A 56,337-nucleotide genomic window follows, 5' to 3' on the forward strand; every position below is an offset into this window, starting at 1 on the left:
AACAGCCGAAGCGCCTCATCACCTGGGCCTGACAGCAGGCGGGTTCGCCCGTTTCACGTGAAACATCCGGTGGTGGCAGCAGCCGCCACCGGATGTTTGGGTTGAGGGCATGGACATCCACCTCGAACCACCGCACGGCGCCGGGCCTCTGGGCATCGGCATGACAGTCGACGAGGCCGTGGCGGTCGTGGAGCCCTGGGGTGGGTCCCGGGTGCGCACCTGGTCGAAGCGCGTCCTGGTGACGGTCCTGACGTCCTGCGACCTGGTGGGGGTAGAGGCGCTCCTGGAGGACGGGAACGCGGTCACAGCCGTCGAGCTGTGGTGCCCGGGCGAAGGGAAGGAGACCTCCACGCGCGTACTCCTCGACGGCGCCGACGTGTTCCGTACCTCCGCCGACGAGCTGCTGCGGGGTCTCGAAGAGCGGGGCCTCCCGGTGCACGACGCCGACGGCGAGGACCCGTTCGTCCCCGGCCTCTCGCTCGGCTTCACCCGCCGCACCTCCCAGGAGGTCAAGCGGACCGAGAGCGGTCTGCCCGTGTGCTTCACCTCCGTCCTCGTCGGCGGCGCGGACTACTACGCCCATCGGCTCTAGAGCCGGCACTCTCCCTCGTCCACGATGCGGACGGGGGGATCTGTTGCACCTCTGTTGTATCTATGCTGTGCGCATGCCATCCGCTCCCGCCAAGCAGGCCCCCGCTGCCGACCGCGTCTACATGCACGTCAAGCAGGCCGTACTCGACCGGCGGTACGAGGGAGGCACCCTCCTCACCGAGGGCGAACTCGCCCAGGCCGTCGGGGTGTCCAGGACCCCCGTCCGCGAGGCGCTGCTCAAGCTGGAGATGGAAGGGCTGCTCAAGCTCTACCCGAAGAAGGGCGCCCTCGTCCTGGCCGTCTCCGCCCAGGAGATCGCCGACGTCGTCGAGACCCGGCTGCTCGTCGAGGAGTTCGCGGTCCGCCGGGCCGTGCCCGCGTCCGCCGCGCTGATCGAGCGGCTCGAAGAGCTCCTGGAGGAGCAGAAGCGGCGCGCGGAGGCCGGGGACCTCGCCGAGGTCGCGATCACCGACCGCTGCTTCCACGCCGAGATCGTCCGCCACGCCGGCAACCAGATCCTCTCCCGCCTCTACGACCAGCTCCGCGACCGCCAGCTCCGCATGGGCGTCGCCGTGATGCAGTCCCAGCCGGACCGGATCGCCAAGAACATCACCGAACACGCCGAGATCCTCGACCGGATCCGCGCCGGCGACGTGGAGGGCGCGGCCCACTGCGTCCGCCAGCACCTCAGCTGGGTCAAGGTCCTGGTCCGGGGTGAGGACCGGTGAGCAGGTCCTACGGCTCCGCCGTCACCCTCCCCGGCGACCCTCCCGGCGGCCGCCGGGCCGCCCTCGTCTGGGGCGTCGGTGTCGCCGTCTACTTCGTCGCCGTCATCTTCCGCACGTCCCTGGGCGTCGCCGGACTCGACGCCGCCGACCGCTTCGACGTCAACGCCTCCGCGCTCTCGACCTTCTCCATACTCCAGCTGCTCGTCTACGCGGGCATGCAGATACCCGTCGGGCTCATGGTCGACCGGCTCGGCACCAAGAAGGTCCTGGTCATCGGGGTCCTGCTCTTCACCCTCGGCCAGCTGGGCTTCGCGCTCTCGCCCACCTACGGCACGGCGCTCGCCTCCCGCGCGCTCCTCGGCTGCGGCGACGCCATGACCTTCATCAGCGTCCTGCGGCTCGGCAGCCGCTGGTTCCCCGCCCGGCGCGGCCCGCTCATCGGCCAGGTCGCCGCCCTCTTCGGCATGGCCGGCAACCTCGTCTCGACCGTCTTCATCGCCCGCGCCCTGCACGGCCTCGGCTGGACGACCACCTTCGTCGGCAGCTCGCTCGCGGGTGTCCTCGTCCTCGTCCTGCTGCTGCTCTTCCTCAAGGACCACCCCGAGGGGTACGAGCCCGAGCCCGCCCAGCACGCCGGCGCCGCGTTCGTACGCCGCCAGATCGCCCAGTCGTGGCGGGAGCCCGGCACCCGCCTCGGGATGTGGGTCCACTTCACGACCCAGTTCCCTGCCATGGTGTTCCTGCTGCTGTGGGGGCTGCCGTACCTCGTCGAGGCGCAGGGGCTGTCCCGCGGCACGGCGGGCGAGCTGCTGACCCTGGTCGTGCTCTCGAACATGGTCGTCGGCCTCGCCTACGGGCAGATCATCGCCCGCCACCACAAGGCCCGGGCCCCGCTCGCCCTCGGTACGGTCGCGGCCACCGCACTCCTGTGGGGGACCACCCTCGCGTACCCCGGCGACCACGCCCCGATGTGGCTGCTGATCACCCTCTGCCTGGTCCTCGGGGCCTGCGGACCGGCCTCGATGATCGGCTTCGACTTCGCGCGCCCGGCCAATCCGCCGGAGCGTCAGGGCACCGCCTCGGGCATCGTCAACATGGGTGGTTTCGTCGCCTCGATGACGACGCTGCTCGCCGTCGGCGTGCTGCTCGACGCGACCGGAGGCAACTACCGGATCGCGTTCTCGTCGGTCTTCGTCCTGGAGGCGGTCGGCGTCGTGCAGATCCTGCGCCTCAAGGCCCGCACCCACCGCAGGGAACGGGAACGGCTCGTCGCGAGCCGCGTGGAGGCCGTGCACGTACCGGCCTGAGCATCAGCGGGGCGTCACCGGATCAGCGGGACGTCACCGCATCGGATGGGCGTCATCGCATCAGCGGGACGTTTCCGCATCAGCGGGGCGTCACCGCGAAGTTGTCGAGGATCGCCCGCGCCAGGCCCTCGTCGCCCTCCGTCTTGATCCGGTCGGCGACGTCGGCCGGCCGGACGCGGCCGCAGGCGAGCCGTACGAACGTCTCCCAGTCCGTCGCGAGCGTCACCGCCGGGCCCAGCGAGGGCGCGCCGTCGACCGAGCCCCGGCCGTCCGCGTCGACCCGCACGGTCCGCAGGAACTCCACCGGGCCGGTCACGTCGAGCACCACCGCCGAGGAGGCGGGCGCCCCGGCGTCCTTGGCGACGACCTTCGGGAGCGCCTCCAGGAGCACGTCCCGCGTGACGTGCGCGCCGGCCGAGTCCAGGTTGCCCGGCACGCCGAGCGCGGTCCGCAGGTCCTGCTCGTGCACCCACACGTCGAAGGCGCGCATCCGGTAGGCCAGTTCCAGGGACTGCTCGGCGCCGAGGGGGGCGCGGATCTGGTGCTCGGGGGAGCGGTTCTCGTTGCGGAGCTGCCGGGCCCGGCGGATCAGGATGTACTCCAGCTCCGAGGTCATCTCCGGCGCGGTGTGGTGCCGCCGCACATCGACCTGGACTTCCATGTAGCGGGCGAAGTCGCTGCGTACGTGGTACAGATCGCGCGGCAGGGAGTGGATCGGGCGCGGGTCGCCGAGCATCTCCGTCTCCATGCCGATGACATGGGAGACGATGTCCCGAACCGACCAGCCGATGCACGGAGTAGGCCGGTTCCACTCGCCCTCCACAAGCGGCTGCACCAGCTCGGCTATCGCCTCGATGGAGTGGGTCCAGGCGTCGGCGTAGTTCTGGAGGCTGGGATGGACGGTCACGGGACCCCTCGGCGGTTCTTCGGTGCGCGGGCTGAAAACACGACTGGGTGGGAGGCTCGGACGCTAAGTTACGCTGCCCGAAGGCACCCCGGCAGTGCTTTCGTGTGACGATCGTAGGCCGGTGTTGACGGCTCGAATGCCAGGACGGTGGTAGTGTGCGCGCCTCGCTGATCCAGATCGCGGTAGACCCGGACGAACCGGTCGACGACCGACGGGCCCGCGTGGCCCGTCTCGTACGGGAGGAATCCGGCCACGCCGACCTTGTCGTCCTGCCGGAACTGTGGACCGTCGGCGCCTTCGCGTCCGACCTCTTCGCCGCCGAGTCCGAGCCGCTGAACGGCCCCACCCACCGGGTGATGGCGGAGGCCGCGCGGGACGCCGGGGTCTGGCTGCACGCCGGCTCCTTCGTCGAGGCGGAGGGCGGCGCCCTCTACAACACCTCGCTGGTCCTCTCCCCCGACGGCGAACTCGCCGCCTCCTACCGCAAGATCCACCGCTTCGGCTTCGACAAGGGCGAGGCGGTGCTGATGGCCGCCGGGGAGGACCTGGTCACCGTCGACCTGCCGCACCTCACGCTCGGCGTCGGCACCTGCTACGACCTGCGCTTCCCCGAGCTCTTCCGCGGCCTCGTCGACGCGGGCGCCCAGGCCTTCGTCGTCCCGGCCGGCTGGCCCGCGCTCCGCCGCGGGCACTGGACGCTCCTCGCCCGGGCGCGGGCGGTCGAGAACCAGGCGTACGTCCTCGCCTGCGGCACCGCCGGCACCCACGCGGGCGTCGAACAGGCCGGGCACTCGATCGTCGTCGACCCGTGGGGCGAGGTCCTCGCGGAGGCGGGCCCGGACGAGGAGATCCTGCGGGTCGTCCTCGACCCGGCGAAGGTGACGACGACGCGCGAGCAGTTCCCGGCGCTCAAGGACCGGGTCCTGGGCGTCACGGCACCGCCCGCGCGCCGCGGCTGACGCCTGGGCCTGGGGGCGGGCGGCTCGGGCGGATGGGTGGTTGAGGCTCGGCGGCCGGCTCTCGGTGCCTGACGCCGGGCGGCTGAAGTCGGAGGCGGGCGCGCTGCGCGTCCGCCTCTAGTACTGGCTCTCCGCCCAGAACTGCGTGATGCGGGAGAAGCCCGCGCGGACCGCCCCGCCCCGGGTGAGCGCCGCGCGGTCCACCCCCGCGAAGATCAGCGCCAGGGACAGGTCCGCCGCCGCCGCGCGGCCCGCCACCGTCACGTCCAGCTGCCGTCGCTTTCCGCGTACGGACACGGTGACGCCCGGGTCCTCGGCGTCCGCCTCCCGGGTGAGCATCCAGGAGCGCCGGTTCACGGCCCACAGCCGGTATCGGTCACCGCCGTACCGCAGGTTCAGCCCCCGCTGCCTGGCGGTCGCGCCGAAACGATTCCGCGACACGTACACATGGGCGTCGCCGACGCGGAGGGTCGCGCGGTTCAGGGTCGGCAGCCGGACCACGTCCGTGTGGATGCCCCGCGCCTCGTACGAGGCCGGCGGGACCAGCCCGCCCCGCAGCTCCGACATCACCACCTCCGGCACCGTCCGGCGCAGCGGCGCTTCCACCGTGATCTCGCCGAACTCGACGGACGCGCCCTGCCAGCCGGCCTTCCGCTCGTACCCCTTGCCCTCGCGCCATGGGCGCAGCGTGAACGGCGTGACGGTGGTGTGCATGGCGCCCCCTCGGCCTCGTGCGTGCTCTTCAGACGACGATCGCATGGAGCGACGCGCGCTCCGGATCCGGGCCCGGAGCGTACTCCGCCCAGGCCGCCGCCAGCCTCCGTACCGCCTCCGTCAGGACCTCGGGCGGAGCGAGGAAGTGGAGCCTGAGGTGGCGGAGACTGCCGCCGAGGGCGTCGGCCGTGGCGCCCGGGAGGACGGCGACCCCGTGCCGGAGGGCGAGTTGGGCGAAGGAGACGCCGTCGCCGTGCGGGAGCCGTACCCACAGCGTCTGGCCGCCCGTCGTCGGCGCGCAGGACCAGGAGGGCAGCCGCCGGGCGAGCTCGGCCCTGAGGTGGTCGTGGCCCGCGCGCACCGCCGCGGTCCGGGCGGCGAGGACGGGGGCGAAGTCGTCGAGGAGGCGGATCGCGACCAGTTGGGACGGGAGGTCGCTGCCCAGGTCGTGGAGGGCCTTGAGCCGGGCGAGCCGGGCGATCAGCGGCGCCGGACCCCGCACCCAGCCGATCCGCAGCCCGCCCCACACCACCTTGCTCAGCGAGCCGACGGAGATCACCTCGCCGTACGCGGCGGACGGGACGCCGGAGGACGGGACCCCGGCCGGTGTCGTCGTCGCGTCCGCGTCGAAGGCCAGGTCGGCGAGGACCTCGTCGTCGACGAGCGGCACGCCCAGCGCGTTCGCCGCCTCGACGAGCCGGCGGGCGGCGAGCGGCGGGAGGACGGTCCCGGTCGGGTTCTGGAAGCGGGGCACGACATAGGCGAGGGCCGGACGGTGACGCTCCATCACCCGCACCGCCTCCGCCACGTCCACACCGTCGGGACCCACCGCCACCGGCAGCGGTACGGCCGCCGCCTCCCGGAAGAGATCGAGCGCCCCCGGATACGTCGGCGCCTCCACCAGCACCCCGTCGCCGGGCGCGAGCAGCAGCCGGGTGAGCAGCGAGAGCCCCTGCTGGGCGCCGGTGGTGACCAGGATCCGCTCCGGACCGGTCGGCACACCCCGCGCCTCGTACCGCGCGGCGACCGCCGCCCGCAGCGCCCCGAGCCCGGCCGGGTGGTAGCCGAGGTCCGCGTCCGGCAGGACGAGGGAGTTGTACGCCTCCGCCAGCTCGGGCGGCGGCTGCGAGGGCGCGGCGCAGCTCAGCAGGATCACGTCGTCGGGCGACTCCAGGAGATGCAGGAAGAGCGGGTTGGATGTCTCGGTCACCCGGGGCCGTTCCGGCGCGAGAGCCGCCCGGGCGACCCGGGTGCCGCTGCCCTGGCGCCGTACGAGCCGCCCCTCCTGACGGAGCGTGTCGTAGGCGGCGACGACCGTCGTACGGCCCACGGCGAGGGCCGCCGCGAGCCGCCGGTCCGGGGGCAGCGCGGCGCCGGGCGGCAGCGCCCCCTCGTCGATCAGGCGGCGCAGCCGGGCGGCGAGCAGGAGGTAGAGCGGGCCGCGCCCGGCGGACCAGCGGCCGAGCCGGGCGACCAGCGCGTCGATCGTGTGCGGGGAGAGGCTGATTGGCTCCATTGCCGAACCAATCTGCCGGGATTGGACCTGGGAAGGCAAACGCCCGGTCCGGAGACTGTCCGCATGAGCCACGCCGACTCCGCTTCCGCGCCCGCCGATTCCGCTCCCACGCCCGTCCCCGCCGCAACGTCTGCGCACCCCGAGGCGATCCGGCCCGAGATCCGCCCCGAGACCCTCGCCGTGCACCCGCCGCACGTCGAGATCACCGGCAGCAGGCCGCTCGGCGTCCCGCTCCACCAGGGCCACGTCTTCGCCTTCGACTCGGCCGACGCCCTCGCCGAGGCCTTCACCTCCCCCGACGCGTTCATGTACAGCCGGCACGGCAACCCCACCGTCCGCACCCTGGAGGACGCCGTGGCCCGCCTCGAAGGCGGGGCCGCCGGACTCTCCTTCGCCTCCGGCATGGGCGCGATCAGCGGCATCCTCCACGCCCTGCTCGGCAGCGGAGGCCATGTCATCGCCCAGACCTGCCTGTACGGCGGTACGTACGCGGTCCTCACCGACCTCGCCACGCGCTGGGGCGTCGACGTCACCTACGTCTCCGGCACGGACCCGGAGGAGGTCCGGGAGGCCCTGCGCCCCGAGACCCGGCTCCTCTACCTGGAGACCATCGCCAACCCGACCACCCGCGTCTCCGACCTGCCCGCGCTCGCCGCCGTCGCGGGCGAGGCCGGGGTGCCGGTCGTCGTCGACAACACCTTCGCCTCCCCGCTGCTCTGCCGGCCCCTCCACCACGGCGCCGACATCGTCGTCCACTCCGCGACCAAGTACCTCGCGGGCCACGCGGACGTCCTCGGCGGCATGGCCGTCTTCAAGGACCCCGAGCTCCACCGCAGTGTCCGCCGCCACACGGTCGAACAGGGCGCGTCCACCGACCCGTTCGCGGCCTGGCTCACCCTGCGCGGCATGCAGACCCTGTCGCTGCGCATCGCGCGCCAGTGCGCGAACGCCGCCGAGCTCGGCGCCCGGCTCGCCGCGCACCCGGCGGTCGCGGCCGTCCGGCACCCCGCGCTCGCGAGCCACCCGGACCGGGAGATCGCCGAGCGGCTGCTGCCGGACGGGGGCGGCGGGGTGATCTCGGTCGATCTCGCGGGCGGCCGGGAGGCGGGCCGGATCTTCGTCGAGGCGGTGCGCGTGGCGTCGCTGAGCGTCTCCCTGGGCGACGTGAAGACCCTGGTCATGCACCCGGCCTCCACCTCGCACCACCAGCTCGACGCGGAGGCCCTGGCGGCGGCGGGCATCGGCCCGGGCACGGTCAGGATCTCGGTCGGCATCGAGCACGTCGAGGACCTGTGGACGGACCTGGAGCAGGCCTTGGAGCAGGCCCTGGCGAAGGCCGGGTAGCGGGCGGGTCCCCCGCCGGCCGACCGGTTGGTTCAGCCCTCGCGCTCCCGCTCGGCCATCCGGATCACGCACACGGCCACGGCGACGAGCAGGGCCGCGTCCGCGTCCTCACGGACCACGTTCACGGCGTACGTCTCGCGGACGTGGAACCACTGGCGGGAGATGTGGGCCAGGAGTTCGCCGTCGTACTCGACGGTGAACTCCCGGTCCAGGATCCGCCCGCTGACGTCCAGTTCGGTGCCCTCGACGAGGGTCACCCGGTAGTGGTTGCGCAGGAGCGAGAGCCGCTTGCGGCGGATGCTCGCGAGGGGCTGCCCGTCCCGCTCGATCGTCATCGAGTCCCGCAGGCTGAACACCTTCTGGCGCAGGGTGATCAGCACCTGCCCGTCAGGACCCTTCAGCTCCAGGGTGTCGCGCAGCCGCATGGCCTTGCCGTCGACGAGGAAGGCGTGGCGGCCCTGCTCGTCCTCGATCCAGTAGTCGTCGCCGATCGCGAAGATCTTGTCCCGTACGAGGTATTTCACGCGGATATGCCTGCCCCAAAGCTTTGTTTCTCACGCGGTGGATCTCACGCGCCGAAGTAGCGGACGAAGGCGTCCGGAGTCGCGCCGAGCATCTCGCCGAAGGGCGAGTTCAACTGATGGATCAGCAGCACCGTGAACGCGATGAACCCGGACAGGCCCATCACCATCACCACATGGGTCGTGCTCTTCTTGATCCCGAAGAGGAACATGAACGCCAGCGTCAGCGCGCCGCCGATGAGGAGACCCGTCCACAGCACCGGGGAGAGCCGCTCCTGCGCCGCCGCCTCCCGGCCGCGCCGGGCGTCGTCGACGTAACCGAGCTGGGCGAGCACCTCCTGGGCCGCGATGTGCTCGGACACCTTGTCGGAGTCGGACACCTCGCTCGCGCGCCTCAGCTGTTCGAGCAGCGTCCAGCCGGAGGTGTCGAGGGGCTCGCGGGCGGCCATCGCCGGCCACTCGACGTCGACGACGTGGTTCGCGTACGAACGGGCCGTGTCGCGCAGCGGCTGCCGCCGGTCGGCGGGGAGCGCGTCCGCGAGCAGATACGTCTGGTGCAGGGCGCTCGCCTCGGCCTGGACGTGGTCGGCCGCGGAGGAGCGGGTGTCCCAGACGGAGACCAGGCAGAGGCCGAGGACGACGGCGTAGAGGACCGACACCATCATGGCGATGTACTCGGCGACGTCCTCGCGGGGTTCCTCGTCCTCGCCGACCGGGAAGAGCCTGGTCTTGACGACGACGGCGAGGGCCGCGACGAACGCGACGCCGAGGACGACGACCAGCGTCTCGAAGAGGGCCACGGTCAGCCCCGCCGGTTGCCGAGGAGCGCGGCGGCGATGGCCGCGGGGATCAGGAGCAGCAGCAGGATGATCACGATCCCGAGCTCACTCGCCTCCCGGCCGCGGCGCCGCAGCCGCCCGAGGAAACCTTCGTTGTCGAGGCCGGCGGCGCGGCGGGCGGAGGGCGGCGCGGTGCCGTCGGACCGCTGCTCGGCGGCGAGGGCGGATGATGCGAGGGAGTCGGAAGGGACGGCGAGGGCGGCGGCCGGGGGCGGCGGGGCCGGTGCCGGAGGGAGTACGGGAACCCCCTCGGCAGCGACACCAGGAGCCACTCCGGCAGCCCCAGCAGGCGCAGCAAGAGCAGCGGGAGCACCGGCAGCCCCAGCAGGAGCAGCAGGAGCACCGGCAGCCCCAGCCCCAGCCCCACCCACAGCCCCAACGGCCCCAGGCACACCCACAGCCCCCGCTGCCCCAGTCGCACCCACAACCTCAGCCGCCCCCCTGGGCACCCCGACACCCCCGGAAGCAGCAGGCCTCCCAGGCGCCCCACCGCTCCCCGCTGCCGCCTTCGGCTTCACCGGAACCGCCGACGTCGGGGTGCTCGCGCGTGACGGGAGGGTGAAGACGGCCGAGGACCGGGCGGTGAGGACGGGCGCGGGGAGGCGCTCGCCGCGGGGCCCGTAGGTGGTGATCCGGTCGCTGCCGGAGGCGACCCCGGTGCTCCGGTGGGTGCCCGGGGACCGCCGTACGACGGCCGTGCAGCGGGCCGAGGCACCGGGCGCGAGGACGGCGACGGCCCCGCCGCCCGCCCCGCAGTCGGTGGCACCGGGCGCGAGGCCGAGACCAGGGTCGCCGATCCGTACCGCGTGGAGCGGCCGGTTGCCGTGGTTGGTCACGGTGTACGCGACGGTGGCCGACCCCCACGCCACCGCGAGGCTCCGCCCGCTCCGTCCCGGGGCGGAGACGGTGACGCGTTCGGTGAGGCGGAGGCCGCCGGCGACCCCGACGTATCCGGTGCGGGCGGTCGCGGCGAGCCGGCGCTGCAGGGACGGGATGTCGCCCTCCACGCGCGCGGTGGCCCGGCGCACCCCGCCGACCGCCCGGAACCGGGCGACGCACTCCAGCTCCCCGAGCGCGGCGAGCGTGCGCCCGGGGCAGCGCACGGCCCCGGCGGGCACGGCCGGATCGACGACCCGGACCCCGTACAGATGGGCCTCCCCGCTGTTCACGAGGCGATACCGCTTCACGACCTGCGCCCCGACACGTACGGTCGGCGGCCGCAGCCCGCTGTGCCCCCGCCCGTTCACGGTCACGGTCATCCGCAACGCCCCGTCCCCGGCCCCACCTGCCCAGGCCGCGGGCAGCAGCCCGGGAAGGGCAAGACAGGGCAGGACGAGCAGCCCCACCAAGAGCCCACCGCTCACCCGATGGCGGTAATAGTCCGATGATCTGCTCGCGCGCTCGGCCATGCCCGCCATGCTGACCAGCCCCGCGCCCGACTCCACCCCCGGACACGCACCCCCGCCCCACCCGGCTCTCACTTTCCACCCGTACGGCACCCTTGACCCATGACCGACTCCGCGCCCGCACCCGCGCCCCGCCGTGCCCGTGTCCGCGCCCCCGAGCTGATCGGCAAGGGCGGCTGGCTGAACACGGGAGGAGACGACCTCACCCTCGCCGACCTGCGAGGGAAGATCGTTCTGCTCGATTTCTGGACCTTCTGCTGTGTGAATTGCCTGCACGTCCTCGACGAGCTGCGTGATCTGGAGGAGAAGCACCGCGACACCCTCGTCATCGTCGGTGTGCACTCGCCGAAGTTCGTGCACGAGGCCGAGCATCAGGCCGTCGTCGATGCCGTCGAGCGGTACGAGGTGCATCACCCCGTGCTCGACGACCCGGAGCTCGCGACCTGGAAGCAGTACGCCGTCCGGGCCTGGCCGACGCTCGTCGTGATCGACCCCGAGGGGTACGTCGTCGCCCAGCACGCCGGTGAGGGGCATGCCAACGCGATCCGGACGCTCGTCGAGGAGCTGGAGGCCGAGCACGAGGCCAAGGGGACGCTGCGGCGCGGGGACGGGCCGTACGTGGCGCCGGAGCCGGTCGCCACCGATCTGCGCTTCCCCGGCAAGGCGGTCCTGCTGCCGTCCGGGAACCTCCTCGTCTCCGACACCACCCGGCACCAGCTCGTCGAGCTGGCCGCGGACGGCGAGACCGTCGTGCGGCGGATCGGCGAAGGCGTGTTCCGGGAGCCCCAGGGCCTCGCGCTGCTGCCCGACAGCAAGGTCGTCGTCGCCGACACCGTCAACCACGCCCTGCGCGTCTTCGACCCGGAGACCGGTGCCATCGAGCTCGTCGCCGGCACCGGGAAGCAGTGGTGGCAGGGGTCCCCGACCTCCGGGCCCGCCCTGGAGGTCGACCTGTCCTCGCCGTGGGACGTCGCCTGGTGGCAGGGCAAGGTGTGGATCGCCATGGCCGGCGTCCACCAGCTCTGGACGTACGACCCCGCGAGCGGGACCGTCGAGGTCGCCGCCGGGACGACGAACGAGGGACTCCTCGACGGCCCGGCCGCCGAGGCATGGTTCGCGCAGCCGTCCGGGCTCGCCGCCACCGAGGACCGGCTGTGGATCGCCGACTCCGAGACCAGCGCCGTCCGCTGGATCGAGCGGGACGGCGACGGGTACGCCGTGCACACTGCCGTCGGCACCGGGCTCTTCGACTTCGGCCACCGGGACGGCGAGGCCGGTCAGGCCCTGCTCCAGCACCCGCTCGGCGTGACCGCCCTCCCCGACGGCTCGGTCGCCGTCAGCGACACGTACAACCACGCCCTGCGCCGCTTCGACCCGGCCACCGGCGAGGTCAGCACCCTCGCGACCGATCTCCGCGAGCCCAGCGGCGCGGTCCTCGTCGACGGCGACATCGTGGTCGTCGAGTCCGCCCGGCACCGGCTGACCCGGCTGCGCCTCCCCGAGGAGGCCGTCCAGGTCGAGGCGGTCGCCCACCGCACCCGGCGCGAGGCGACCGAGGTCGCCCCCGGCCGGCTCCGCCTCGACATCGTCTTCCAGGCCCCGACCGGGCAGAAGCTGGACGAGCGGTACGGCCCGTCGACCCGCCTCCTGGTCTCCTCGACCCCGCCGGAGCTGCTGCTCGGCGGCGGGGGCACCGGGACCGATCTCTTCCGTGAGCTGGATCTCGACCCGGAGATCACCGAAGGCGTGCTGCACGTCTCCGCGATGGCCGCCTCCTGCGACGACGACCCGGCCAACGAGTACCCGGCCTGTCACGTCCACCAGCAGGACTGGGGCGTCCCGGTGAAGGTCACGGAGACGGGTGTCGCCCGGCTGCCGTTGATCCTCGCCGGTATGGACGAGACGGTCTGATCGGCCGGATGTCTGGTCGAGCAGACGCCTGATCAACCAGGCGGCCCTGATCGACCGGACACTCCCTAGCGGACGAGTCCCTGGTTCCTGGACGGGCGCCCCGCGGCCCCGTCCAGGCACCCGGCCACCCAGGCCGCCGGGTCGTGGGCGGCCCGGGCGCCGCCCAGCCCCTGCCGTTCCATGAGCGCGCACTCCCCGGTGAGCAGGGACTTCGTGCGGGTGCCGTCGACGTCGTACCCGCGGATGCGGGAGGCCTGGACGAAGCCGCCCTCGTAGGCGATGTCCGTGGCCCACGGCGGCCGGTCGTTGTACGTGCCGATCAACAGCCCCGCCGCCGTCGCGGCGAGCGCGACGGCGGCGGTGAGTCCTGCGGCGAACTTCCCCCGGGAGGGGCCCTCATGACGATGCATGGGGACGACGCTGCCAGGCGGGACCTTTCGCGGATGTTTCGCTGAGCTCGGCTGTTCAGCGGAGCTCGGCTGCTTCGCGAGCTCAGCCCTCCAGGAAGGCGACCAGCGCGTTCGCGAGGAGGTACGGGTCGTCGGCGCCGCAGAGTTCGCGGGCGCTGTGCATCGACAGGCAGGCGATGCCGATGTCGAACGTGGTGATGCCGTGGCGGGCGGCGGTGATCGGACCGATCGTCGTACCGCAGGGCATGTCGTTGTTGGAGACGAACGACTGCCACGGCACGCCGGCCTTCTCGCAGGCGGCGGCGAACACGGCCCGGCCGACGCCGTCGGTGGCGTAGCGCTGGTTGACGTTGACCTTGAGGATCGGGCCGCCGTTGGGGCGCGGGTGGTGCGTCGGGTCGTGGCGCTCCGCGTAGTTGGGGTGGACGGCGTGGCCGACGTCGGAGGACAGGCAGATCGAGGCGGCGAGGGCGCGGGCGCGGTCCTCGTAGGAGCCGCCGCGGGCGTAGACCGAGCGCTCAAGGACGTTGCCGAGGAGGGGGCCCTGGGCGCCGGTGTCGGCCTCGGAGCCGTTCTCCTCGTGGTCGAAGGCGGCGAGGACGGGGATGTACTCCAGGTCCTCGCGACCCGCGACGGCGGAGAGGGCGGCGACGGCCGCGTGCACCGAGATCAGGTTGTCCATGCGCGGTCCGGCGAGGAGTTCGCGGTCGCGGCCCAGGTAGGCGGGGGCCTCGATGGCGCTGACCATGAGGTCCCAGCCGGTGACGTCCTCGGCGTCGACGCCCGCCTCTTCGGCGACGAAGGCGATCAGGTCGCCCTCGTGGACGTCGCCGAGGCCCCAGATGGGCTGCATGTGGCGCTGGCGCTCCAGCTTCATGCCGTCGTTGACGCCGCGGTCGAGGTGGACGGCGAGCTGCGGCACGCGCAGCAGGGGCCGGTCGATGTTCACCAGGTGCTGGGACCCGTCGCGCAGCGTGAGCCGGCCGGCGAGGCCGAGGTCGCGGTCGAGCCAGCTGTTGAGCAGCGGGCCGCCGTAGATCTCGACGGCGACCTGTCGCCAGCCGCGCGCGCCCATGTCGGGCTGCGGCTTGACGCGCAGGTTGGGGGAGTCGGTGTGTGCGCCGACGATCCGGTACGGGGTGTGCGGGGTGGCGCCCTCCGGGACGTACCAGGCGATGATCGCGCCCCCGCGGACGAGGTACTTCCCGCCCTTCGTCCCGTCCCAGGCCGCGGTCTCCTCGACGCGCCGGAAGCCTGCCTTCTCCAGCCGCTCGGCGGCGGTCGCGACGGCGTGGTACGGCGTCGGCGAGGCAGTCAGGAAGGACATGAGGTCGTCGGTGTGGCCGCGGTCGAAGGGGCCGGCGGTGGGACGGGAGGCTGCGCTGCTCATGGGTTCACCTTACGCAGGGACCGGAATGCGACGTGGGGGCCCCGGAATCCGGGCCGGGGACGGCGGAACGACCCGCCCCGGGGAAGCCGGATCAGGCAGCCCCGGGAAGGCGGAACGATCCGCCCAGGGAAGCGGAACGGCCCGCCCCCCTCCCCGGGGACGGGCCGTTCCGTTTGGACGTGGGGCGTTCCTCAGAACGCGGCCTCGTCCAGGTCCATCACCGAGTTGTCGACGGCCTCGGCGAGCGCGCGCTCGGCGGAGACGCCCGGCAGGATGTTGGCGGCGAAGAACTTCGCGGCCGCGATCTTGCCCTGGTAGAAGGCGACGTCCTTGCCGGTGGCGCCGGCGGCGAGCTTCTCGGCGGCGACGGCCGCGCCCTTGAGCAGCAGGTAGCCGACGACGACGTCGCCGGAGGCGAGCAGCAGGCGGGTGGTGTTCAGGCCGACCTTGTAGATGTTCCGGACGTCCTCGCCGGTGGCGGTGAGGTCGGTGATCATCGTGCCGACGATGGCCTCCAGGTCGACGGCGGCCTTGGCGAGCGCGTCACGGGCGCCGGCCAGGTCGTCGCCGCCGGTGCCGACCGCGAGGAACTTCTTGATCTCCTCGGAGAGGGCGTTCAGGGACGCGCCCTGGTCGCGGACGATCTTCCGGAAGAAGAAGTCCTGGCCCTGGATGGCCGTGGTGCCCTCGTAGAGGGTGTCGATCTTGGCGTCCCGGATGTACTGCTCGATCGGGTACTCCTGGAGGAAGCCGGAGCCGCCGAAGGTCTGGAGCGACTGCGCGAGCTGCTCGTAGCCCTTCTCGGAGCCGTATCCCTTGACGATCGGGAGCAGCAGGTCGTTCAGGCCGTGGAGCGCCTTGATGTCCTCGCCGGCCGCTTCCTTGATCGCGATCTCGTCCTGCACGGAGGCCGTGTAGAGGACGAGGGAGCGCATGCCCTCGGCGTACGCCTTCTGCGTCATCAGCGAGCGGCGGACGTCGGGGTGGTGCGTGATGGTGACCTTGGGGGCGGCCTTGTCCATGAAGTTGGCCAGGTCGGTGCCCTGGACGCGCTCCTTGGCGTACTCCAGGGCGTTGAGGTAGCCCGTGGAGAGGGTGGAGATCGCCTTCGTGCCGACCATCATGCGGGCGAACTCGATGATGAGGAACATCTGGCGGATGCCCTCGTGCTTGTCGCCGATGAGCCAGCCCTTGGCGGGGTGCTGGTCGCCGAAGGTCATCTCGCACGTGTTGGAGGCCTTGAGGCCCATCTTGTGCTCGACGTTGGTGGCGTAGACGCCGTTGCGCTCGCCCAGCTCGCCGGTCTCCCAGTCGAACTCGTACTTCGGGACGAGGAAGAGGGAGAGGCCCTTGGTGCCGGGGCCGGCACCCTCGGGGCGGGCGAGGACGTAGTGGAGGATGTTCTCCTCCATGTCGTGCTCACCGGAGGTGATGAAGCGCTTCACGCCCTCGATGTGCCAGGAGCCGTCCTCCTGCTGCACGGCCTTCGTACGGCCGGCGCCGACGTCCGAGCCGGCGTCGGGCTCGGTGAGGACCATGGTGGAGCCCCAGCGCTTCTCGACCGCGATCTGCGCGACCTTCTTCTGCGCCTCGTTGCCCTCGTTGTAGAGGACGCCGGCGAAGGCCGGGCCGGAGGAGTACATCCAGACGGCCGGGTTCGAGCCGAGGAGCAGCTCGGCGTAGGCCCAGACGAGGGAGCGCGGGGAGGTCGTGCCGCCGATGCCCTCGGGGATGCCGAGGCGCCAGTACTCCGAGTCCATGAAGGCCTTGTAGGACTTCTTGAAGGAGGCCGGCACGGGGGCGGTGTTGGTCTCGGGGTCGAAGACCGGCGGGTTGCGGTCGGCGTCGGCGAAGGACTCCGCGAGCTCGTTCTCGGCGAGACGGCGGATCTCGTCGAGGATGCTCTTGGCGGTCTCGACGTCCATCTCCTCGAACGGACCGGTGCCGTACACCTTGTCGCGGCCGAGCACCTCGAAGAGGTTGAACTCGATGTCGCGGAGATTCGACTTGTAGTGCCCCATGGCGACGGCTCCGTTAAGACTCGGGGAGGCAGGTTCTTCTTACACGTACCAGCGAGTAGCAACACGCTCTCTCCGATGATGCTACCCACCGGTAATAAGAAGCAACCCCTATCCGGTCATCTGTGACGTCAATCGCTGTCCCTGTGGGGGTGGCGTGCTCGATAGGCTGGGCCCCATGTACGGCTACGAGCAGAATCCGGGTGCCCAGCAGCAGTACGCGCCACCGCCCCAGCAGCAGTACGCCCAGCCGCAGGCCGACATGCAGGGTGGGATGCAGGGCGGCATGCAGGGCGGCGGGTACGCGCAGCAGCAGCAGGCCCCGCTCTATCCGGAGCCCTCGCCTCCGTCTCTCGCCGACGCCGTCCGCGCCTTCACGACCGGGACCCTCGCCCCCGAGGACTTCCAGCAGATCTTCGCGACGTCGAAGGTCTACTGCCCGCGCGGCGACAACCCCGGCTTCCTGGCCCTGCACAACACCCAGCAGCCGGTGATCCCGATGTTCACCACGCTCAAGGAGCTGCGGCGGTACGCGGGCAAGGAGTCGAAGTACTTCGTCATCACCGGCGCCGAGGTGATCGACCTGCTGCCGACCGGCTACGGCTTCGTCCTCGACATGGAGGGCGACCACCGCATGGTCTTCGACGCCAAGGCCGTGGAGCAGATGGTCGACTACGCGATGCGCAGGATGTACGGCTGACCGACGCTGGTACGTGTGGGGGCGCCCGGGAGGAATTCCTCCCGGGCGTTCCGCGTTCCTGGTGGCAAGAAGTTCATTGTTCAACTAAAGTGGATGTACAAGGTCGCACCCAAGGAGGTCCGGTCATGCCCGCTGTGACTGTCGAGAACCCGCTCACCCTGCCGCGCGTCGCCGCCCCGGCCGATGCCGTCTCCCGCCCCGTGCTCGCCGTCACCACGGCCCCGCAGGGCTTCGAGGGCGAGGGTTTCCCGGTCCGCCGGGCCTTCGCCGGAATCAACTACCAGTACCTCGACCCGTTCATCATGATGGACCAGATGGGCGAGGTGGAGTACGCCCCCGGCGAGCCCAAGGGCACGCCCTGGCACCCCCACCGAGGCTTCGAGACCGTCACCTACATCATCGACGGGATCTTCGACCACCAGGACTCCAACGGCGGTGGCGGCACCATCACCAACGGAGACACCCAGTGGATGACAGCAGGTAGCGGGCTGCTTCATATCGAGGCACCGCCGGAGTCCCTCGTCGTCAGCGGCGGTCTCTTCCACGGCCTCCAGCTGTGGGTGAACCTCCCCGCCGCCGACAAGATGATGGCCCCCCGCTACCAGGACATCCGCGGCGGCCAGGTCCAGCTGCTCACCTCCCCCGACGGCGGTGCGCTGCTCCGCGTCATCGCGGGCGAGCTCGACGGCCACGAGGGCCCCGGTGTCACCCACACCCCGATCACGATGATCCACGCCACCCTGCGGCCCGGCGCCGAGATCAGCCTGCCGTGGCGCGAGGACTTCAACGGCCTCGCGTACGTCATGGCCGGCCGCGGCACCGTCGGCGCCGACCGCCGGCCCGTCCACACCGGGCAGACCGCCGTCTTCGGCACGGGCGGCGCGCTCACGATCCGCGCGGACGAGAAGCAGGACGGCCACACCCCGGACCTGGAGGTCGTGCTCCTCGGCGGACAGCCGATCCGCGAGCCCATGGCGCACTACGGCCCGTTCGTCATGAACACCCAGGCCGAACTCCGCCAGGCCTTCGAGGACTTCCAGGCGGGCCGCCTCGGCACGATCCCGGCGGTTCACGGGATGGGCGAGTAACGAGGGGTACGAGTCGGGCGACGCGTACGGGTCGGGCGACGCGTACGAGCCGTCCGCGGCGTACGGAGCGGATGCGGCGAAGGCGGCGTGCGGAGCGTGCTGACGGGCGCTGACGGGGTGTCACCCGTACGGCCGTCAGCGCGCGACGACACGCCGACGGGCGTGGTCCGGTGGACAGGTGCAGACGACCGGAGCGCCGCTCCTTCCCGACCCCGCCCGTCGCTTCGCCGCCTGGTGCGTCGTCCTGCTGCTGGCCGCGGCGCTCGCCGCCCTCGGCATCTGGCTGTGCATCGTCTTCCAGACCGCCGTCACCCCCGTCCTCCTCGCGATCCTCGGCACCGCCCTCCTCCGCCCGCTCTACCGCCGCCTGCTCCGGCTGAAGGTGCGGAAGGCGCTCGCCGCCGCGCTCACCGTCGCCGCCGTCGTCGCGGTCGTCGGCGGCGCCACGTACATCGTCGTCCTCGCGCTCATCGAGACCGGCGACCAGATCGTCGCCTCGCTGCGGCAGGCCGCCACCGACATCGCCGAGCACTTCGGAGCGGCCGGGGCCTCCCTCGACGACCTCGCCAAGAACGCCGAGGGGCTCCTCAAGCGGTTCGGCGGCACCGCCGCCTCCGGGGTGATCAGCGGGCTCAGCGTCGTCGCCGAGATGATGGCCACCGCCGTCCTCGCCCTGCTCCTGATCTTCTTCTTCCTGAAGGACTCCGACCGGGCCATGGGCGCCCTGCGCTCCCTCGCCCCCCGCGACACCGCCGACACCGTGGAGGCCATGGCCCGCCGGGCCTTCGAGGCCGTCGAGGGGTACATGCGCGGCACGACCTTCGTCGCCCTCGTCGACGGGGTCATCATCGGCATCGGACTGCTCGTCCTCGACGTGCCCGGCGCGGTGGGACTCGCCGCGCTCGTCTTCGTCACCGCCTACATCCCGTACCTCGGCGCCTTCCTGTCCGGCGCCGTCGCCGTCCTCGTCGCCCTCGCCGACCGGGGCTTCGTCATCGCGCTGTGGGTGCTCGGCATCGTCCTCGCCGTCCAGGTCCTGGAGGGGAACGTCCTCCAGCCCTTCGTCCAGAGCAAGACCGTGCAGATGCACCCGGCCGCGGTCCTGCTCGCGATCACGGCGGGCGCGTCCGTCGCGGGCATCCTGGGCATGCTGCTCGCCGTACCGCTGACGGCCGCCGCGACCGGCGTCCTCGGCGAGCTGCGTTCGCGGTACGGGGCGCCGCGCCGCGCGGCGAGCAGTCCTGAGGCCCCGGAGTCCTGAGCCCCGGAGTCCTCGGACCCGAAGAGAGGGAGGCCCCTCCTGCCCCTCCTACGCGGCCGCCATCCCGCCCGGCTCGAAGGAGGCGAGCAGCTGTTCCAGGGCCACCTGGTCGGGTCCCACGAACGGGTCGGAGTCGGGGGCGAGCGCGATCGTCTCCAGCATCCGGTCGGTCATCCGCACGGCCGGCGGCAGATGCGTGCACAGCACGATCTCCGGGTTCATCTCCCGCAGCGGAGCGATCGTCGCCCGGTACTTCTCCGCGTCCACGATGTGCACCCACGGGCTGTCGATCGTCGCCCACAGCAGCTGCGCGCCCCGCAGCTCCTCCGGCTTGAGGTCGCTCGCGTGCCCGCTCTCCGCGATCTCCACGCTCGGCATGGGGCCGCCGAAGCAGTCGGAGCTGAAGCAGATCCGGGTCCTGTCGTCGTAGAAGCCGACGGTCGCGGGGTTGTCGAAGAGCGGCGGCCGGAAGGCGTGCAGGGTGCGGTCGCCGACGTCGAGGGACTGGCCCGGGTTGAGGAAGTACACGCGGTTCATGGGCAGGGGCCGCTCGGTCGTCATGATGCCCGCGCCGACGAAGGTGGTGATCACGCGCGCGTGCGGGGCGGCGTCGAGCAGGTCGAAGATCCCGCCCGTGTGGTCGCGGTCGGGGTGGGTGAGCCAGATCCAGCGCACGTCGGCCGGGTCCATGACCTCGCCGAGCGAGGCGACGAAGTCGCGGTCCTCGACGGAGAGGCCGGTGTCGACGACGACCGGTTCGGCGGCGGTCAGGACGAAGGCGTTGGCGGGGATGTAGCCGACCCCCGGGGCTTCGAGACTGTCGGCGATCACGGTGGTGTCGCTGCCGACCTTGTGGGTGTCCATGGCGTGCTCCGTGGTCCCCCCGGCGGCCGTACGACACCAGTCTGCGCCGCACGGCGGGGCCGCGCGCGCCGGGCTCCGGGACGGGCGGGCTGCCCGGGAGGTGCCCCAGAAGGTCCCGGGAGGTTCCTCAGAAGGTCCCGGGTGTCCCTCGGAAGGTCCCGGGAGGGCCGTCAGAAGGTGCTGGGCGGCAGCGGCAGGGGCAGCCCGGGCAGGCCGTCGATGCTCTGCGCGATGTGGTCCTTCTTGGCGAAGTACGCGCTCAGCGAGGCGTCGTCCTCGCGCGCGAAGCGCTTGCCGTGCAGGTCGCGGTCCTCGTCGTACGACATGAAGGGCACCCCGTATCCGCAGGAGTCGCGGACGAGTTCGGCCGTCACCACGATGATCGCGCGCAGCCCGTGCAGGCTCGGGTCGATGTCCGGGAAGTGCGCGAGCAGTTCCGGGAAGCGCGGGTCGTCACGGAAGACGGGCTCGCCCCGGCCGTGCACCCGGACGATGTTGGGCGGTCCCTGGAAGGCGCACCACATCACCGTGATCCGGCCGTTCTCGCGCAGGTGCGCGACGGTCTCGGCGGTGCTGCCGGCGAAGTCGAGGTAGGCGATGCGCTGCTCGTCGAGCACCGCGAAGGAGCCCTTGAGGCCCTTGGGGGAGAGGTTGACCGTGCCGTCGCCGTCCAGCGGGGCCGTCGCGGTGAAGAAGATCGGCTGCTGCTCTATGAAGGTGCGCAGGCGGCCGTCGATGCGTTCGTAAGTCTTTCCTATGCCTAAGGATTATGTTCCTTGATCCTTCGCCTGTCTAACGACCGAGTCCCGGAAGCCCCGCAGCCGTCGGCTCGTTCAGTTCGAACCAGATCGACTTGCCCTCGCCCCGCGGGGCAAAGCCCCACGCGTCCGCCAGCATCTCCATCAGCAGCAGACCGCGGCCGCTCGACGCCATCTCGCCCGGGTGCCGCTTGTGCGGCAGCTCGTCGCTCTGGTCGGAGACCTCGACCCGCAGCCGCCGCGACCGCTCGCCGCACGCGACCTCGGCGATCAGGAGCGCGTCGCCGTCCGTGTGGACGAGGACGTTCGTGACCATCTCGGAGACCATCAGGACCGCCGAGTCGAGCTGGTCCTCGTCCGTCCAGTCGTGCAGCAGCTGGCGCAGCTGCTCGCGGGCCTCGGCGATCCGCTCCGGCTCCGCCTGGGCGATCGTCATCAGGGTGCGGCGCGGCGCCTCCACCGCCGGACCCGCGGGCCGCCGGGAGAGCAGCAGGACCGCGATGTCGTCCTCGCGGCGGTCGGCGAGCGGCCCCGTCGTGTGGTGCGAGCCGGGGCCGTGGACGGCCTCGACGAGGGTGTCGGCGAGCTGCTCCAGGTCCTCGCCGTCATGGGACTCCAGGAGCTCCTTGACCCGGTCCCAGCCGCTGTCCAGGTCGTGCCCGCCGGTCTCCAGGAGGCCGTCGGTGCAGATCATCAGGGTCTCGCCGGGCTCCAGGGCGAGCCGGGTCGTGGGGTAGTCGGTGTCGGGTTCGATGCCGAGCGGCAGGCCGCCGGCCGTGGGCCTCAGGAGAACCGTTCCGTCGTTCATCCGTACCGCCGGGTCCGGATGCCCCGCCCGCGCGATGTCGACCGTGCCCGTCTCCAGGTCGACCTCCAGATAGAGGCAGGTCGCGAAGCGCGGGCCGCCGTTCTCCGTGTCCTCGCCGTCGGTGACGCCGTACAGGAAGCGCGAGGCGCGCGAGAGCACCGCGTCCGGCCGGTGGCCCTCGGAGGCGTACGCGCGCAGGGCGATCCGCAGCTGCCCCATCAGGCCCGCCGCCCGCACGTCATGGCCCTGGACGTCGCCGATGACCAGGGCGATGCGCCCGGAGCCGCGCCCGCCGGTGCGGGTGGTGCCGCCGGGCAGCCGGATCATGTCGTACCAGTCGCCGCCGACCTGCAGCCCGCCGCCGGTCGGCACGTACCGTGCGGCGACCTGGATGCCGGGGATGCCGGGTCCGAGGACCGGCATCATCGTCCGCTGGAGCCCGAGCGACAGCTCGCGCTCCGACTCGGCCACGCCGGCGCGCGCGAGGGCCTGCGCGAGCATCCGCGCGACCGTCGTGAGCACCGAGCGCTCGTCGGGCGTGAAGGCGACCGGGTGCTTGAAGGCGGCCATCCAGGCGCCCATCGTGCGCCCGGCGACGACGAGCGGCACGAAGGCCCAGGAGCGGCGGCCGAAGCGCTGGGCGAGCGGCCAGGTCATGGGGTAGCGGCGCAGGTACTCGTCGGGTGTCGGCAGATAGATCGCGCGCCCGGTCCGTACGACCTCGGCCGCCGGGTAGTCGGTGTCCATGCCCATCGACGAGAACGGTCCCTCGTCGCCCTGGCTGTGCCCGTGGTGGCCGATGACGGTCAGCCGGTCGCCGGCCACGCCGAAGACGGCGAGCCCGTCCGGCGAGAAGCCCGGCATGGACAGGGAGGCCGCCACCCGCAGCACCTCGGCCGTCGAGCGGGCCTCGGCGAGGGCTCGTCCCGCGTCGAGCAGGAAGGCCTCGCGGGAGCGGCGCCAGTCGCCGGTGATCGGGGTGTGCGCGGCGGTCCCGGGCTGCTGCTCGGCGACCTCCTGGAGGGTGCCGACGAGCTGGTAGTCGTTGCCCTCGATGAGCGGCTTGGACCTGCTGCGTACGGTACGGATCACCCGGCCGCGCTCGTCCATGATCCGCAGCCGGGCCTCGGCGAGGGTGCCTTCCGCGACGGCCAGGTTGACGACCCCGTCGATCTCGTTCCAGTCGACCGGGTGAAATCGGGACCGTACGGCCGCCTCGGTGAGCCGCACCGACTCGGCGGGCAGCCCGAGCAGCCGGGCCGCCTCGGCGTCGAGCGAGACGATCCCGGACGCGTTGTCCCAGCGCCACAGGCCGGTCGCGATCGCGGCCAGGACGTCCTCGGTGCGCATTGCCCCACTTTATGAATATCGGACAGCAGGTCGCCACTGAGAGTATTCGAAAAGGGATCATGGGGCGGCCGGTACTCTGGGTGGGTCTGCCCGCGTGTCCTGTGACATCTGTGACAGGGGCCACAGGGTGGCGACCCATCACCCAAGACCCCGAAGACTGGATGAACGACGATGCATCGGTACAGGTCCCACACCTGCGGCGAGCTCCGCGCCTCTGACGTCGGCACCGACGTCCGGCTGAGCGGCTGGCTGCACAATCGTCGAGACCTGGGCGGCATCCTCTTCATCGATCTGCGCGACCACTACGGCATCACGCAGCTCGTCGCCCGCCCCGGCACCGCCGCGGCCGAGGTCCTCGACAAGCTGACGAAGGAGACCGTCGTCCGCGTCGACGGCAAGGTCGTCTCGCGTGGCGCGGAGAACGTCAACCCCGAGCTCCCCACCGGCGACATCGAGATCGAGGCCGCCACGGTCGAGGTCCTGGGCGCGGCCAAGCAGATCCCCTTCACCGTCAACACCGACGACGGCGTGAACGAGGAGCGGCGCCTGGAGTACCGCTTCCTCGACCTGCGCCGCGAGCGCATGCACCGCAACATCATGCTGCGCTCCGCCGTCATCGCCTCCATCCGCTCCAAGATGGTGGCCCTCGGCTTCAACGAGATGGCGACCCCGATCCTCGCCGCGACCTCCCCCGAGGGCGCCCGCGACTTCGTCGTCCCGTCCCGTCTGAACCCGGGCAAGTTCTACGCGCTGCCGCAGGCGCCCCAGCAGTTCAAGCAGCTGCTGATGATCTCCGGCTTCGACCGCTACTTCCAGATCGCGCCCTGCTTCCGCGACGAGGACGCCCGCGCGGACCGCTCGCCGGGCGAGTTCTACCAGCTCGACGTCGAGATGAGCTTCGTCGAGCAGGAAGACGTCTTCCAGCCGATCGAGAAGCTGATGACGGAGATCTTCGAGGAGTTCGGCGGCGGCCGCCACGTCACCTCGCCGTTCCCCCGCATCCCCTTCCGCGAGTCGATGCTCAAGTACGGCAACGACAAGCCCGACCTGCGCACGGCCCTCGAACTCGTCGACATCTCCGACGTCTTCGAGGCGTCCGAGTTCAAGGCCTTCGCCGGCAAGCACGTCCGCGCGCTCGCCGTCCCGAACACGGGCGACCAGCCCCGCAAGTTCTTCGACGCGCTCGGCGACTTCGCGGTCTCCCTCGGCGCGAAGGGCCTGGCCTGGGTCCGCGTAGGCGAGGGCAACGCTCTTACGGGCCCGATCGCCAAGTTCCTGACCGAGGAGAACATCAAGGTCCTCACCGAGCGCCTCGGCCTGGAGCCGGGCCACGCGATCTTCTTCGGCGCGGGCGAGTTCGACGAGGTCTCCAAGATCATGGGCCCGGTCCGGGTCGAGGCCGCCAAGCGCGCCGGCCAGTTCGAGGAGAACGTCTTCCGCTTCGCGTGGATCGTGGACTTCCCGATGTACGAGCGGGACGAGGAGACCGGCAAGATCGACTTCTCGCACAACCCGTTCTCCATGCCGCAGGGCGGCATCGAGGCCCTGGAGACCCAGGACCCGCTGGACGTCCTCGGCTGGCAGTACGACATCGTCTGCAACGGCATCGAGCTGTCCTCGGGCGCGATCCGTAACCACGAGCCCGAGATCATGTTCAAGGCCTTCGAGATCGCGGGCTACTCGCGCGAGACGGTCGAGCACGAGTTCGCGGGCATGCTCCGCGCCTTCGAGTACGGCGCCCCGCCGCACGGCGGCATCGCCCCGGGCGTCGACCGCATCGTCATGCTCCTCGCGGACGAGCCCAACATCCGCGAGACGATCGCCTTCCCGCTCAACGGCAACGCCCAGGACCTCCTGATGGGCGCCCCGACCGAGCTGGACGAGACCCGCCTGCGCGAGCTGAACATCCAGCTCCGCAAGCCGGTCGAGAAGGCCGCCCCGAAGCCGGCCGAAGACCGCCCGGTGACGGACGCGGTCCACCCGGACGCGGCGCGGTAAGCACTGACGTTCTGTCACTGAAGGGGCCCGGAACCGTACGACGGTTCCGGGCCCCTTCGGTATCCGCGGCGGAGTTCAGCCGATTCGCTCCTGGAGCCCTCGAAGACGACTCGCGAGGCCGGGTGCGGCCCCCTTGTCACACGACAGGGCAACCGAGAGCCTGCTGAGCGTCACGCCCTCGGGAAGGGCACTCTCGGCGGATTCGATGGTCAGGACATGGTGATCCGGCGAAAGTCACTGGAGGTTGCGAAGGCGATCGTAAAAAGCATTCCAATTCCACTCGAAGTAGTCGGTGAATTTCAAAAGTCCCCAAACTGCGGGAATGTCGATATGCGATTGAGTACCCCGTTTTCGTGCAACGGGAGCATCTCGGTGTGCTACGACATTTCCTCGTTGATCGAAACCAGTACGGACCCCTCATTCAGGCCGGCGAACGGGCGGCCGGACAGGTGCACTCTGGCGTTGTGCGGGGGGTCGAAGAAGTCCACCTGGCGATTGTATCGATCAATTTGATCCAGGGTGAATCGGCTGCCGGAACGTCCTGATTCTTCCCCCTCTACGAGAAACATCTGTCCGACTCGCGCGATGCCACCGATACAGCGGACGATGCAGACGCCGCCATGGGTGTTTTCCTGCTCGATCGAGTAGATCTGTAGCCTGCTATTGTCCGGCATGTCTATATGCCTCCTGGATGAATCTGGCCACCTGGTCGGTGGTCAGCTTTGGTATGTCGAATCTGAGCGCGTCAGTGATGTCACCGTAACTGTTGATCTTTGGGATGTGGATGTCCATTCCTGCGAGTATGTCTCTCGCGACACTTGAGGGGATCGTCGCTCCGGCGCGTCTGGCGAGTTCGCCTGCAGGGAGCCCTACGGCGACCTCTGCCTCTGGTGGAATGAATCCGCGTTCCGTGGGAATCCCGTCCAAGGCGCTTCGCGGTATGAGGTGCACCACGGCGTCGCCGTACTGCTCCGAGTGTCGAGCGAATGCCGTTGCGACACCGGGGTCGGTCGACGTGGGGGTGAACCCTGATGCCGCCGTACCGTCGCTCGCGCCGAATCCTGAGGTCGTGCCGCGGAAGAGGTGCTCTTCGTCCGGGCACGGCCCCAGCCCTAGCGGGTCGCTCCACGTGTGGGGATTGTAGACATACGTCGCTGGGTTATCCGCCGGAGCCAGGCCCAGAGGGTCCTGAGAAAGATAGCGGGCCGATTCCGGGTCGTAGTAGCGGAAGTGGTTGTAGTGGAGGCCGGATTCCGGGTCGAAGTACTGGCCCGGGAAGCGGAGGGGGGTGTAGGCCGTGGCCGACTTGTTCCAGGTGGTGGTGCCCCAGAGGGTCGTGCGCGTGTGCCAGGCCAGTTCGCCTGATTCGTCGACCAGCTCCGTCGGGGTGCCGATCAGGTCCGTGACGATGGCGAAGAAGCGGTCGTCCGTGGAGTCCGGGTCCGTGCGGCGTTCCGTCTGGGCCAGGGGGCGTAGGCCCGCGTGGTCCCAGGTCAGGGTGATCGCGGCTGTCGTCTGTTCGCAGAGGGTGGTGCCGTCCCAGGTGAAGTGGACCGTTTCGGAAGGCGATTGTTTGGATATTCGACGGCCCAGGGGGTCGTACGTGTATCGCCAGACCGTGCCGTCCGGGGTCGTCACCGCGGTGAGGCGGTCTTCCGCGTCCCATTCGTAGCGCCAGGTGTCCGGCTTGCGGGAGAGGCGGGTCTTCTGGCGCAGGACGATGCGGCCCTGGGCGTCGTGTTCGTAGCGGACGGACCCCGCGTGGGAGATCCGGGTGCCTTGGTAGGCGCGTGTGCCCGTTGCCGAGTGGGACGGGTGGGTGGACGGCCAGGACGCTTGTGTTTGGTTGCCGGCCTCGTCGTAGGCGTACTGCTCTGTCCAGTCGCGGGCGTGGACCGCCGTGACGCGGCCCGTTGCGTCCAGGTCGTAGCTGCGGGCGCCGGAGAGTTCGTCGGTGATGCCGACGAGACCGCCGTCCGCGCGGTACGTGTACGCGCGGTGCTGGAGCCTGTGCCCCGAGCCGCCCGTGACCTGCTGCGCCGCGAGGCGCCCCATCGGGTCGAACGACGAGGTCACAGCCGCGAAGTCGCCTATGTGCCGCGTCGTCTCACGGCCGACGGCGTCGTAGGTGAAGGCCAGCGTCCGGCCCGAGGACGTCAGTTCCGTACGGCGGCCCGCCGCGTCGTACGACCACGTGCTCGTCGCACCGCCCGGCGTCGTCCTGCCCGTTCGCCGCCCCACCGTGTCGTGGGTGAAGGAGAGCGTGCGGCCGTTGACCGTCTCGGAGACGAGGCGGCCGTAGCGGTCCCGAAGGCGTTCCAGCGTCGCGTCCGGGCTCGTCGCCGTCGCCAGTTGGTCGAAGACGTCGAACTCGTACGTGCTGACGGCCCCTTCGGCGTCCTTGCGGACGATCCGGCCCAGGTCGTCACGGTCGAACCGGACCGTCTGGCCGAGCCCGTTCGTGCGGGACGTCAGACGGGCCGCCGCGTCGTACGCGTAGCTCAGCGTCCGGCCGTCGAAGTCCGTCTCCGTGACCAGTCGGCCCGCCGGGTCGTAGGCGTAGTCCCACGTCAGGCCTTGCGGGTCGATCACCCGCGTCAGGCGCAGGTTCGTGTCATGGGAGAACTCGTAGCGGACGCCGTCAGGGCCCGTGCGGGACGTCAGCAGGTCGAAGTCGGTGTACGTGAAGTGGGTCGTACTGCCGCCCGCGTCCGTGTGGCTGAGGCAGTTGCCCTCGCCGTCGTACATCCAGGACTCCACCGTGCCGTCGGGCGCGGTCCGCCGGGACGGCCGGCCCTCGACCGTCCACTCCAGGCGGGTGGTCGCGCCCAGGGGGTCGGTGATCCGGGTCGTACGGCCGAAGGCGTCGTGTTCGTAGCGGGTGGTAGCGCCCAGCGGATCGGTGATTTCGGTGGGCAGGCCGCGGTCGTCCAGGACCAGGCGGGTGGTGGCGCCTTGCGGGCCCGTCACCGACGTGAGCCGGCCCGACTCGTCGTACGCGAACTCCGTCCTGGTCCCGGAAGGGTCCGTCACCGACGTGCGGTTGCCGCGCTCGTCGAAGGTCTGGAGGGTGACGTTGCCGTCCGTGCCGACGATGCGGACAGGGAGGCCGAGGTCGTCGTACTCCGCCCGCCCCCGCCTTCCGTCAGGGCGTTCGATCTCCGTCACTCGGCCCTGCTCGTCGTGGACGGAGCGGCTCTCGTGGCCCAGCGGGTCCGTCCGCGACAGCAGGCGGTGGTGGCGGTCGTACGCGAAGCGGGTGACCGCGCCCAGTGCGTCGATCTCGGCGACGACCTGGGCGCGCTCGTTGATCAGGTGGCGCGAGGTGTTCCCCAGGCCGTCGGTGAGGGTGGTGACGCGGAGCCCGGTCGCCGGGTCGACGTCGTCCCAGGTGAAGGTGGTTTCGAGGTGTCCGTTCGTGCCCGACTGGTAGGTGCAGCGGTCCTGGTCGTCGTAGACGTAGTCGAAGCGGCTGCCGTTGGTGTCGGTCCATGAGGTGATGCGGCCTTGTTCGTCGCAGCCGAATCGCAGGGGGCGGTCGGAGGAGCCGGTGACCTCGGTCAGATGGCCGTCCGTGTAGCCGTAGCGCAGGATCTCCTGGTCGGAGCCTTCTCCCGTCGCCCCCGCGAGGTGGAGGGCCGTCACCCGGCCTTCGCTCGTCGTGAGCTTCAGGTGGTAGCCGCCGTGGTGGACGATCGACGTCGGAGCGGCCCCCTCGTCGTACTCGAAGGCGATCCAGCGGCCGTTGCGGTCGTCGATCTGGACCAGGAGTGCGAGCCCGTCGCCATGGTCGGTGAAGTGCCTGACCGTGCCGGTGTCGGGGTCGGTGATCGTGTAGCCGTCCTCGACCCGGTCCAGCGGCCACTGCCGGCCGTGGGTGGGCATGACCGGGACCCCGGGAGCAGGGTGGGGATACGCGAGGAGGCTGCCCTCGTCACAGCTGAAGACGACGCCTTCCGCGTCGATCTCCAGCCTCTGGTCCACCGTCGACGACCACGTGGGGCCGAACCAGCGCCCCGAGCGCCGCGAGGAGTCGAAGCCGCGCCGGAAGACGAGAGGAAGCGAGCCGGGCAGGGCGATGTCGGTCTGCGGCAGCAGCATCCGGCCCGTGGCGATGTCGATGGGATCCCGCTCGCACCGCGTCTCTTTGCCCGTCTTGCACGTGCTGGGCGGGTTCTTCTCCTGGTCCTCTCGGCTGCCGTCCGGCTTCTTTCCGTCGGGCAGGTGCTTGGTGCCGTTCAGGCCGACGCGGAGGCCGGTGCGGAGGGCGCCCGCGCCCTTCGTGCCGAGCAGTTCGGGGAGCAGCCGGCCGATGAACTCCGACGGGTCGCCCTTCGCCGCGTCCCAGGCGTTCTTCAGTGCCCTGTCCGGGTTCGCCACGGTGGACACGAGACCCGAGAGCGTCATGCTGACGCCCTTGTAGTAATCCGCCGGGTGGGTCAGGTTGTACGCGTCGACCGGGTTGACCGAGCGGACGAAGTTGATGAGCCCCGCCGTGCCCTTGACGACACCACCGCCGACGTGGGCCAGCTCGAAGCTCGTCCCCAGGCTGTAGTCCGTCAGCTCGAGCATGGCCCTCTCGCGGCCCGTCGGCATCTTCGGCGCGTGGGCGAGCGCGGCGCCGACCGCCGCTTTCGCGGTCTCCCCGGCCTCGTTGCGGGCCTTCCGCGCGTCGTTCAGGATCTCCTGGGCGCGCTGACGCTTGGCCGTGCCGGGGTCGGAGAAGGTCCCGGGATCGGGCAGCGGGCTGTCTCCGGTGCGGGCCGCGTTGTAGGCATCGACCTTCTTGTTGTACGTGACGACCGCCGCTTTGGAGTCCTGGTCGCCCTCCTTGAACAGGGCTATCGCCTCCCGCGCCTTGCCCTGCGCGCTCACGACCGCCTGGGAGTACGACTCCAGCGCCTTGGCCGCGTTCTCCATCGCGTCGGCCGCGTGCAGCCAGTCGGTCGGCAGGGTCCGGAACTTCTCCCGGAACGCCTCGGCCGCCTCGCCCTTCCAGTGACCCGAGTCCAGCTGTCTCATACCGCTGCCGACCAGGTCGAACGCCCGCTGGAAGTCCCGCAGGTTCTTCACTGCCGCGGCGATCTTCTCGGGCTTGCCGTGTACGAGCTCGTCGGCGTCCTCGGTCTGCCCGAGCTGCTGTTCCCCGACCTCCGCGCCGAGCGAGGAGGCGGCCCCGTCACCCCAGTCCTCGACCGCGTCCGCCCAGTCGCGCGCGCCCAGGCTCTCCAGGCCCTGGCCGGTCTTGTCGGTGACGTAGTCGATGCCCTCGCCGAGGCCCTGCTTGCCCCTGTCGACGGCGTCACCGACCTTGTCGATGCCCTTGTCGACCAGCCCGCCCCAGTCCACCATCAGCGGTTCTCCCCCCAACGCGGCTGCTCGGCCTGCTCGATGGTGGCCTGGTCGGGATCGAGCTTGTCCTTGAGTGCCTCGTCCATCGCGTCCCGCCGCTCGGAGTCCAGCACGCCCGAGCGCTCCAGCCCGTCGAGCATCGAGTCCTCGACGTCGTACGCCGTGTTCTTCCAGTCCTGCTTGACGTCCCTGTGGGCCTCGGAGAACGACTCCGGACTCCAGTCGGCGTCGTCCCACCTCTGCTGGTCGCGGACGGTCTCCCAGCTCATCTTCTTGACCTCGTCCTCGGACAGGTGCGGGTTGCCGTTGAGGGAGTTCACACCGATCTTGATCGAGTCCTTGATGTACTGCTCCTGCTCCGCGAACGAGCCCGCGGACAGGCCGACCGCCAGCGCGAACCCGTTCCCCTGCTGGGTCAGCGCACGGACACCCCACTCCCACCGCTCGCAGAAGGCCTCGAACGCCGAGGTCAGGCCCCCATGCCCCAACTCAAGGCCCGACAGGGCGAGATCGGAGAACCCGCGCCCCGTCGAGGCCTCGCCGGTCATGCCGAGCTCCTTCAGCTCGGCATGGGCCAGGTCGATGCCCTTCGCTATCGCCGCGAGCGCCGCCGCCGGCGCCGCGAGGTCAGGCTCGTTCCCGCTCATCGTGTCCCCGTCCCCCTGTTTCCCCGATGTCCACCGCCACCTCGTCCGGGACGATCCCAGCCACCGGCGGGAACACCATCCCGTCCGCGCTGCCCGCGTCCAGAGCGACCCCGCCAGGACCGGGCAGCATCGGCACCATCACGTCGAGGAGCCGCGCACCCAGAACCGTCCGGTACGCCCACTCCCGCCCCGCGTCCCCCCGCGCGACAGCGAACCGCGCCAGCGCCTCGTCGTCCGAGAACGCGCAGATCCACCGGACCCCGTTGAAGTCGGCCGTCCACAGGCTCCCGGCCTCGTCGAACGGCACCAGGACCGCCGTACGCCGGAACTCCCCCAGCAAACGCGCAAACTCCCGTCGAGCCACCGCGACGTCATCGGCCGGTTTCGGTGGAGCAGGTGGAGCAGGCGGAGTCGGCGGATTGGGCGGAGCCAGCGGAGTCGATGTGGCTCGCTCGACCGGTGCATCCGCCAACTCGGCGAGCCTCGACACCTGGTGAGGCGTGGGTATGTCGTCCCCGTTGTCCTTCACTCACGCATGCTGTCATGCGGCCGTTCACATGAGCAACGAACTGGGGTGCGAACCCGTCAGGTCGGGCAGGTCGCGTCTCCTGCGGGCGTACACGTTCCGCAGGTACCCGGTTCGGGGCCCCGGTAGGCGCGGTCGCAGGTGTCGCAGTTCTGGAGGGGGTGTCTGGTCGGCCGGTGGAAGGGTGGCAGGGGTGGGAGCTGGGCCGTCAGGCGGTGGGCCAGGAGTGCGGCCGGGCGGTGGAGGGGGTCCTGCGGGAGGTTCGTCGTCAGGGCGCGGTGGACGGCCTCGGGGGTGAGGTCGCGCTCCAGCCAGGCCGCGACGCCCGGGACGAGGTGCTCCGCGTCCGTGGCGGAGATCAGGAGTCGGGCGTCCTCGCGGCGGAGGCCGGAGAGGACCTTTAGGGCCGTCTGGAGGAGATCCGGGGCGGGGTAGGCGGGCTGCGGTACGGCGGGGAGGGCTCGGCGGCGGGGTGGTTTGTCCGGGGCCCGCCGGGGCTGGGGCGGGCTTGGTTCGTCCTCGCCGGCTGCCCGGCCCGGCTGGTTGCAGGAGACCGTACGGGTGACCATCCGGCCCCCGTCCGTGCGTACCCGGGTGCGCCGCAGGTAGCCGTGGGCCTCCAGCTCGCGCAGGGCGTTGGCGATCCGGGTCCTTCCCTCGGGGAAGCGGTCGGCGAGGGTGTCGATGTCGACCTGGGCGCCGGTCGGGAGCGACTGGATGTGGACGGCCAGCCCGATGGCGACGAGAGACAGGTCCTCGTGCTGAGCCAGGTGGTTGCCGACCACCGTGAAGCGGGTGGTGTGGCGGGCGTTGTCGTGGACGACGCCGCCGTAGCGCCTGCGAGTACTCCTGGAGGAGTGGTTTTTCCCGTCGTTACGGGACTGGGCGTGCGGGCGCACGCTAGTGTTTTGGGTACCCATCGGGAAGGCTTCTTCTTCCTCGTGGTCAGGCCCTCGCATTGGGATTGCCGTCCCGGCGGGGGCCGACGTGTGTCTGCGGTCATATGCCAGCCGAGCTGAGCGTAAAGCAGGCAACCCGGGTGGAATCCAGCCGAGTTGGGGTTCTTCACCCTCATGAGTGAGCGTGTGCCCGGGGCGGGAGGGGCGGGGCTTGGTCCGGGTTCTTTCTCTCTGTGGTCGTCCTTTGGGAGACCGTCCGCCTCACCGAAGCCCGCATTTCCGGGGTTCGGTGGATGCATCTTCTTCGCAGGTCAGGGGCGTGGCAGGTCGAGTTCTGCCCATACGGTCTTCCTCGGTACGGGACCGAGCCCGACACCCCACCGGTCTGCCAGCGCCTCGACGAGGAGCAGCCCGCGTCCGGAGTCGCCCTCGGGGTAGGTGGGTTGGAGGCGTGGGAGGTTCTCGCCTCGTGTGTCCGTCACCTCGATGCGCAGGACGTCGTCGTGGGTGACGAGCGCCAGTCGGAAGCTTCGGCCGGCGATTCGGCCGTGCGTCGCCGCGTTCGTGGCGAGTTCGGCGACGACTTGGGTGGCCGCCTCCGTCACGCCGTACGGCACCTCGTGATCCCGCATCCACTCGGCGGCGAGTAGGCGCGCGAGTCGGGCCCCGCGTGGCGTGGGGGACAGCAGGATGCTGAAGTGGCGTGTGGGTGAGTGGAGTTGATCCGCGTTCTTCTGGTTCACAGCGTCGAGCCTCGTCGTCGCCGACTAGCGTGAACAGTGACGACGTCGATGCGTAGGGTGACTGTCCGGAGCTTGTCCACTGCTGTCCGGGCTGTCCGGAGCCCTCCCGGCGCTACGAAGGGGCGAGGGAAGGGTGCGGGTATGTCGGTGGACGGTGGGGCGCAGCGGCTCAAGACCGAGGCGGACGAGCCGGGGTGGGAGGTCGACCCGGACGACGACTGGGGTGTGGCCGTAGTTGCCACTGTGGGGCGGCAGTTGAGGCTGCGGAGGGAGGCGGTGGGGATGCGTGCCGCCGAGCTCGGGGCGGCCACCGGGTATGGCGAGGACCTCATCTACAAGATCGAGAGCGGGAAGCGGATCCCGCGACCTGAGTTCCTGGACAAGGCGGACGAGGTGTTGGGGGCGAGGGGTCTGCTCTCGGCCATGAAGGAGGACGTGGCGAAGGTCCGCTACCCGAAGAAGGTGCGGGATCTGGCGGACGTCGAGGCGAAGGCCGTAGAGATCGGTGCGTACGTATGCAACAGCATCAGTGGGTTGTTGCAGACGCCGGAACATGCTCGTGCCGCATTCGAGTCACGGCAACCTCCCTACCCGCAGGCCGAGGTGGAGCGGCTGGTGGCTGCTCGGGTGGCCCGGCAGTCCGTCTTCGAGCGGGACCCGGCGCCTTCGCTCGGCTTCGTGCTGGAAGAGGCACTGCTGCGACGGCCGCTGGGAGGCACAATGGTGTGGCGAGGACAGCTCGAACGTCTTCTGGAGGTGGGCCGGTTGCGTAACGTCACGCTTCAGGTGATGCCGACGCACGTAGAGGTCCATCCCGGTCTGGACGGCAAGATCGAGCTGCTGAAGTTCGTGGACGGCACTGCGACGGGACGCTCCGACGGTGCGTTCAACGGTCGTCCCGTCACGGACCCGAGGCAGGTACACATCCTTGAGCTGCGGTATGGCACGATCCGGGCTCAGGCTCTCCCGCCCCGGGAGTCGCTGGCCTTCATTGAGCAACTGCTGGGAGAGACATGATCCGCAAGTCCTCTACCGGGGACGCCTCCGAACTGGCGTGGTTCAAGAGCAGCTACAGCGACGGCAACGAGGGCGATTCCTGCATCGAGGTCGCCACCACCCCCGCCACCGTTCACGTCCGCGACTCCAAGAACCTCGGCGGTCCCCAGCTCGCGCTGACGCCCGCCGCCTGGGCGGGCTTCGTCTCGTACGCCGTCCGCCACTGACCTACACGGGGCCGTGGGCTCAACCGGTGTGGGTCACCACGGCGTCGATGAGCTCCGGCCAGAGTTCTCGGGGGCGGTCGTGGCCCATGTCGGGGACCAGCAGGAGTTCGGCACCCGGCACGAGCTCCGCCGTGCGCCTTCCGCCGCTGGGGTCGATCAGTGTGTCGTCCAGGCCGTGGATCACCAGCGTCGGGACCCGCAGTTCGCGCAGGGCCTCCGCGCGTGAACCGCTGAGGATCATCGCGGCGAGCTGTCGGCCGAGTCCCGCCGGGTGGTACGAGCGGTCGTAGCTTGCGGCGGCCAGCTCCCGCAGTGCTGCGCCGTCGCCGTAGCGGCGGGAGGCCCACACCAGTTCCCGCTCCGCCGCCGCGACGTATCCGTCGCGGTCCGCGGGCTTCGGGGTGGCCATGACCGCCTGCGCCTCCGGGCTGGACCGGCCGTATGCGTTCTCGCCGGTCGAGGACATCAACGACGTCAGGCTCAGTACCCGCTCCGGGGAGGAGAGGGCCATCGTCTGGGCGATCATTCCGCCCATCGAGCTGCCGACCACGTGGGCGCGTTCGATGCCGAGCGCGGTGAGCAGGGCGAGGCCGTCGTCGGCCATGTCGTGAAGCCGGTAGGGGGCCATTGCGAGGGCGGCGGGAATGTCGCCCGCGCTGACGGTGGCGATGAACTCGGCCACGTCGACGGGGTGATCGTCGAACTTGGTGGACAGCCCGCAGTCACGGTTGTCGTAGCGGATCACGTAGCGGCCGCGATCCGCCAGCGCCCGGCAGAAGTCCTCGTGCCAGGCGAGCATCTGCGCACCGAAACCCATCACGAGCAGGACGGGTGGGTCCCCGGGGTCGCCGAAGCTCTCGTACGCGATGGACACCTCGGGGGACACGGCAGTGATCGGCATACAGGGAGCCTGTCATGGCCGGCCAGGGCGCGTCCCCGGATATCCGGTGCGTCCGCTGTGCGTTCACCTTCAATTCAATGCAACGGATGGTGTGTGGGTGTTGCATCGCGATTCAAGGTCGTTGCAACGAAATGTGTGCGCTGAGCTGGGAGTATGTAGATGGGATGCAACGGGTGTGTTGCGTGGCGAGTGAATGCGCCGTAGCGTTTGCGTTGTCGGAAACAAGGAATCGCCTCAGGAGAACATCATGCAGAACTTCGCCACCACCGCCCCGATCGCCGTCGTCCTGGACGTCCCGGCCGGCCACATCCGCTTCATCGCCGCCGACCGCGCCGACACCAACGTCGAGGTCCTCCCCGCGAACGCCGGGAACAGCAACGACGTGAAGGCGGCCGAGCGGGTCTCCGTCGCCTACGCCGACGGTGTCCTGCGGATCGAGGCCGCCGAGGCCAAGAGCCGGATCCTGGGCAACTCCGGGGCAGTCGAGGTCACCGTCCAGCTGCCGGCCGGTTCCCGTGTCGAGGCGAAGACGGCCGCCGCCGACTTCCGGAGTGTCGGACGGCTGGGTGACGTGACCTTCGAGGGCGCGCAGGGCGCGGTCAAGCTCGACGAGACCGCCGCCGCGCGTCTGACCCTCCAGGCCGGCGACATCGCGGTCGGACGCCTGGGCGGCCCGGCGGAGATCAGCACGCAGAAGGGTGACCTCCGGATCGCCGAGGCCCTGCGCGGGACCGTCGCGCTGAGCACCCAGGCCGGCGACATCTCGATCGGTGCCGGCCGCGGTGTCTCCGCCACCCTCGACGCCGGCACCGGCCTGGGCCGGATCACCAACACCCTCCAGAACAGCGAGGGCGCCACCGCCGGCCTGAACATCCACGCCACCACCGCCTACGGCGACATCACCGCCCGCACCCTCTGACCCCGCCCCGGACCGTCAGGCCGGGCGATCCGGGAAAGACATCGCGCGGCCTGTCACACATCCCGTTCGGGCTCCGTCAGTGCTGTGTCCGGCTCGGTCGAGGCGGACACGGGAGAGGCTGAAGGAGCCGTCGCGATGTTCACCGAGATGTCCACCACCGCAGTCGTCGTCACCGCCGTCGCCGCCTTCATGGCCGGGTTCTCCGCCGCGGCGATCTTCTTCAGGGCCGCGTTCGTCGTCGAGCCCCTCGCCCAGTACGGCGTGCCGCAGTCCTGGTGGAACCGGCTCGGGGCCGCCAAGGCCGCCGGGGCCGCCGGGCTCGTCGTCGGGTTCTTCGTGCCGGTCATCGGGACCCTCGCCGCGATCGGGCTGATCCTGTACTTCGCGGGTGCCGTGATCACGATCGTCCGCGCCCGTTCGTACGGACACGTGCCCTTCCCGCTCGTCTACATGGCCCCCGCCGTCGCCGCCCTCGCTCTGACCTGGTGACCCGCAAGGGAAAGGCCGCCACCCCCGTGAGCAGGGGTGGCGGCCTTTGCCGTACGTCAGACGACGTCAGTCCTTCTTCGGCTCCTCCAGGCGCGGGAACAGCACCGCACCCTTCGTCACCGTCGCGCCCGCCGGGAGCCGGCCCCACGTCGCGGAGGACTGGACCGGCTGCGCGGCCAGCGCGCCCAGGGACGCCTCGGCGCCCAGCGAGTCCCACAGCGCCTGCGAGGTCTCCGGCATGATCGGGTTGAGGAGGACGGCGACGGCGCGGAGCGACTCGGCGGCCGTGTAGAGGATGGTCGCGAGGCGGGCCTTGCCCTCCTCGGACTCGTCCTTCGCGACCTTCCAGGGCTCCTGCTCCGTGATGTAGCCGTTGACCTGCTTCACGAAGTCGAAGATCGCCAGGATGCCGGCCTGGAAGTCCAGCTCCTCGCCGATCTTCGCGTCGGCCGTCGCGACCGCCTTGGCCAGACCGTCCTGGATCGCCTTCTCCGCGTCACCGTCGGCCGCCGAGGCCGGCAGCTCGCCGCCGAAGTACTTGCCGACCATCGCCGCCACGCGCGAGGCGAGGTTGCCGTAGTCGTTCGCCAGCTCGGACGTGTACCGGGCGGTGAAGTCCTCCCACGAGAACGAACCGTCCTGGCCGAACGCGATCGCCCGCAGGAAGTACCAGCGGTACGCGTCCACGCCGAAGTGCGAGGTCAGGTCCTGCGGCTTGATACCGGTCAGGTTCGACTTCGACATCTTCTCGCCGCCGACCATCAGCCAGCCGTTGGCCGCGACCCGGCCGGGGACCGGCAGTCCCTGCGCCATCAGCATCGCCGGCCAGATCACCGCGTGGAAGCGCAGGATGTCCTTGCCGATGAGGTGGACGTTCGCCGGGAAGGTCTCTTCGAACTTCTCCGGGTTCTCGTTGTAGCCGACGGCCGTCGCGTAGTTCAGGAGCGCGTCGATCCACACGTAGATGACGTGCTTCTCGTCCCACGGCACCGGGACGCCCCAGTCGAAGGTCGAGCGCGAGATGGAGAGGTCCTCCAGGCCCTGCTTGACGAAGTTCACGACCTCGTTGCGGGCCGACTCCGGCTGGATGAAGCCCGGGTTCGCCTCGTAGAACTCCAGGAGCTTCGGGCCGTACTCGCTCAGCTTGAAGAAGTAGTTCTCCTCCTTGAGGATCTCCACCGGCTTCTTGTGGACGGCGCACAGCTTGGTGCCGTCCTCCGCCTCGATGAGGTCGCCGGGGAGCTTGTACTCCTCACAGCCCACGCAGTACGGGCCTTCGTACCCGCCCTTGTAGATCTCGTCCTTGTCGTACAGGTCCTGCACGAACTCCTGCACGCGGTCGGTGTGACGCTTCTGCGTGGTGCGGATGAAGTCGTCGTTCGCGATGTTCAGGTGCTCCCAGAGGGGCTTCCACGCCTCTTCCACGAGCTTGTCGCACCAGGCCTGGGGCGTGACGTCGTTCGCCTCGGCCGTGCGCATGATCTTCTGACCGTGCTCGTCCGTGCCGGTGAGGAACCACACCTTCTCGCCGCGCTGACGGTGCCAGCGCGTGAGCACGTCGCCTGCGACGGTCGTGTAGGCGTGGCCCAGGTGAGGAGCGTCGTTGACGTAGTAAATGGGGGTCGTGACGTAGAACGCCTTCGCCCCCTGCTTCTCGGATCCAGTGGCCGCCATGGTCGAAATCCTAACGGTCGTACGAAGATCCACTCACATCCATAAAACCCGGGCCGGGGCGGTGGCCGCCCGGAGACCGGGCCGGTGGCGGGCGCGGGGTGCGCGGTGGGGAAGATGGACGGCATGCGTGTACTCGTCGCCGAGGACGAGCGGGACCTCGCCCGGCTCGTCGCCGTCGGCCTCCGCCGGGCCGGATTCGCCGTCGACACCGCCCACGGCGGCGACGAGGCCCTGGACCTCCTCGACCTCCATCCGTACGACGTCCTCGTCCTCGACCGCGACCTGCCCCGCGTCCACGGCGACGAGGTCGCCCGGCGGCTCGTCGCCGCAGGATCGCCGACCCGGATCCTCATGCTGACCGCCGCCACGGCCGTCGAGGACCGCGTCGGAGGCCTCGACCTCGGCGCCGACGACTACCTCGGCAAGCCCTTCGAGTTCCCCGAGCTCGTCTCCCGCGTCCGGGCCCTGCGGCGGCGCCCCGCCCGGCCCGCGCTCCCCCCGCTCCTGGAGCGGTACGGGCTCCGCCTCGACGCCGTCCGGCGGACCGCCGCCCGCGACGGGCGGGACCTGGACCTCTCCCCGAAGGAGTTCTCCGTCCTCCAGATCCTCCTGGAGGCCGACGGGGCGACCGTCTCCGCCGAGGAGCTCCTCGACCGCGCCTGGGACGCCCACGCCGACCCCTTCACCGGGGCCGTACGGGTCTGCATGAGCAAGCTGCGGGCCAAGCTGGGCGAGCCGGGGCTCATCCGGACCGTGCAAGGAGTGGGGTACCGGCTGTGAACGAGGGTCTGCTCGGTGCCGGCTCCACCATCCGGACCCGGATCGCGCTCGTCTACGGGGGTGCCTTCCTGGTCCTCGGCGCGGTGCTGCTGCTCGTGGTGAACCTGCTCGTCCTCGCCGGGACGGCCTGGGCGACCGACGCGATCGTGTCCCGCGCCGACGGCGTCGCGGTCGTGGAGGCGGACCGGCTGGGCGACGACATCAGGCTCGCGGCCGGCGAACAGATGCTCATGTGGTCCTGCCTCGCCCTGCTCGCGACCGCCTGCTGCGCCGTCGTCGTGGGCTGGTGGACCGCGGGGCGCGTCCTGCGGCCCGTCCACGAGATGACCGCCCGCGCCCGCGACCTCTCCGAACACACCCCGCACGTGGGCGGCGCCCCCGACGGCGTCTGGGGGCGGATCGCCGTCAGCGGGCCCGACGACGAGCTCAAGGAACTCGGCGACACCTTCGACGCCCTGCTCGGACGCCTGGAGGCGGCCTTCGACAGCCAGCGCCGCTTCATCGCCAACGCCTCCCACGAACTGCGCACTCCCCTCGCCACCCAGCGCGTCGCCATCCAGGTCGGCCTCGACGACGACTGCGACGTACGGGACGTGCTGCTCGACGCGAACCGGCGCAGCGAACGGCTCATCGACGGTCTGCTGCTGCTCGCCCGCAGCGAGCGGGGGCTCTCCGAACGGGAGGACGTGCCGCTCGGAGAGGTCGTCGCGGAGGAGTGCGGGGACGTGGGTGGGGAGGTGGACGTGGTCGTGGTCGTGGTGGCCGGTGGTGGGGTCGTGCGGGGCAGCCGGGTGCTGCTCGCGCAGCTCGTACGCAACCTCGTCGCGAACGCCGTCGCCTACAACGTGCCCGGGGGCAAGGTCGACGTCCGGGTGGACGGTGGCGTCCTGACCGTCACCAACACCGGGCCGGTCGTCCCCGCCCAGGACGTCGACGGGCTCTTCGAACCCTTCCGGCGGGGCGAGGGACGGGACCGTACGGGGCCCGGCGCGGGGCTCGGCCTCTCCCTCGTACGGTCGATCGCCGCGGCCCACGGCGGGACCGTACGAGCGGTCGCGCGGGACGCGGCGGAGGGCGGCGGTCTGGTGGTGACGGTGACCCTGCCGGGCCCCGCCACCCCCTAGCTTTCTCGACCTAGTTTTCTCGACTCACCGTCGGCGGGCGTGCAGTACGTGGGCCTCCAGGGGGAGCGGGCTGTGGCCGACGAGTTCGAGGCCGGCGTCGGCGAGCAGCAGGGCGTACGCGGCGGCCGTGCGCTCCCGGCCTCCCGTGTTGCACATCATGTGGAGGTCCCACGCGGTCGCCAGCGACGGCGAGGAGTCCGCGGGCAGCAGCCGCTCCACGATCAGCAGGTCCGCCCCCGGCGGCATCGCCGCCGCGCAGTGGCGCAGGATCGTCCGGCACTGCTCGTCGTCCCAGTCGTGCAGGACCCGGGAGAGGACGTACACGTCCCCGTCCGCCGGTACGTCCGCGAAGTCACCGGTCACGAAGTCGCACCGCTCCGCGACCGCCCCGAGCCGGCCCCGCGCCGCCTCGACCACATGGGCCCGTTCGAGGAGGACCCCCCGCAGGGACGGGTGCGCGGCGAGCAGACGGCCGAGCAGTTCCCCGGTGCCGCCGGCGATGTCGACGACGGTACGTCCGCCGGGAGCGGCGGCCGCGGCCGTGACGACCGGGTGCGCCGGCAGCGGGTCGAACATCGGGGCGCTCGCCGCCATGGACCGGTCGAACCGGGCGGCCAGCTCCGGATCGCGCGCGAAGTGGTCGAAGTGGTTCTCGCCGTAGCGGTCCTCGAACCCCGGCTCCCCCGTCCGCACGGTGTGGGCGAGCCGCGCGAAGGACTCGTAGAACGGCCCCCCGTACATCAGCGCCAGCGGCCGCATCGACGCCCTGGCGTCCTCGCGCAGCAGCAGCCCCGCCTCCGTCAGCCGGAACGTGCCCCGCTCGCGGGGCTCCTCCGCCACCACACCCACCATCGCCAGGTACCGCAGCAGCGTCGCCAGGTTCTCCGGCCGCGCCCCCACCGCCCGCGCCAGCTCCTCGGCCCCCCGCGCGGTGCTCGTGCTCATCGCCTCCGGCAGCCGCAGCTCCGCGCACGCCGCCAGCGCCTGCGTCGTCCAGGCGCCCGACAGCAGACGAAGCAGCGTTTCCGCCGGATGCGACGCCCGGGGGCCGTCGAGGTGCTCCGCCAGCACGTCCCTGTGGTCACCCCGCGCGTACAGCTCCACCCGCCGGTAGGGCGTCTTCGTCTCGTCGGGTGCGGCGAAGTAGAAGACGGTCCCGTCCTCGTGCGGGTTGTACCCGCCCCCGTCCGCCACCGCCCCGTGCCGGAGGAAGCCCGCCCGCAGCCCGCGCAGCACCAGGGGGTCCGGCCGCTCGACGTCGAAGGCCAGATGCGCCTCCCGGTCCACCGTCCGCTCCTCGGCGGCGACGGCCGCGAGCTCCGAACCTTCCGGGACGGTCAGCGCGAACACCTCCACCGCCCGCTCCTCGCCGTCCGGCCCGGGTACCGCCGGCCGGAGGATCCGCACGTCCAGCTCCCCGGCCCCCAGCCCGTGCCGTGCCGCCAGCCGCTCCCGTACCACCACGCTCGGCTGCGCCAGGCCGTCCGCGGACAGCCCGGAGGCGGCCAGCTCCGCCCGCAGGGTCCGCTCGTCGGGAGGGAAGACGAGCAGAGCGGCGTGCGCGAACCGGCACCGCTCGGTCATCGCCCGCAACTCGGGCCCGTCGAGCCCGGGCAGCACGCGCGCCAGCAGGTCGGAGGTCTCCTGCTCCCGGACGAAGCCGGCGGCGTCACGCAGTCGTGCGACATCGCCGGGGCCGTCCGCGGCGGGTTTTTTCGGGTGGCCGGCGGCGGGGGTCGGGATGGTGGCAGGAGGCGGGGTGGTGGTCGCCATGGGGGGCATCCTTCGGGGAGGGGACAGGTGAGTTCGGGCAGGGAGGAGAGAGCCTCGGCCTTGGGGCCGGGCTCGGGAGGGAGGGGGAGGGGGGAAGGGTGTGGCGGGGCGCCGTTCGAGGCAGGGCGGGCGGGGCCGGGCCGGGTGGTGCCGGGGGTCGGGTGCCCGGTGCCGGGTGGATTCGGGCCGGGGACGGGGCCCGTGGGGTCGTGCCGGACGCGGCCTACCCGGTCGGCGGGCTCAGGGCACGACGAACAGGACTCGGTCCCGGTTCGCCGTCGTCGGCGGGTCGGTCAGACGCCGACGTAGTTCTCGGCGAACCAGTCCTGCTGGGTACGGGAGCTCCGCAGCGCCTTCAGACGGGCCCGCCTCAGCCCCTCCTGGAAGGGCGAGGTGCTTCCGTCGGGACCGGGCACGCGGTGGAGGAGCTGGATCATCCAGTGCGAGAACTCCTGGGCACGCCAGATGTGTTCGAGGCACCGCTCCGAGTACCGGTCGAGCCCCTCGGCGTCGCCGTGCAGCAGGTCGTCGGCGAGGGCGCGGGCGAGGATGTCGGCCTCCAGCACCGCCAGGTTGGCTCCCTTGGCGGCGGACGGGCTGATCAGGCTCGCGGCGTCACCGACGAGGAACAACGCGCCGTGGCGCAGCGGTTCGAGGACGTCCGACTCGAAGTCGACGACCGCGCGCTGGATGATCCGTCCCCGCCGCAGCGGCCCGAACTCCTCGGCCCGCATCCGCAGGTCGAGTTCGTCCCACACCCGCTCCTCGGACCAGTCGTCCACCTCGGTGCCGCGCGTGCACTGGAGGTAGTACCGGGTGACCTCGGGCGAACGGGCCATGTGCCCGGCGAACCCCCGTGGGTGCGTGGCGTATCCGACGGCGTCGAGACTCGGAGGCGCCTCGGCCAGCAGCCCGAGCCACGAGACCCCGTGGTCACGATGGCGGCGCCGCACCGCGCCGGGCGGCAGCGCGCGCCGGCCCGCCCCGTGCCGTCCGTCGCAGGCGGCGACGTACCTTGCCCGCCAGTGCGCGGACCGCCCGTCCGCATCCCGCACGGTCACGGAGGGCCGCGGTCCTTCGACGCCGGTCACGTCGAGCACCTCGGTGTCGAAGTGAATCCGCCCGCCGGCCCCGAGGAAGAGCCCGACGAGATCGGTGACCAGCTCGTGCTGCGGATAGACGGTGTGCGGCTCGCCCTTGCCGAGCAGGCGGTAGTCGAGGCGGAAGCGCCCGTCCTCGGTACGGAACTCGCAGACGCTGTGCTCCTGCCCGCGCTTGCGCAGCCCCTCGTCGAGGCCGTGCCGGGCGAGCAGCGCCGCGGTGTGCGGGGCGAGGAAACCGGCCCGCGCCCGCTGCTGCACGTGCTCCCGGCTCGCACGCTCCAGGACGACACAGTCGATGCCGCTGCGGAGGAGGAGGTTTCCGAGCATCAGCCCGGCGGGCCCCGCGCCGAGGATCACGACCTCGGCGGAACCAGCCATCTCCGTTGTCGGAAAAGAGCTTTGACTTTCTGTCACGGAAGTGGATCTTAGGGGGTGGTGAAACTCCACGGCTGCTGAATATCACCCGAATGCCGCACAGAAAGAGAAAAGGATTCTGCTGCGGAAGGGCGCCCGGAGGAGCCCCGGATCCCCCCGAGGTCGGGTCGCGGTCGGGTCGAGATCGGGTCGAGGTCAGGACGAGCGTGACGCCCCCGCTCAGGCCGACGGGCCGGGCCCGGGAGAATCCCGGACCCGGCCCGCGCCGTGAAACACACCGTCTGATCGGCTGTACGCGCCCTCTCCGGGCCTCAGAACTCCAGGCCCGCGAGCAGGCCGCGGTAGAAGGCGGCATGCGCGGTCTCGACCGGCGTCACGCCCGCGAAGAACGTGGCGGTACGGGGAGTGCCGTCGAGCTTCCGGACGAAGTCGAAGGCCTTGTTGTCCTCCTCGCCCCAGGCCACGAACCGCCAGTGCAGCGGGCGGCCCTCCGCCTCGGCCAGCGCCTGCGTCGCGGCCGTCTTCGACTCGGGCGCACCGTCGGTCTGGAAGACGACCAGGGCGGGGCGCGTCGGGTCGGCCTTCTCGTGGTGGGCGAGGACCTCCTCCACCGCACGGTGGTAGTTGGTGCGGCCCAGGCGGCCGAGCGTGCCGTTGATCTCCTCGACGCGGGTGGGCGTGAGGTCGGCGGGGGCGAGCTCGACGGTGCCGTCGATGTCCGTGGAGAAGAACACGGTCGTGACGGTGGCGTCCTCGTCCAGGTGCGCGGCGAGGGCCACGGTCTGCTCCGCGAGACGCTGCACGGAGCCGTCCTTGAAGTACCCGCGCATCGACCCGGACCGGTCCACCACGAGGTACACGGCGGCCCGCGCCCCGGTGAGCCCCTGCTTCTTGAGCGCGGCCCCGGCGGCCTTGTAAGCGTCGGCGAGGTGCGGGGCGGCGGCCTTCAGCTGGGCGAGGGGGAGGGCGGGCGCGGCGTCGGCGTCCGCGTCCGTGTCCCCGTCCGAGTCGGCTTCGCCGACGCCCGCCTCCGGCTCCACCGGGGCAACGTCCTGCTCCTCCGGAGCGGCAGCGGCGACGGCCACGACCACCTCGGTCTCGACCTCGACCTCGGCCTCCGGCTCCGCCGGAGCGGCAGCGGCCACCTCAAGCTCCGCTTCGGACTCCTGCGGAGCGGTCTCGGACACCGCAGCGTCGTCCGTGGCGACCGCGTCGGCCTCCGGCCCAGTGGCCGTGGCCTCCGGCTCCGCCGCGTCCGCCCGCTCCTCCGGAGCGTCAACGCCCGCGGCTTCGCCGACGTGCGCCTCGGCGGCGACAACCTCGGCCTCGGCCGGGCTCACGTCGTCGGCCGCGACGACCGCCGCGGGTTCCGCTTCCTGCTCCTGCGGAGCGACTTCGGCCGCCGCCGCGCTGGCGGACGGGGTCGCGTCGTCCGCGTCCGCGTCAGCGGACTCGGCCTCTGCGGCCGGCGTCTCCGCTTCCGGCTCCACTTCCCGCTCCTGCGGAGCGGCCTCGGACGCGGCAGCGTCCTCCGTGGCGGCGGCCGCTTCCGGCTCCGCCGGAGTGGCCGGGGTCGTGTCGACCGCCGTCGCCGCCTCGGGCTCCGCCTGGTCGGCCTCGGCCTCGGCCTCAAGCGGCGCAGCCGGCTCGGTGGCTTCGGTCTCGACCGTGGCGGCGGGCGTCTCGGCCTCCGCCTCAGCCTCCGGCGCCTCGACCGCCTTCGCCTCGGTGGTCGCCTCCGCTTCGGCCTCGGGCGCCTCGACGGCCGCAGTCTCCGTCGCTTCGGCCTCGACCGCCTCGACGGCCGCAGTCTCAGTCTCCGTCGTCTCCGCCGTGACCGCCGCGTCCGTCGTCTCCGTCGCTTCCACGGCCTGCGCCGTGTCCACCACGTCCGACGCGTTCACCGTCTCCGACGTCTCCGACGTCTCCGACGTCTCCCCGCTCCGTGCCTTCGGCACCTGCGGGTTGTCGAACGACGCCGCTACCAGGTCGTCCGCCGCGCGGCGGGCCTCGGCTTCCTTCGTGTCCGGGGACGTCGAGGGGGAGGCGTCCGTGGACGAGGCCTCACGCGTCTGGGCCGGGACGGAGGTCGCCGGGGTGTCCTCGCGGTCCCGGCCGAATACCTTGCGCAGCATGCTCCGAATACCCATGGGCGAACCCTTTCGCATGAGTGGGTGCAGTGTGAATGTCCGTACTGGGCGTTTCGGGACGTTCATCCCTGGCCAGGGCGGACACGTAAGGTTAGCGGCCACCCCCTACCTCCTCCGTGACCCGGTCGCCTCCGGTTGCCGCGCATTCATTCGGCGTTCACTCCGGCGCCGCCCCTGTGCAGATGTGCGCACATAGCGTCGCCGCCGAAGGATTCCCGACACCATGTCGGCGCAGTGTGCGCCGGAGGAGGACGAAGTGCGCAAACTGCTGCCGCTCCTGAGCACGAACCCCCACGGAGGCGGCCGTTCCGCTCTCACCTGCCGGTTCCGGTGTGGTGACGCCTGCTTCCACGAGGTGCCCAACACGAGCGACAACGAGTACGTCGGCGACGTCATAGCCGGTGTGCTCTCCCGCCGGTCGGCCCTCCGCGCGGCCGCCGTCGTGACCGTCGCCTCCGCCGCCGGTGGCGCCGTCGTCCTCGGTGGTGCCCCCGAGGCCGTCGCGCGACCGGGCAAGCCCGGTTCCGGCAAGGTCGACGGCGCTCGCGGCCTCCGCTTCGCCGCCGTCGCGCCCAACACCGCCGACCAGGTCACCGTCCCCGCCGGCTACGCCCAGAACGTGGTCATCCGCTGGGGCGAGCCCATCCTCCGCGGCACACCCGCCTTCGACTCCGAGAAGCAGACGGCGAAGGCCCAGGCCGGCCAGTTCGGCTACAACAACGACTTCCTCTCCCTGCTGCCGCTGCGCGGTGAGCACCACCGGCAGGTCCTCGTCGCCAACCACGAGTACACCGACGAGGTGCTCATGTTCCGGGGTTACGACTCCGAGAACCCGACCCGCGAGCAGGTCGAGATCGCCTGGGCCGCGCACGGCCTCTCGGTCGTCGTCGTCCAGGAGGAGCACCGCTCCGGCAAGCTGACGCCCGTCACCCGTCACCACCTGAACCGGCGTCTGCACACCACCAGCGAGTTCGAGCTGACCGGCCCCGCCGCCGGCAGCGACCTGGTGAAGACCTCCGTCGACCCCGAGGGCCGTATCGTCCTCGGCACGCTCAACAACTGCGCCGGCGGTACCACCCCGTGGGGCACCACACTCCACGGCGAGGAGAACTTCAACCAGTACTTCGCCTTCGGCAGCTCCGCCACCGACAAGCGCTACGGCGTCGGGACCGGCGCCTCCGAGCGCAAGTGGGAGCGGTTCGACAAGCGCTTCGACCTCCGCCAGGAGCCCAACGAGGTGCACCGTCAGGGCTGGGTCGTCGAGCTCGACCCGTACGACCCCGACTCCACGCCCCGCAAGCGCACCGCGCTCGGCCGCTTCAAGCACGAGGCCGCGCAGCCCCGTCTCACCGAGGACGGCCGTCCGGTCGTCTACATGGGCGACGACGAGCGCTTCGACTACTTCTACAAGTTCGTCTCCAGCAAGCGGATGAAGAAGGGGGGCTCGCGGGCCGCCCGTGAGCACAACCTCACGCTTCTCGACGAGGGCACCCTCTACGTCGCCAAGCTGACCGGCGACTCCCCGGCCGCCGAGATCGACGGCACGGGCAAGCTGCCCAACGACGGCGAGTTCGACGGCAGCGGTCAGTGGATCCCGCTCGCCACCGCCTCCGCCGACGGCGCCGTCTCGCACGTCCCCGGCCTGACCGCCGACGAGGTGTTCGTCTTCACCCGTCTCGCCGGTGACAAGGTCGGTGCGACGAAGATGGACCGCCCCGAGGACGTCGAGCCGTCCCCGCGCAGCGGCCGTGTCTACGTCGCGCTCACCAACAACTCCAACCGCGGCAAGGGCACCAACCCGGGCGCCGACGAGGCCAACCCGCGCAACCTCAACAAGCACGGGCAGATCCTGGAGCTCGCCGAGCACTGGGACGACCCGGCCTCCGACGGGTTCGCCTGGCGGCTCTTCCTCGTCGCCGGCGACCCGAACGACCCCGCCACCTACTTCGCCGGCTTCCCGAAGGAGAAGGTCTCCCCGATCTCCTGCCCGGACAACGTGGCCTTCGACCCGCACGGCAACCTGTGGATCTCCACCGACGGCAACCAGCTCGGCTCGCACGACGGCCTGTTCGGTGTCGCCACGCAGGGCGAGCGGCGCGGTGAGCTGAAGCAGTTCCTGACCGTGCCGAAGGGCGCCGAGACCTGCGGCCCGATCATCCAGGACCGCCGCGTCCTGGTCTCGGTGCAGCACCCGGGCGAGCTCGACGGCGCCTCCGTCGAGAACCCGAAGTCGGAGTGGCCCGACGGACCCGGCAAGATCGTCCGTCCGTCGGTCGTCTCCGTCTGGCGTACGGACGGCCGCGACATCGGCGTCTGAGGACAGTGACCCGGGGGTGGAGTGAGGGGCTCTCTCACTCCACCCCCAGGCCCTCCCTGAATCTGGTGAACTGCTCCTCCGGGTCCCCCGTGTACGCCCACGGCACCCAGGCCGCCCGCACACCCAGCATCCCCAGCAACTCCCTGGCGATCTCCACCTGGCCCGCGTAACACGCCGCATGCGCGAGGAAGTTGAGGTCTCCCACCTCCTCCGGTGCCACCGGGCGCTGGGGGTCCCTGCCGCCGATCCACCGCGCGTACGTGCGGCGCAGCTCCGTCACCGCGAGCTCGTGCTTCCAGTGCTGGTCGAAGCCCCGCACCGGGCCCCGTCCGAGTGCCCCGTCCGCGATGTACCGGTACTCCTCGACCCTGGCCACCTGCACGAGTACGGGCAGCGGGGAGCCGGGCGGCGCCACGCCCGCCGCGTCGCGCGCGAAGTCGTACATGCTGCCGTGCGTGCCGTGCCACCGCGCCGACCAGTAGCGCAGCACCTGGATGTGCCCCTCGGTGTTGTACGGGTCCCGGCGGCGCAACTCGTCGAACCAGTGCCGAAGTTCGCGGCGCGCCACCCCGCCCTCGTACAGCCTCGCCACCGAGAGCAGCGACACCCACGGCATGGGGTCGGCCGGTGCCGCCTCCGCCGCGCCCCGGCAGGCGTCGACCGCGGCGTCGATCCGGCCCCGCTCGACGGCGGCGCCCCGGCCGGCCGCGATCGCCGCGTCGAAGACCCGGACGACCTCGGTCGCCGCCCGCAGCACGGCGGCGTCCGGGTTGCGGGGCTCGGCCGCACGCCAGGTCTCGACCGTGGAGCTGCCGGCGGCGGCATGCGAGAGGAGCCGCAGCCGGTGCGTGCGGCGCGTCCAGTCGTCGCCCGTGGCGGCGAGCAGGTCGCGGACCCCCTGCCAGCGGCCGATGACGATGTCGTGCCGCGCCTCCGTGAGCGCGCGGTCGCCGAAGTCCGGGTCGAAGTCGGGCGCGAAGCGCTCCGCTCGCGCCTGGCGCGCCGAGCGTGCGGAGCGGCGGCGTACGACGGCCATGGGGCCTCCTTCGGTTCGGCTGCCGATGGGTGGTGCTGTTGCTCTGCTACATCTCGTGCGTGATCTCGTACGTCATCAGATGTCGTCGGTTCAGGAGTTGGTTCAGGGGTTGTTTCTGAGGGCGGTTCGGAAGTCGGGTCAGAAGTCTGTGGCGTAGCTCTTGTCCCGGGCGCTTCCGCGGGGGCGTGGTGTCGACGGGCCCGAGTCCTCCGTGGCCGCCAGCGCGCGGACGGCGTCCAGGCGGGCCGGGCGGTAGTAGTCGCTGCCCTTGCGCCAGTACACGAGCAGCGGGACGACGCCGACGAGCAGTCCGCCGAGGCCGATGGTGAGGGCCGTGGTCGAGAGCTCGCCCAGGGACTCGACGAAGCACCAGAGCATGAAGCCGGAGCCGAGCAGCGGCCACAGGCCGCCGAGGATCAGGTTCCGTACGGAGCGCAGCAGGAGCGACTTGTACGCGACGACCGCGGCGATGCCCGCGAGGCCGTAGTAGAAGGCGATCTGGAGGCCGATCGCGGCGACGGCGTCGCTGAGGATCCGCTGGACGGACTCGGCGGCCGCGGCGGCGGCGAACATGAGGAGCGCGGCGCCGCCGACGGCGGTGATCGCGACCCACGGGGTGTTCCAGCGACGGTGCACGGTGCCGAGCGCGGCGGGCAGGGTCCGGTCGCGGCCCATCGCGAAGAGGGAGCGGGTGACCTGGAGGAGGGTGGTCTCCAGGGTGGCGACGGTCGAGAGGACGACGGCCACGACGAGGAGTTTCCCGCCGACGCCCGGCCAGATCTCCTGGCCGAGGACGGCGAGGACGTTGGGCCCCGCGGTGCGGATCTCCTCGGTGGTCAGCAGGACGTTCACGGCGACGGTGAAGGCCTCGAAGAGGACGAAGACGAAGCCGACGCCGACGAGCGCGGCGAGTCCCGCCGTGCGGCGGCTGTTCCGGGTCTCCTCGCTGAGGTTGCTGGTGACGTCCCAGCCCCAGTAGTAGAAGGCGGCGATGAGGGCGCCGGCGGCGAAGCCCTGGGTGCCGTCGAACTGGTCGAGGCCGAACCAGGACCAGTCGAAGGCGGTCGCGTGGCCCCGGTGCAGGACGGCGGCGAGGACGAAGCCGATGAGGATCAGCATCTCGACGCCCGACATGACGAGTTGGGCCCGCACGGTCAGCCGGGCGCCGCCCAGGACGACGAGCAGCATGATCAGGAACCAGCCGGCGCCGACGGCCGCCGCGAGCGGGGTGTGGTTCGCGAGGTCCGGGTCGATCAGGGAGAGCGTGAGGGCACCGGCGGGCAGGGAGCCGGCCACCATGAAGACGGTGGCGGCGAAGACGAGGGCCCAGCCGGAGAGGAAGCCGAGGAAGGGGTGGAGGGTGCGGCCCACCCAGGAGTAGCCGGCGCCGGCGTTGACGTCGATGCGGCCGAGGCGGGCGTAGGCGAGGACGATGCCGAACATCGGTATCGCGCAGTAGAGCAGGGCGGCGGGTCCGGCGAAGCCGACCGCGCCGAAGAGGACGGCGGTGGTCGCGGCGAGCGAGTAGGCGGGCGCGCTGCCCGCCACGGCCATCACGATCGTGTCGAACGTGCCGAGGACATTGGGCTGGAGCCCTCTGCTGTGGGTGGTGCGCATGGCGGAGTCCTCGGGGCGCGGGGGGTGAGGCAGGGCGAAGTGGTCCGCCCGTCGGGCCGGTTGTGCGACACGGCGGGGCGCGGGGGAGTTGCGGTGGGGCACGGTGGAGCGGGGTGGGGCCGGGGCGAACCAGGTGGATCTGGGTGGATCGTGGGGAGTTGATGGGGATCGCTGTGGATAGCTGTGGATCTCGGGCGTTCTTCGGTGCTCGGCGAATCTCGGGGAATCGAGCGCATCGTAGTCGCCCGGATGGCGTTCGGTAACGGCAGTGGGGAGGGTTCCGTTCCGTGACCGCCGGTAAGTCCGTCCGTACGCCCCTCGGGCGAGGTTTACCGCAGGTCGGGACCGGCGATGGCGCGGGCCGCGCGGACCTCCTGGCGGAGGGGTGCGAGGACTCCGCTCTCGTCGCCGGGCAGCTCCGCGCGGACCTCCACGAGCGTCTCCGAGGAGCGCAGTCCCTCGGACAGCCCGCGCAACTCGCGCTCCACGGCGGCGACCTCGGAGGGGTCCGGGTCCGGGGCTCCGTGGTCGACGCGGATCCGGGCCGCGGTCGTCGCGTCGATGATCCGCTCGACGGCGACGACGAGCGGCCACCAGGCGGCGGCCCGGGTGCCGGTGGGCGGCGGTTCGGTCAGCGCGCGCTGGAACTCGGAGCGGACGGTCGACAGGTCCCGGTAGAGCTTCCGCCGGGCCCGGTGCCGCTCGGTCGCATGGTTCCGCGGCCGGGTGGGGGCGAAGGCGCTCTCCACGTACGCGGCGGTGTCGGCGACGGCGTCCGCGAGGCGGTCCCCGATGCGGGTGTGCCAGGACTCGGGCCAGAGGAGGTAGCCGGCGACCAGGGCGATCGCGCAGCCGATGAGCGAGTCGTAGAGGCGGGGCAGGACCAGGTCGAAGCCCTGCTGGTTGAGGGTGTCGGAGAGCAGCAGGATGACGGGGGTGATGGCCGCGGTCTGGAAGGCGTACCCCTTGGCGGAGAAGGCCGGGATGAGGGCCGCGAGCACCATCATCACGGGCACGTCCCACCAGCCTCTCGGGACTTCGGCGAGGACGAGGGCGGCGAGGACGAGGCCGGCGACGGTGCCGAAGGCGCGGAGTACGGCCCGGGAGAAGACCGAGCCGAAGTCGGGCTTCATGACGAAGGTGACGGTGAGCGCGACCCAGTACGAGCGGGGGACGGCGATCAGCGAGACGAGGGCCTGGGCGAGGCCGATGCAGAGCGCGAGGCGCAGCCCGTACCGCCAGGACGCCTCGGAGAGCATCACGTCGCGGGAGACCCGGCGGACCCGGACGCGGAGGGCGGCGGGGCGGCCGAGCCGGTCGTCGACGTTGTAGGGGTCGGGGTCGGCTTTGTGTACGACGGCCGCCGCGTGGCGCAGGGCGTGGTCGACGGCCTTCTCGGCGGGCCGTTCGGGGGTCGGCAGGTCGAGTACGGGTGTCCCGGTGCGGCCTTCCTCGACGGCGTCGGCGAGTTCGCGTACGGCGGCGGGGATCGCGGCGGGCAGCGGGCCGACGAGCCGGGCGCGGAGGTGGGCGGCGGGGGCGGCTTCGAGGAGGGGGACGAGGACGTTGAGCTGGGAGAGCAGTCTGACCTGGTGGGGTGCGCGGCCGTGTTGGCGGGCGCGGCGGGCGAGGAGCAGGTCGTAGGACTGGTTGAGGGAGGCGGTGACGGCCTGCCGTTGCTCGTCGTAGGCGGTGGTGGTTCCGGTGGCCTCGTACAGCTCGGCGACGGCCCGGTAGGTGGCGGCGACGGCGGCGCGTTCGGGGGCGGCGCGGCGCAGGGGCCAGCCGAGGAGGGTGAGGAGGAGGACGAAGAGACCGCCGAGGCCGAGGAGGAGGGGTGCCTTCCACCAGGGGTCCGGCATGGGGAGGCCCGCGCCGACCACGCAGTTGAGGAGGAGCAGGAGGCCCGATACGGAGGCGACGGCGCCGATCGACGAGATCATCCCGGAGACGAGCGCGACGAGGGTGAGGACGGCGACGGCGAGCCAGCCGTGGCCGAAGACGAGGGTGCCGAGGGTGACGCCGAGGGCGCCGAAGAGCTGCGGCACGGCGATGTTGTAGATCCGCATCCGGTAGGCGTCGGCGGTGTCGCCGATGACGCCGGAGAGGGCGCCCATGGAGACGAGGGCGCCGTAGGCGGGCTGCCCGGCGGCGAGTCCGACGGCGAGCGGCGCGGAGAGCGCGACGGACGCGCGGACGACGGCGGCCCAGGGGATGGGGGTGGGGGCGGGCCGGAGCCCGGCCGTGAGCCAGGTGGGCGGGGAGAGCCGTACGGGCCGAGCGGGGCGTGCCATGCCCTCCAACTTACGTCGCGCGGCACGCGGGACGGGCTCCCGGCGGCGTGGTCAGGCCGCGCGGCAGAGGTCGGTGCGGCCGGCCGGGGGTGACGTGCGCGGCGCGGTGCGGGCCGCGGTCGGGTGTGCGGGCCGGGGGATGCGGGCGGTGCGGGAGGCGGTCGCGGTGCGAGTCGTGAGCGTCGTCGGGGGCGTGGTGGTGGTCGCGGCCGTCGCCGCGGTCCGGGGCGTGGTCGGGGTCGGGGCCGCGGTGCGGATCGGGGCCGGGGCCGCGGTGCGGATCGTGGTCGTGGCCCGCGAGCGGTTTCGGGCGAAGACGACCAGGCGCAGCACCGCGAACCGCGCCGCACCGGCCAGTGCCGAGGCGGTCAGGTAGACGGCCTGTTCGAGCGTCGCGCTCGGTGCCGTCACCAGTTGCTGGAGGAGCAGCATCGCGCCGCAGGTCACCACGTACGCGGCGGCCGCGGAACCGGCCGACTGCGTGTGCTGGCGCCAGGTGGCGCGCCCGCCGGCGCCGAAGGTGAAGCGGGCGTGCAGTTCGGTGGAGAGGAGCGTGGAGGCCACGGCTGTCAGGGCGTTGGCCAGGAGCCAGGGGATCCAGGAGGCGAGGCCCGTCACGGCGAAGCTGGAGGCGATCCCCACCCCGCCGCCGCAGAGCACGAAGCGGGCGAACGCGGTGAGGGCGCCGGGTGTCGCGTGCCGCCGGCTCTGTGCTGTCTCCATGATCCGACCCCGACCCCTCCGCTGGCTCACTCCGCGACATGCGCACCCGCCCGCCCGTGGGCAGCGGGGTGTGCATCACCGATGACGCCATCATGGCACACGCATGGCGCCATGGCGAGCCATATGTGGCGTCAATGGCGCCATGAGTGGCGCCATGGAGTGGCAGGGTTCCTCATCCTGGGGTCGGCGGCTGGAGCGGCGCACGTGTCGTGCTCGACCGCCCCCTGCACTTTGTGGTGGGGAAGCGCGGTCAGTTGCGGTAGGACTCGACCTCCGCGGCCGGGCGGAGGGCGGCCGTGTCCGGGTCCTCGCCGAACTCGCTCTTCGCGCGGCGCTGGCGCAGCAGGTCCCAGCACTGGTCGAGCCTGACCTCCAGGTCGGCGAGGCGGGCGCGCTCCTCCGGGAGGAGGCCGCCCGTGCGCTGCCGCAGCGCGCGTTCCTCCTCGACGAGGGCGCTGATGTCGTCCAGGATCTCCTCGTTGTCCATGTTTTCAGCGTGGCCGATCAGCGCTCTCCGCGCAGGTCGAGATCGGTGAGGACGGCCCGGTGGTCGGAGCCGTCGATGTCGAGGAAGCGGATGCTCCGGACGCTGAAGTCCTCGCTGACCAGGACGTGGTCGATCTGGACGAACAACGGCAGGGGGCCTTCCGCGGGCCAGGTGGGGGTGCGGCTGACGCGCGCGAGCCGGGCGGCGTCCTGGAGGCGGCCGGCTTCGAGGATCGCGCGGAAGGCGGCGTGGTCCTGGGAGGCGTTGAAGTCCCCGGCGAGCAGCAGCGGCTCGGGGCGCCGGGCGGCGGCCTCGTCCTCGATCCGGCCGAGCTCCTGCTTCCACGGGCCGATGTGGCCCGGCAGCGGCGGCATCGGGTGGGCGAGTTGGAGCCGTACGGACTTCCCGGCGATCTTCGTCGTGGCGCCCGGCATGCCCATCACCGCCGGGACGACCCGCTCGTCGGTGAGCGGGTAGGCGCTGAGGAGGACGGAGCCGGCGGAGCCCTCGGCGTCGACCGAGGCGTGGTGAGGGAGTTCGGCGGCGAAGGCCGTGGTCAGGGCGTGTCCGCACGCGCGGTCGCATTCGGAGGCGAAGACGATCTGGGGGCGCTCGCGCCGGATGGTGTCGACCAGCGCTTCGGTGCCCTGGCCGAACTCGACGTTGGCGGCGAGCACCCGGACCTGGGCCAGCGGCAGCCCGTACGCGGTGACGAGCTGCGGCATGTAGGGCAGGGAGCTCCAGCCGACCGCGCCGAGGACGAGGACGGCGAGGACGGTGAGCGTCCGGCGCCGGGCGACGGCGGCCAGGAGCAGCCCGAGCCCGGCGGGCACGGCCAGCCAGGGCAGCATCGAGAGCAGCTGCGGTACGGGGGTGATCCCGTCGGTGTCGAGGAAGCGGCAGGCGCTGATCAGCGCGGGCACGGTCAGGAGCAGCCCCGCGGCCCAGGCGGTGAGGCGGTGCCTGGGCCGCAGGGGCGGCGTTTCGGGGGCCGCAGAGGCAGCCGCTCTCATCACGGGTGCGGCGATGACGCCAGGTGCTCGGTCCACGCCTTTCAGTGTCGCAAAGCCTGTGCGATCTCCGCGGTCGTGGTGCCCGAGAGCGTCCGATTGCTGCGTGCCGTACCCGACTTGGAGGCTCCGGGCTCGACGCCGTTGATGTTCAGGACGACCGCGTCGAGGAGATTCCCGCTGTCGTCACGGAAGTTGACCATGATCGTGTAGTCGGCGTTCTTGTCCTTGGGGTTGGTCGCGGTGATCTCGGCGACCGTGCGGTCCCCGTCGGTGCTCGTCCCGCCGGCCTTCACGTCGGCCGTGGCGTTCACGCCGTCCTTGACCTCGTCCATCTTCTCCTGGGCCGCCGAGGCGACGGCGGCCGTGGCGGAGGAGACGATCTCGCCGGCCTTGTCCGTGACGGTGTCGCAGCCGGTGGAGGTGAGGGCGAGGGCGGTCGCGGCGGCGAGGGAGAGCGCGATTCCGGTGGCTCTCGTGGGTCTCGTGGGTCTCGTGGCTCTCGTGGGTCCGGTGCGGCTCATGGGCGGCCGCCTCAGAACTTCTCGTGCGTGCCGTAGGCGTCGTCCGTGGCCAGCGCCCAGATCACGAAGATCGAGATGGCCATGGAGAAGAGCGCCCACCACGGCTGGTACGGCAGGAAGAGGAACTGGAAGAGGACGTTGAGGGAGGCCAGTGCGATACCGGCGACCCGTCCCCACTCGGCGCCCTTGAGGATGCCGTAGCCGGCGATGGCGAGGATGACGCCGAGGATCAGATGGATCCAGCCCCAGGTCGTGAGGTTGAA

47 protein-coding genes and 1 pseudogene (1 of these 48 only partly in view) are annotated in these 56,337 nt (G+C 71.4%); 17 read left to right on the top strand and 31 right to left on the bottom strand.

Annotation, left to right across the window (positions count from 1 at the left end; translation table 11 throughout):
- Positions 1-109: 109 nt before the first annotated feature.
- The 3 genes from SGA01_RS33565 (at position 110) to SGA01_RS33575 (ending at position 2,626) form a co-directional block, all read left to right on the top strand.
- A complete protein-coding gene (locus tag SGA01_RS33565) occupies positions 110-592 on the top strand; it encodes a hypothetical protein (RefSeq protein ID WP_141301427.1) in 483 nt (160 codons plus the stop codon).
- 73 nt (positions 593-665) lie between these two features.
- Positions 666-1,319, top strand: a complete 654-nt coding sequence (locus SGA01_RS33570; RefSeq protein WP_174867601.1) for a GntR family transcriptional regulator — start codon at positions 666-668, stop codon at positions 1,317-1,319.
- Entirely contained in the window at positions 1,316-2,626 is a 1,311-nt protein-coding gene (locus SGA01_RS33575) for an MFS transporter (RefSeq protein ID WP_055642512.1), read from the top strand. The genes SGA01_RS33570 and SGA01_RS33575 overlap by 4 nt, the downstream gene beginning before the upstream one ends.
- Before the next feature lie 79 nt (positions 2,627-2,705).
- Here the strand turns inward: SGA01_RS33575 and SGA01_RS33580 are convergent, their stop codons facing one another.
- Complete coding sequence (locus SGA01_RS33580) at positions 2,706-3,533, bottom strand: maleylpyruvate isomerase family mycothiol-dependent enzyme (RefSeq protein WP_141301429.1); 828 nt, start codon at positions 3,531-3,533, stop codon at positions 2,706-2,708.
- Between the two features lie 155 nt (positions 3,534-3,688).
- On the opposite strand from SGA01_RS33580, the gene SGA01_RS33585 reads away from it, so the two are divergent.
- A complete protein-coding gene (locus SGA01_RS33585; RefSeq protein ID WP_141301431.1) occupies positions 3,689-4,492 on the top strand; it encodes a carbon-nitrogen family hydrolase in 804 nt (267 codons plus the stop codon).
- 117 nt (positions 4,493-4,609) lie between these two features.
- Here the strand turns inward: SGA01_RS33585 and SGA01_RS33590 are convergent, their stop codons facing one another.
- Together SGA01_RS33590 and SGA01_RS33595 are read right to left on the bottom strand one after the other, a co-directional pair.
- The gene (locus tag SGA01_RS33590) at positions 4,610-5,206 is read right to left on the bottom strand and encodes a hypothetical protein (protein WP_141301433.1); all 597 of its coding nucleotides are present in this window, start codon (positions 5,204-5,206) and stop codon (positions 4,610-4,612) included.
- A 28-nt stretch (positions 5,207-5,234) separates the two neighbouring features.
- Positions 5,235-6,722, bottom strand: a complete 1,488-nt coding sequence (locus tag SGA01_RS33595) for an aminotransferase-like domain-containing protein (RefSeq protein WP_141301435.1) — start codon at positions 6,720-6,722, stop codon at positions 5,235-5,237.
- Between the two features lie 63 nt (positions 6,723-6,785).
- Here SGA01_RS33595 and SGA01_RS33600 point away from each other — a divergent pair, with 63 nt between their 5' ends.
- Positions 6,786-8,066 (top strand): trans-sulfuration enzyme family protein, encoded by a 1,281-nt coding sequence (locus tag SGA01_RS33600; RefSeq protein WP_141301437.1) that lies wholly within the window; start codon positions 6,786-6,788, stop codon positions 8,064-8,066.
- 32 nt (positions 8,067-8,098) lie between these two features.
- On the opposite strand, the gene SGA01_RS33605 is transcribed toward SGA01_RS33600, so the two are convergent.
- Genes SGA01_RS33605 through SGA01_RS41270 form a run of 3 tightly spaced genes read right to left on the bottom strand, consistent with a single transcriptional unit; the run spans position 8,099 to position 10,790 of the window.
- A complete protein-coding gene (locus SGA01_RS33605) occupies positions 8,099-8,590 on the bottom strand; it encodes an LURP-one-related/scramblase family protein (RefSeq protein ID WP_141301439.1) in 492 nt (163 codons plus the stop codon).
- Between the two features lie 44 nt (positions 8,591-8,634).
- Positions 8,635-9,387 carry a bestrophin-like domain gene (locus SGA01_RS33610; protein ID WP_141301441.1) on the bottom strand — a complete coding sequence of 251 codons (753 nt, stop codon included), beginning with the start codon at positions 9,385-9,387 and terminating at the stop codon, positions 8,635-8,637.
- 2 nt (positions 9,388-9,389) lie between these two features.
- On the bottom strand, positions 9,390-10,790 hold the full coding sequence (locus SGA01_RS41270) for a hypothetical protein (RefSeq protein WP_167534236.1): 1,401 nt from the start codon (positions 10,788-10,790) through the stop codon (positions 9,390-9,392).
- A gap of 144 nt (positions 10,791-10,934) precedes the next feature.
- Here SGA01_RS41270 and SGA01_RS33615 point away from each other — a divergent pair, with 144 nt between their 5' ends.
- Positions 10,935-12,743 carry an NHL domain-containing thioredoxin family protein gene (locus SGA01_RS33615; protein WP_141301443.1) on the top strand — a complete coding sequence of 603 codons (1,809 nt, stop codon included), beginning with the start codon at positions 10,935-10,937 and terminating at the stop codon, positions 12,741-12,743.
- Positions 12,744-12,808: 65 nt separating this feature from the next.
- On the opposite strand, the gene SGA01_RS33620 is transcribed toward SGA01_RS33615, so the two are convergent.
- The 3 genes from SGA01_RS33620 to SGA01_RS33630 form a co-directional block, all read right to left on the bottom strand.
- Positions 12,809-13,153: a hypothetical protein gene (locus SGA01_RS33620; protein WP_055642523.1), complete on the bottom strand. Its 345-nt coding sequence runs from the start codon at positions 13,151-13,153 to the stop codon at positions 12,809-12,811.
- 82 nt (positions 13,154-13,235) lie between these two features.
- Entirely contained in the window at positions 13,236-14,543 is a 1,308-nt protein-coding gene (locus tag SGA01_RS33625) for a M18 family aminopeptidase (protein ID WP_141301445.1), read from the bottom strand.
- Positions 14,544-14,734: 191 nt separating this feature from the next.
- Positions 14,735-16,564 (bottom strand): acyl-CoA dehydrogenase, encoded by a 1,830-nt coding sequence (locus SGA01_RS33630; RefSeq protein WP_141301447.1) that lies wholly within the window; start codon positions 16,562-16,564, stop codon positions 14,735-14,737.
- A gap of 175 nt (positions 16,565-16,739) precedes the next feature.
- Between SGA01_RS33630 and SGA01_RS33635 the strand changes: the two genes are divergently transcribed.
- The 3 genes from SGA01_RS33635 (at position 16,740) to SGA01_RS33645 (ending at position 19,610) form a co-directional block, all read left to right on the top strand.
- Positions 16,740-17,261, top strand: coding sequence for an SseB family protein (locus tag SGA01_RS33635; protein WP_141301450.1), 522 nt, complete (start codon positions 16,740-16,742; stop codon positions 17,259-17,261).
- Positions 17,262-17,386: 125 nt separating this feature from the next.
- Entirely contained in the window at positions 17,387-18,349 is a 963-nt protein-coding gene (locus tag SGA01_RS33640; protein WP_055642527.1) for a pirin family protein, read from the top strand.
- A 178-nt stretch (positions 18,350-18,527) separates the two neighbouring features.
- Complete coding sequence (locus tag SGA01_RS33645; protein WP_141301451.1) at positions 18,528-19,610, top strand: AI-2E family transporter; 1,083 nt, start codon at positions 18,528-18,530, stop codon at positions 19,608-19,610.
- Positions 19,611-19,658: 48 nt separating this feature from the next.
- Here SGA01_RS33645 and SGA01_RS33650 read toward each other — a convergent pair whose 3' ends face one another.
- The 3 genes from SGA01_RS33650 to SGA01_RS33660 form a co-directional block, all read right to left on the bottom strand.
- Complete coding sequence (locus tag SGA01_RS33650; protein WP_141301453.1) at positions 19,659-20,474, bottom strand: MBL fold metallo-hydrolase; 816 nt, start codon at positions 20,472-20,474, stop codon at positions 19,659-19,661.
- A gap of 170 nt (positions 20,475-20,644) precedes the next feature.
- Positions 20,645-21,232: a pyridoxamine 5'-phosphate oxidase family protein gene (locus SGA01_RS33655; RefSeq protein ID WP_055642530.1), complete on the bottom strand. Its 588-nt coding sequence runs from the start codon at positions 21,230-21,232 to the stop codon at positions 20,645-20,647.
- 34 nt (positions 21,233-21,266) lie between these two features.
- The gene (locus SGA01_RS33660; RefSeq protein WP_141301455.1) at positions 21,267-23,390 is read right to left on the bottom strand and encodes a SpoIIE family protein phosphatase; all 2,124 of its coding nucleotides are present in this window, start codon (positions 23,388-23,390) and stop codon (positions 21,267-21,269) included.
- 171 nt (positions 23,391-23,561) lie between these two features.
- On the opposite strand from SGA01_RS33660, the gene aspS reads away from it, so the two are divergent.
- Positions 23,562-25,388 (top strand): aspartate--tRNA ligase, encoded by a 1,827-nt coding sequence (gene aspS, locus SGA01_RS33665; RefSeq protein ID WP_055642532.1) that lies wholly within the window; start codon positions 23,562-23,564, stop codon positions 25,386-25,388.
- A 377-nt stretch (positions 25,389-25,765) separates the two neighbouring features.
- Here aspS and SGA01_RS33670 read toward each other — a convergent pair whose 3' ends face one another.
- From SGA01_RS33670 to SGA01_RS33695, 6 genes are all read right to left on the bottom strand, one after another.
- The gene (locus SGA01_RS33670; RefSeq protein ID WP_141301457.1) at positions 25,766-26,062 is read right to left on the bottom strand and encodes a hypothetical protein; all 297 of its coding nucleotides are present in this window, start codon (positions 26,060-26,062) and stop codon (positions 25,766-25,768) included.
- Positions 26,049-30,740 carry a putative T7SS-secreted protein gene (locus SGA01_RS33675; protein WP_141301459.1) on the bottom strand — a complete coding sequence of 1,564 codons (4,692 nt, stop codon included), beginning with the start codon at positions 30,738-30,740 and terminating at the stop codon, positions 26,049-26,051. The genes SGA01_RS33670 and SGA01_RS33675 overlap by 14 nt, the downstream gene beginning before the upstream one ends.
- Positions 30,740-31,387: a hypothetical protein gene (locus SGA01_RS33680; RefSeq protein ID WP_141301461.1), complete on the bottom strand. Its 648-nt coding sequence runs from the start codon at positions 31,385-31,387 to the stop codon at positions 30,740-30,742. Before SGA01_RS33680 ends, SGA01_RS33675 begins: the two co-directional genes overlap by 1 nt.
- Positions 31,368-31,916, bottom strand: coding sequence for an SseB family protein (locus SGA01_RS33685; RefSeq protein ID WP_229918483.1), 549 nt, complete (start codon positions 31,914-31,916; stop codon positions 31,368-31,370). The genes SGA01_RS33680 and SGA01_RS33685 overlap by 20 nt, the downstream gene beginning before the upstream one ends.
- A gap of 56 nt (positions 31,917-31,972) precedes the next feature.
- Entirely contained in the window at positions 31,973-32,833 is an 861-nt protein-coding gene (locus tag SGA01_RS33690; RefSeq protein WP_174867603.1) for a helix-turn-helix domain-containing protein, read from the bottom strand.
- Positions 32,834-33,123: 290 nt separating this feature from the next.
- Entirely contained in the window at positions 33,124-33,555 is a 432-nt protein-coding gene (locus tag SGA01_RS33695) for an ATP-binding protein (protein ID WP_141301465.1), read from the bottom strand.
- A 141-nt stretch (positions 33,556-33,696) separates the two neighbouring features.
- Here SGA01_RS33695 and SGA01_RS33700 point away from each other — a divergent pair, with 141 nt between their 5' ends.
- Entirely contained in the window at positions 33,697-34,572 is an 876-nt protein-coding gene (locus tag SGA01_RS33700) for a helix-turn-helix domain-containing protein (protein ID WP_141301467.1), read from the top strand.
- Positions 34,569-34,778, top strand: coding sequence for a DUF397 domain-containing protein (locus SGA01_RS33705; protein WP_141301469.1), 210 nt, complete (start codon positions 34,569-34,571; stop codon positions 34,776-34,778). Before SGA01_RS33700 ends, SGA01_RS33705 begins: the two co-directional genes overlap by 4 nt.
- Positions 34,779-34,797: 19 nt before the next feature.
- Here SGA01_RS33705 and SGA01_RS33710 read toward each other — a convergent pair whose 3' ends face one another.
- A complete protein-coding gene (locus SGA01_RS33710; protein WP_141301471.1) occupies positions 34,798-35,679 on the bottom strand; it encodes an alpha/beta fold hydrolase in 882 nt (293 codons plus the stop codon).
- 247 nt (positions 35,680-35,926) lie between these two features.
- Here SGA01_RS33710 and SGA01_RS33715 point away from each other — a divergent pair, with 247 nt between their 5' ends.
- Positions 35,927-36,598, top strand: a complete 672-nt coding sequence (locus tag SGA01_RS33715) for a DUF4097 family beta strand repeat-containing protein (RefSeq protein ID WP_141301473.1) — start codon at positions 35,927-35,929, stop codon at positions 36,596-36,598.
- A gap of 135 nt (positions 36,599-36,733) precedes the next feature.
- Positions 36,734-37,087, top strand: coding sequence for a DoxX family protein (locus tag SGA01_RS33720; RefSeq protein ID WP_229918484.1), 354 nt, complete (start codon positions 36,734-36,736; stop codon positions 37,085-37,087).
- Between the two features lie 66 nt (positions 37,088-37,153).
- On the opposite strand, the gene metG is transcribed toward SGA01_RS33720, so the two are convergent.
- Positions 37,154-38,761 (bottom strand): methionine--tRNA ligase, encoded by a 1,608-nt coding sequence (gene metG, locus SGA01_RS33725; protein WP_141301475.1) that lies wholly within the window; start codon positions 38,759-38,761, stop codon positions 37,154-37,156.
- Between the two features lie 123 nt (positions 38,762-38,884).
- Here metG and SGA01_RS33730 point away from each other — a divergent pair, with 123 nt between their 5' ends.
- Together SGA01_RS33730 and SGA01_RS33735 are read left to right on the top strand one after the other, a co-directional pair.
- On the top strand, positions 38,885-39,541 hold the full coding sequence (locus SGA01_RS33730) for a response regulator transcription factor (protein ID WP_141301477.1): 657 nt from the start codon (positions 38,885-38,887) through the stop codon (positions 39,539-39,541).
- Positions 39,538-40,665 carry a sensor histidine kinase gene (locus SGA01_RS33735; RefSeq protein ID WP_141301480.1) on the top strand — a complete coding sequence of 376 codons (1,128 nt, stop codon included), beginning with the start codon at positions 39,538-39,540 and terminating at the stop codon, positions 40,663-40,665. Before SGA01_RS33730 ends, SGA01_RS33735 begins: the two co-directional genes overlap by 4 nt.
- Before the next feature lie 24 nt (positions 40,666-40,689).
- Here the strand turns inward: SGA01_RS33735 and SGA01_RS33740 are convergent, their stop codons facing one another.
- From SGA01_RS33740 to SGA01_RS42375, 3 genes are all read right to left on the bottom strand, one after another.
- Positions 40,690-42,438, bottom strand: a complete 1,749-nt coding sequence (locus SGA01_RS33740) for a methyltransferase (protein WP_141301482.1) — start codon at positions 42,436-42,438, stop codon at positions 40,690-40,692.
- Between the two features lie 293 nt (positions 42,439-42,731).
- Positions 42,732-43,919 (bottom strand): 4-hydroxybenzoate 3-monooxygenase, encoded by a 1,188-nt coding sequence (locus tag SGA01_RS33745; RefSeq protein ID WP_141301484.1) that lies wholly within the window; start codon positions 43,917-43,919, stop codon positions 42,732-42,734.
- A 308-nt stretch (positions 43,920-44,227) separates the two neighbouring features.
- Positions 44,228-46,051 carry a VWA domain-containing protein gene (locus tag SGA01_RS42375; protein ID WP_229918485.1) on the bottom strand — a complete coding sequence of 608 codons (1,824 nt, stop codon included), beginning with the start codon at positions 46,049-46,051 and terminating at the stop codon, positions 44,228-44,230.
- A 271-nt stretch (positions 46,052-46,322) separates the two neighbouring features.
- On the opposite strand from SGA01_RS42375, the gene SGA01_RS33760 reads away from it, so the two are divergent.
- A complete protein-coding gene (locus SGA01_RS33760; RefSeq protein WP_141301522.1) occupies positions 46,323-48,383 on the top strand; it encodes a PhoX family protein in 2,061 nt (686 codons plus the stop codon).
- Between the two features lie 34 nt (positions 48,384-48,417).
- Here the strand turns inward: SGA01_RS33760 and SGA01_RS33765 are convergent, their stop codons facing one another.
- The 8 genes and pseudogenes from SGA01_RS33765 to SGA01_RS33800 form a co-directional block, all read right to left on the bottom strand.
- The gene (locus SGA01_RS33765) at positions 48,418-49,419 is read right to left on the bottom strand and encodes a hypothetical protein (RefSeq protein WP_141301486.1); all 1,002 of its coding nucleotides are present in this window, start codon (positions 49,417-49,419) and stop codon (positions 48,418-48,420) included.
- A 138-nt stretch (positions 49,420-49,557) separates the two neighbouring features.
- Positions 49,558-51,036 (bottom strand): APC family permease, encoded by a 1,479-nt coding sequence (locus SGA01_RS33770; RefSeq protein WP_055642546.1) that lies wholly within the window; start codon positions 51,034-51,036, stop codon positions 49,558-49,560.
- Positions 51,037-51,365: 329 nt separating this feature from the next.
- Positions 51,366-53,330, bottom strand: coding sequence for an FUSC family protein (locus tag SGA01_RS33775; protein WP_141301488.1), 1,965 nt, complete (start codon positions 53,328-53,330; stop codon positions 51,366-51,368).
- A 204-nt stretch (positions 53,331-53,534) separates the two neighbouring features.
- Positions 53,535-54,053, bottom strand: a pseudogene (locus SGA01_RS33780) (GtrA family protein); the annotation flags it as partial.
- Positions 54,054-54,303: 250 nt separating this feature from the next.
- Positions 54,304-54,540 carry a DUF2630 family protein gene (locus SGA01_RS33785; protein WP_055642547.1) on the bottom strand — a complete coding sequence of 79 codons (237 nt, stop codon included), beginning with the start codon at positions 54,538-54,540 and terminating at the stop codon, positions 54,304-54,306.
- Positions 54,541-54,557: 17 nt separating this feature from the next.
- The gene (locus SGA01_RS33790) at positions 54,558-55,553 is read right to left on the bottom strand and encodes an endonuclease/exonuclease/phosphatase family protein (protein WP_141301524.1); all 996 of its coding nucleotides are present in this window, start codon (positions 55,551-55,553) and stop codon (positions 54,558-54,560) included.
- A 41-nt stretch (positions 55,554-55,594) separates the two neighbouring features.
- Complete coding sequence (locus tag SGA01_RS33795; protein WP_229918487.1) at positions 55,595-56,074, bottom strand: hypothetical protein; 480 nt, start codon at positions 56,072-56,074, stop codon at positions 55,595-55,597.
- A gap of 11 nt (positions 56,075-56,085) precedes the next feature.
- On the bottom strand, positions 56,086-56,337 hold the 3' portion of the coding sequence (locus SGA01_RS33800) for a DUF7144 family membrane protein (RefSeq protein WP_141301490.1). It continues 174 nt past the right edge of the window; the window shows 252 of its 426 coding nt (coding positions 175-426); its start codon lies beyond the right edge, outside the window; it ends in the stop codon at positions 56,086-56,088.

The sequence above is a fragment of the Streptomyces gardneri genome, from assembly GCF_006539185.1.
GTDB lineage: Bacteria > Actinomycetota > Actinomycetes > Streptomycetales > Streptomycetaceae > Streptomyces > Streptomyces gardneri.

Coding starts and splice junctions, on each gene's coding strand:
- SGA01_RS33705 (WP_141301469.1), top strand. CDS start 34,569: ATGATCCGCAAGTCCTCTACCGGGGACGCCTCCGAACTGGCGTGGTTC.
- SGA01_RS33570 (WP_174867601.1), top strand. CDS start 666: ATGCCATCCGCTCCCGCCAAGCAGGCCCCCGCTGCCGACCGCGTCTAC.
- SGA01_RS33625 (WP_141301445.1), bottom strand. CDS start 14,543: ATGAGCAGCGCAGCCTCCCGTCCCACCGCCGGCCCCTTCGACCGCGGC.
- SGA01_RS33730 (WP_141301477.1), top strand. CDS start 38,885: ATGCGTGTACTCGTCGCCGAGGACGAGCGGGACCTCGCCCGGCTCGTC.
- SGA01_RS33775 (WP_141301488.1), bottom strand. CDS start 53,330: ATGGCACGCCCCGCTCGGCCCGTACGGCTCTCCCCGCCCACCTGGCTC.
- SGA01_RS42375 (WP_229918485.1), bottom strand. CDS start 46,051: ATGCTGCGCAAGGTATTCGGCCGGGACCGCGAGGACACCCCGGCGACC.
- SGA01_RS33635 (WP_141301450.1), top strand. CDS start 16,740: ATGTACGGCTACGAGCAGAATCCGGGTGCCCAGCAGCAGTACGCGCCA.
- SGA01_RS33650 (WP_141301453.1), bottom strand. CDS start 20,474: ATGGACACCCACAAGGTCGGCAGCGACACCACCGTGATCGCCGACAGT.
- SGA01_RS33615 (WP_141301443.1), top strand. CDS start 10,935: ATGACCGACTCCGCGCCCGCACCCGCGCCCCGCCGTGCCCGTGTCCGC.
- SGA01_RS33745 (WP_141301484.1), bottom strand. CDS start 43,919: ATGGCTGGTTCCGCCGAGGTCGTGATCCTCGGCGCGGGGCCCGCCGGG.
- SGA01_RS33600 (WP_141301437.1), top strand. CDS start 6,786: ATGAGCCACGCCGACTCCGCTTCCGCGCCCGCCGATTCCGCTCCCACG.
- SGA01_RS33670 (WP_141301457.1), bottom strand. CDS start 26,062: ATGCCGGACAATAGCAGGCTACAGATCTACTCGATCGAGCAGGAAAAC.
- SGA01_RS33690 (WP_174867603.1), bottom strand. CDS start 32,833: ATGGGTACCCAAAACACTAGCGTGCGCCCGCACGCCCAGTCCCGTAAC.
- metG (WP_141301475.1), bottom strand. CDS start 38,761: ATGGCGGCCACTGGATCCGAGAAGCAGGGGGCGAAGGCGTTCTACGTC.
- SGA01_RS33785 (WP_055642547.1), bottom strand. CDS start 54,540: ATGGACAACGAGGAGATCCTGGACGACATCAGCGCCCTCGTCGAGGAG.
- SGA01_RS33630 (WP_141301447.1), bottom strand. CDS start 16,564: ATGGGGCACTACAAGTCGAATCTCCGCGACATCGAGTTCAACCTCTTC.
- SGA01_RS33765 (WP_141301486.1), bottom strand. CDS start 49,419: ATGGCCGTCGTACGCCGCCGCTCCGCACGCTCGGCGCGCCAGGCGCGA.
- SGA01_RS33675 (WP_141301459.1), bottom strand. CDS start 30,740: ATGGTGGACTGGGGCGGGCTGGTCGACAAGGGCATCGACAAGGTCGGT.
- aspS (WP_055642532.1), top strand. CDS start 23,562: ATGCATCGGTACAGGTCCCACACCTGCGGCGAGCTCCGCGCCTCTGAC.
- SGA01_RS33710 (WP_141301471.1), bottom strand. CDS start 35,679: ATGCCGATCACTGCCGTGTCCCCCGAGGTGTCCATCGCGTACGAGAGC.
- SGA01_RS33590 (WP_141301433.1), bottom strand. CDS start 5,206: ATGCACACCACCGTCACGCCGTTCACGCTGCGCCCATGGCGCGAGGGC.
- SGA01_RS33770 (WP_055642546.1), bottom strand. CDS start 51,036: ATGCGCACCACCCACAGCAGAGGGCTCCAGCCCAATGTCCTCGGCACG.
- SGA01_RS33660 (WP_141301455.1), bottom strand. CDS start 23,390: ATGCGCACCGAGGACGTCCTGGCCGCGATCGCGACCGGCCTGTGGCGC.
- SGA01_RS33700 (WP_141301467.1), top strand. CDS start 33,697: ATGTCGGTGGACGGTGGGGCGCAGCGGCTCAAGACCGAGGCGGACGAG.
- SGA01_RS33565 (WP_141301427.1), top strand. CDS start 110: ATGGACATCCACCTCGAACCACCGCACGGCGCCGGGCCTCTGGGCATC.
- SGA01_RS33795 (WP_229918487.1), bottom strand. CDS start 56,074: ATGAGCCGCACCGGACCCACGAGAGCCACGAGACCCACGAGACCCACG.
- SGA01_RS33715 (WP_141301473.1), top strand. CDS start 35,927: ATGCAGAACTTCGCCACCACCGCCCCGATCGCCGTCGTCCTGGACGTC.
- SGA01_RS33720 (WP_229918484.1), top strand. CDS start 36,734: ATGTTCACCGAGATGTCCACCACCGCAGTCGTCGTCACCGCCGTCGCC.
- SGA01_RS33620 (WP_055642523.1), bottom strand. CDS start 13,153: ATGCATCGTCATGAGGGCCCCTCCCGGGGGAAGTTCGCCGCAGGACTC.
- SGA01_RS33790 (WP_141301524.1), bottom strand. CDS start 55,553: ATGAGAGCGGCTGCCTCTGCGGCCCCCGAAACGCCGCCCCTGCGGCCC.
- SGA01_RS33740 (WP_141301482.1), bottom strand. CDS start 42,438: ATGGCGACCACCACCCCGCCTCCTGCCACCATCCCGACCCCCGCCGCC.
- SGA01_RS33595 (WP_141301435.1), bottom strand. CDS start 6,722: ATGGAGCCAATCAGCCTCTCCCCGCACACGATCGACGCGCTGGTCGCC.
- SGA01_RS33680 (WP_141301461.1), bottom strand. CDS start 31,387: ATGAGCGGGAACGAGCCTGACCTCGCGGCGCCGGCGGCGGCGCTCGCG.
- SGA01_RS33640 (WP_055642527.1), top strand. CDS start 17,387: ATGCCCGCTGTGACTGTCGAGAACCCGCTCACCCTGCCGCGCGTCGCC.